The following is a 56,139-nucleotide window of genomic DNA, read 5'->3' as shown; positions in this document are numbered from 1 at the left end:
CCGGCCTCGGACAGCGCGGCGCTCAGCCCCTCCGCCACGGGGCCGAGGACGGCCCAGGAGGCCGGGGGCTGCCGCAGGCCCGTGGTGGACAGCGGCGCCCACTCCACCTGATAAAGCGAGCGGGTCGCGGCGGAACGCAGTTGCTCCGCGGACACCGGGCGCATCACCAGCGAATCGACGGCGACCACCGGTCGGCCCATACCGTCGGTGGCGGAGACCGTCAGCCCGGCGCCTTCGGTGCCGTCGCCGGACGCTATCCGTATCCGCAGGCTGTCGGCACCGGTGGTGTGCAGGGTGACGCCGGTCCAGGCGAAGGGCAGCCGCGGGGTCGTGCTCTCCTCCCGGAAACCGTCCAGCAGTCCGGCGTGCAAGGCAGCGTCCAGCAGCGCCGGGTGGATGCCAAAGCGGTCCGCCTCGTCCCGCTGCGCCCCGTCCAGGGCGACCTCGGCGAACACCTCGGTGCGCCGGGTGGTGCCGGAGCCGGTGTCCCGGCGCCATGCGGTGCGCAGCCCGCGGAATTCGGGCCCATAGGCGTACCCGAGGTCGGCGAGCGCGGTGTAGAAGCCATCCAGCGCGACCGGGACAGCGTCCCGCGGCGGCCACTGGGCGGGCGGTTCGGGGAGGGCGCCGGGCGCGGTGGTCAGCAGGCCGGTGGCATGCCGGGTCCACTGCGCGTCGGCGTCCGCCTCCTCGCGGCTGGAGTGCACGCTGACCGGGCGGTGGCCGGTCTCGTCGGGTGCGCCCACCGCGAGCCGGAGGCGCACCCTGCCGTGCTCGGGGACCACCAGGGGGGCCTCGATGGTCAGCTCCGCGATGCGGTCGCAGCCCGCTTCGGCGGCGGCGCGCAGCGCCATCTCCACGAAGGCCGTGCCCGGTACCAGGATCTGTCCGAGCACCAGGTGGTCGGCGAGCCAGGGGTGGGTCTCCAGGGAGAGCCTGCCGGTGAAGAGCAGCCCGTCGGAGTCGGGGAGTTCGGCGGCGGCCATCACCAGCGGGTGGTCGGCGGCCAGCAGACCGGCCGCGGTGATGTCCCGCTCCGCCGCACCGGGCAGCAGCCAGTAGCGCTCGCGCTGGAAGGGGTAGCCGGGCAGCGGGACGAGGCGGGCGGCGGATCCGCCGAATGCCTCCGCCCAGTGCACCGGTACTCCGGCGGCATGGGCTTCGGCCAGCGAGGTCAGCAGTCGGGTGGCGCCGCCGTCATCGCGGCGCAGGGTGCCGAGGACCAGTGCGTCGTCGGCCCCGGCGGCGTCCAGGGTCTCCTGGAGCCCGACCGTGAGCACCGGATGCGGGCTGGTCTCGATGAAGACCCGGTGCCCGTCGGCGAGCAGGCTGCGGGTGGTGCGCTCGAACTCCACCGGCCGGCGCAGGTTGCGGTACCAGTACTCCGCGTCCAGTTCGGCGGTGTCGATCCGTTCGCCGGTCACCGTTGAGTAGAAGGGCACCGGACAACTGCGTGGGGCGACCGGCGCCAGGTCCGCCAGCATCCGCTCGCGGATCGCTTCGACGCCGGTGGTGTGGGACGGGTAGTCGATCGGCACCCGGCGGGCCCGTTGCCCCTGCTCGGCGCAGGCGGCGAGGAGTTCGTCGAGCGCGGCCGCGTCACCGGCGACCACGCTGGAGGACGCCCCGTTGACGGCCGCTATGGTCAGCCGGCCGGACCAGGGGGCGATCAGTTCACGGGCCTGTGCGGCGGGCAGCGGGAGTGAGACCATGCCGCCGGTTCCGGCGAGCCCCAGCAGCGCCTGGCTGCGCAGCGCCGCGATCCTGGCGGCATCGGGCAGGGAGAGGGCGCCGGCCACACAGGCCGCGGCGATCTCGCCCTGGGAGTGTCCCACCACCGCCGAGGGCCGCACTCCATGGGAGCGCCAGACCTCGGCCAGGGCCACCATGACCGCGAACAGCGCGGGCTGTACCACGTCGTCGCGGTCCAGCCTGGGCGCTCCGGGGGCGCCGCGCAGCACCTCGGTCAGCGACCAGTCCACATAGGGCGCCAGCGCGTCGGCGCACTCCCGTATCCGGTCCGCGAACACCGGTGAGGAGTCCAGCAGTTCGGCGGCCATGCCGGGCCACTGCGAGCCTTGGCCGGGGAAGACGAACACGGCCTCGCGGTCCGTGCCGGGGGTGACGGTGCCGCGGACCACCCCGGCGGTGTCCCGTCCTTCGGCCAGTGCGGTCAGCGCCCTCAGGGCCTGCTGCCGGTCACCGGCCGCCAGCACGGCACGGTGCGGCAGCGCCGCCCGGGTGGCCAGCGTGTGCCCCACATCGGCGGTACGGAGAGCGGGGTGTGCCTCCAGGTGGGCGTGCAGCCGGGCCGCCTGGTCGCGCAGCGCGGCCTCGGAGCGCGCGGACAACAGCCAGGGCAGCGGGCCGTCGAGGGCCGTAGGTGTGCCCGCGGATGCCGGGTCCGTGTCCATGGGCACCGCTACGGGCTCGGGCTCGGACTCGATGATCACGTGGGCGTTGGTGCCGCTGATGCCGAAGGCGGAGACCGCGGCGCGGCGGACCGGGCCGCTGTCCGGCCAGGCGACGGCCTCGGTCAGGAGCTCGATCTGCCCCGCCGACCAGTCAACATGGGTGGTGGGCCGGTCCACATGAAGGGTCCCGGGCAGCAAGCCATGGCGCATCGCCAGGACCATCTTGATGACGCCGGCCACGCCGGCGGCGGCCTGGGTGTGGCCGATGTTGGACTTCAGCGAGCCCAGCAGCAGCGGCCGGTCGGCGGCGCGGTCGCGTCCATAGGTGGCCAGCAGTGCCTCGGCCTCGATGGGGTCGCCGAGCCGGGTCCCGGTGCCATGCGCCTCCACCGCCTCGATGTCCGAAGCGGTCAGCCGGGCGTTGGCCAGGGCTTGGCGGATGACCCGCACCTGGGCGGGTCCGTTCGGTGCGGAGAGTCCGTTGCTGGCGCCGTCCTGGTTGATCGCGCTGCCCCGCACGACCGCCAGCACCTGGTGCCCGTTGCGCCGGGCGTCGGAGAGCCGTTCCACGATCAGCAGCCCGACGCCCTCGGCCCAGCTGGTGCCGTCCGCGGCCTCGGCGAACGGCTTGCAGCGGCCGTCCGGGGCAAGCCCGCGCTGCCGGCTGAACTCGGCGAACATGCCGGGGTTGGGCATGATGGTCACACCGCCGGCCAGGGCCAGCGTGCACTCGCCCTGGCGCAGTGCCTGGCCGGCCAGGTGCAGCGCCACCAGCGAGGAGGAGCAGGCGGTGTCCACGGTGACGGCGGGGCCTTCGAGACCGTAGGTGTAGGCGATGCGACCGGAGGCGACGCTGGCGGTGTTGCCGGTGAGCAGGAAGCCCTCGACTCCGTCCGGCGCCTGGTGCATGCGTGGGCCGTAGTCCTGGGTCATGGCTCCGACGAACACCCCGGTTCTGCTGCCCTTGAGCCGGCCGGGGTCGATACCGGCCGCTTCAAAGGCTTCCCAGGAGGTCTCCAGCAGCAGCCGCTGCTGCGGATCCATGGCCCGGGCCTCGCGGGGCGGGATGCCGAAGAAGGCCGCGTCGAACTCGTCCGCCTGGTGCAGGAATCCGCCTTCCCGGCTGTACGAGGTACCGGGGTGGTCGGGGTCCGGGTGATAGAGCTCGTCCAGGGCCCAGCCACGGTTGGTGGGGAAGCCTGAGATGGCGTCGCCGCCCGTGAGCAGCAGGTCCCACAGCTGCTCGGGGCTGTGCACACCGCCGGGGAAACGGCATGCCATGCCGACGATGGCGATCGGTTCGCCGTCGAGGGCATCCGGTGCCGCCGGTGCGTCCGGTTCCTCGGCCATGGCGCCGCGGATTTCGGAGTGCAGCCGCTGGACCAGTGACTCAGGGGTCGGATGATCGAAGATCACGGCGGCGGGCAGCCGCACTCCCAGGGCCGCGGCCAGCCGGTTGCGCAGCACCAGGGCGGCCGCGGAGTCGATGCCCGCATCGCGGAAGGCACGGCCGGAGTCGGCGAATTCCGTGGCCTGCTCCCCCAGGACCGCCGCGAGTTCGGTGCGTACCAACCTGGTGAGGGCGCGCGGCAGTTCGGTGTCGGGCAGCCCGGCGAAGCGGGATGTGGTGGCCGTCGGCGTCTCGTCCGGCTCCTGCCGCGGGTCGTCGTAGGCTGGCAGTTCGATGGGGTGCGGGTCGGTCCCGGCGAATGCCGTGGACCAGTCCACCGATACGCCCTGGACATGGAGTTCGGCCATGCTGGTCAGGAACTGCCCGCGACCGCCGTGGTGCCTGCGCAGCGTGCCGGCGACGGCGGCGTCGGCGCCCGCGTCGTCCAGGGTCTGCTGAACTCCCAGGGTGAGTACCGGATGCGGGCTCACCTCGACAAAGGCCGTGGGCCGCTGGGCCAGCGCCGCGCGGATGGTGCCTTGGAACAGGACCGGGCTGCGGACCATCCGGTACCAGTACTCGGCGTCGAGTCGCGTGGTGTCGTACCGCCCGCCGGTCAGTCCCGAATAGAAGGGGATGTCCGAGGGGCCGGCGGTGACCGGGGCCAGATCGCGGATCAGCCGGTCGCGCACCTTCTCGATCTGCGGGGAGTGGGCCGCATAGCCGACGGAGATGAGCTGTGCCCGGATGTCCTCGGTGACCAGTTGGGCGCGGAGGGTCTCGATCGCCTCGGTGTCACCGGAAACCACGGTCCACGAGGGGCTGTTGACACCGGCGATGGCCAGTCGGTCGCCCCATGGCTCCAGTCGCGGAAGCAGCCGGTCGGCGGGGAGCAGGACGGAAAGCATCTCGCCATGGCCCACCAGCGATGCCTGGGCCCGGCTGAAGGCGGCGACCGCGTGCATGGCGTCCGGGAGCGACAACGCGCCGACGACCTGGGCGGCGGCGAACTCGCCCATGCTGTGGCCGACCACTGCACCGGGCTCGACGCCACTGGAGCGCCACAGCGCGGCAAGGGAGATCATCACCGCGGCGAGTGCCGGCTGCGTGACCTCCGGACGCGCCCAGACGGAGGAGTCTTGATCGGACGTCAGGACGTCTTCGAGAGACCAGTCGGCATGTGGCTTCAGTGCCTCGGCGCACTCTTGCAGGGTGCGCCGGAACACGGTCGAGGAGTGCTGGAGTTCACGTGCCATCCCGGGCCACTGAGGGCCTTGCCCGGGGAACACAAACACCGGTCGGGTGCCTTCGCGGGCCGTTCCCAGGACGAGATTGGGTGCGGCCGTACCGTCCGCCAACGCGCTCAGCCCCAGGCGCTGTTCCTCGCAGTCCCGGGAGACGATCACGGCCCGGTGCCGTCCCTCGGCGCCACCGGACACGCCGAGCAGCGCATGGCCGACATCGGCGACGGCCCACTCGGGCCGCGGGCCGAGGTGCTCCCGCAGCAGCCGCGCCCGTGCCCGCAGGGCATCCTCGGTCGGCGCGGAAATCACCCAGGGCAGCGCCGGCGAATCGCCTTCCAGCCGTCCTTGAGAACGCGATTCGCCCATGCTCCTGCCCCCGCAACCGATGGATGCCTCAACGGATATGACTCAGGTTGGGGGTGTCGCAATTCACGGGGGGTCAATGCTTTGAATGCATCACACAAGACAGCACGTCCGACGACAAGGAATCGCCAACTGCACCTGCGGACACCAGATATCTATCCCCGTTATGCACGCGTGCGCCAGAACTGCCGCGCAGCGCCCCCGTGTGCCAGAAGTGGTGACCATCAGGACCGACTTCGCTCGCCCCGGTGATCAACTTCTCGGCCACCTAACCTCCTGCACAGTCGAGGTGTCAAGCCAGGTCAGGCGGTCCCGCAACAGAACGGGACCAGTGGTCCAGGGTCCAGGTCCGCCGGTTTGTGAGGAGACGGAGCATGTTGCCCGGTTGTGACCGGCACTGGACTGACAGAATCCTGAACTCACCCCAGAATCGGGCATTCTGCAATACATGACCGCTGATTTCTCATGATTTGAGGCACTGACCGCCTTCCCCGGGGAGGCAATACAGCCGATTCGCCGCTGCCGTCGCAACGATTTCCCCGGGCGCGACTCAGCGCTCTATCCATCCGACGACTCCCGGCGATATGTCACATCGTTGTCAACCGGGACCGAGCTCCCTCGGGCTTGACGCCCCGCACAGATGCTCTCCGCACGCATGCGGAAGGAGGGAACACCGCGACAACCTGGGCGAGCTGATCGCCGACTTCGACAAGACCCATGGCCCCGCCGGCCCGGAGGCCGTGGCTGCCAAGCGGGCCAAGCTCACCAGTGGCACCTCCTCCGATGCCGGGGCAGCCACATGAGCGGCGCGCCAGTAGATGCGTTCGGGCCGCCGTTCGGCGAGCGGGATCAGGGCAGTGGTGTCGATGAGCGGGACCTCGCGGGGGGTCGGTGTCGCTCAGGGCGACAAGTTCGGCAATGCGTAGCCCGGAGTAGAACAGCAGCCGGCCGATGGCGCGGTCGCGGAGAGTGGCGGCGTTCGACGGCGCGCAGGCAGCGCTTTTGCCGGCGGGCGTCCAGGGAGCGGGTGCGAGTTTGGCGGCGCCGTCGCGGCGGACGACGGCGGGGCTGAGTCCGAGCTGGGTGAGGAAGCATATGTCGGCGATATGCCGTGCCGCTTAGGCTCCAGGTATGCGCGTGTTGATCGTGGAGGACGAGCCCTACCTGGCCGAGGCCGTCCGGGACGGTCTGCGGCTGGAAGCGATCGCCGCCGACATCGCCGGCGACGGCAACTCCGCTCTGGAACTGCTCAGCGTCAACTCCTACGACCTCGCGGTCCTCGACCGCGACATCCCCGGCCCCTCCGGCGACGAGATCGCCCGACGAATTGTCGCCTCCGGCAGCGGCATCCCGATCCTCATGCTCACCGCTGCCGACCGGATCGACGACAAGGCGTCCGGGTTCGGGCTCGGCGCCGATGACTACCTCACCAAACCGTTCGAGCTCCGGGAGCTCGTCTTGCGGCTGCGGGCGCTGGACCGCAGACGCGTGCACGCCCGACCCCCGGTCAGCGAGATCGCGGACCTGCGGCTGGACCCCTTCCGCCGGGAGGTCTTCCGCGACGGACGCTATGTCGCGCTCACCCGCAAGCAGTTCGCCGTGCTCGAAGTCCTCGTCGCCGCCGAAGGCGGTGTGGTCAGCGCCGAAGAACTTTTGGAGCGGGCCTGGGACGCCAACGCCGACCCCTTCACCAACGCCGTCCGCATCACCGTCTCCGCCCTGCGCAAACGACTCGGCGAACCATGGCTCATCGCCACGGTGCCCGGCGTCGGCTACCGAATCGACACCGGCATGGACACCACCCACCCTGGCAGCACTCATGAATAGGTGCCCAGGGCTCAGCGCCCGCCTGAAACTCACCATCAGCTACGCCGGATTCCTCCTCATCGCCGGCACCCTCCTGCTGGCCGTGGTATGGGTGTTCCTGCTGCGCTATGTACCCGACAGCCCCCAGGGCCTTCTCGGGGTCGCACCCAACCGCTACCTCCTCGTGCGCATGTTCGCCCCCGCGGCGGCCGTAGCGCTGGCCTTCCTGCTGGCGTTCGGCCTCCTGGGAGGTTGGATCCTCGCCGGCCGGATGCTCGCACCGCTCACACGGATCGCAGACGCGGCACGGATGGCCGCGAACGGATCACTGTCCCACCGGATCCGCATGCAAGGCCGCCAAGACGAATTCCGCGAACTCGCCGACATATTCGACATCATGCTCGAACAACTCGAATCCCACGTCACCGAACAGCGACGATTCGCTGCGAACGCCTCCCACGAACTGCGCACCCCGCTGGCGATCTCGAAGACCCTCCTCGACCTCGCCCGCAACAACCCCACACGGGACCAGGGCGAACTCATCGAACGCCTGCACACCGTCAACACGCGGGCGATCGACCTCACAGAGGCCCTCCTGCTGCTCAGCCGCGCCGACCGCAAGAGCTTCACCCGCGAGCCCGTAGACCTGTCCCTCATCGCCGAAGAAGCCACCGAAACGCTGCTTTCCCTTGCCGAAAGGCGTCAGATCACGCTCGAAGTCACCGGCGAGAAGGCACAGACCCCTGGCTCCGCGGCGCTCATTCTGCGGATGGTGACCAACCTCGTCCAGAACGCCGTCGTCCACAACCTCCCCTCCGGCGGCACCGTTACGGTCCACACCGAATCACAGCGCGACGCGAGCGTGCTGCGGGTCGAGAACACCGGCCATCGGGTTCCAGCGGAACTCCTACCGGCCCTCACCGAACCCTTCCAACGCGGAACAGAACGCACACACACCGACGAACATGCCGGGGTCGGCCTCGGGCTGGCCATCGTGCACAGCATCGTCCGGGCACACGACGGGACCATCGACCTCGCGCCCCGCCCCACCGGCGGTCTCCTCGTCACGATTCGACTCCCCGGCACGCCGCAGACATCGTCCCCCGAGCGGGGCCCACTAGATCGTTGATCGGCTCCACGAGGGAGACTTCGCCGGCGGCGTCGCGAGGGCCAGGGTTCGCAGGAATAGGCGGCCGAACGGCCCGTCGCCCACAACGAGATGCGTCGCCGGCCTCGCCGCTCAACACACCGGTCCCTGGAGCCGCTACGCCTCCGGCGACCACACACGGTGAGCGAATACACCCTCACCCTGGGAATACACACCAGCACCTGCAGTACCCGGGCTGCGCGATCACCAGCGGCAGGACCAACACACTGCCGGCATGCGCCAGTTCCTTGATGCCGGGGATTCGGGCGTATCGCGGGCGTATCGGAAATCGCATACGCCACCGCAACGGTCTTCCGTCTTCAGTGGAGGCAACGGGGACCACATGAGTGGGTGATCAGTTGCCGACAGCGGTCTCCGGCAGACCTGCAACGGTCGATTTGTCGATCAGGAAAGGACCGTGATCATGGACTCGGATTCCATACGTGGTTTCAATCGGCGGCGGCTGCTCGGGTGGAGCGGGTTGGCGGCCGCCGGCGTGGCGGCGGCCGGCGCGCCGCTGGTGGGCGCCCGACCCGGGCATGCCGTAGCTGCGGGACAGCACCGTCCGGCCTCAACCGACTCCGACATCCCACCGGCCACCCGTCCCGGCGGAGCCTACGACCAGTACGTGGCGAAGCTGGCCGCCGAGGGGAAGTTCTCCGGCGTGGTGCTGTTGTCGCACCGGGGCCGGACGGTGCTGTCCCGCAGCTACGGCATGGCCGACAAGGAGAAGGGGATCCGCAACCACGAAGGCATCGCGTTCAGCCTCAGCTCGGCGGGCAAGCCGTTCGGCGCGGTGGCCATCTTGCAGCTGGCACAGCAGGGCGAGCTGAGCCTGTCGGACACGGTGGGCACCCACCTGAAGGGCTACGCCAAGGACATCGCCGAGCAGGTGACCATCCACCACCTGCTCTCCGGCACATCCGGGCTGAACACCCCGGATGAGGACGTGCAACGCACCTTCCAGAGCCGGGAGGAAGTGCACGAGTATTACGAGCAGTGGGCCCGGCAGTCGAAGGTGGTGGCCCCGCCCGGCACTCCCACCGGCCACTCCGGCGCCGATATCGCCATTCCCGCGTTGATCGTGGAGGCCGTGAGCGGCAAGACGTACTGGGACTACGTGCAGGAGAACATCTTCGGGCGCTGCGGAATGACCGGCTCGGCGTTCTGCACCAGGCCGCAGTGGCTCACCGATGAGCACATCGCGCACCCGTATATGACGCTGGCCGAGGGCAGCCAGGTGGACGCGGTCCGCAATCTGGACAAGGGCAGCCCGTCCCCGGACGTACTCGGCAAGAACCCGGGCCGCAGCTTCATCGATGCCCCCGGGGACGGCGGCTTCGCCACCGCGCCGGATCTGGTCCGGTTCGCGCACGCGCTGGGCGATGGCACGGTGCTGGACCGGCCCTGGGCCGAGTTGCTCACCGGGGCCAAGATCCCCCACAGCGGTTCGTCGTTCGGGGCCTACGACATGCCGGTCCATATCGTCAACGGCCAGTGGGTGTTCGGGTGCGGCGGTAGCAACCCCGGTGTCAGCGCCAACTGGAACATCTACCCGTACACCGGCTGGGTCGGCGTAGTCCTCGGCAACTGCGACGGCCTTCCGTTGCAGGAGATCACCGGGCGGGAGATGCGGGCCATCACCGGGGCTTCGCCCGGCGACGGGGGCGGCGGCTGAAACGGCCCGGCGGCAGACAGGACACTCCACCGGCTACGCCATTGCGGCTTGACCCTACGACGTCGAGGACGGCACCTCCCCCCCCGGCACGTCACGGAACGCGACACCGCCGCACGTCGCGGCACGTGGCATCCGTCGTTTGCGGCTGGTGACAGCGTTCTTACCGGCACCCCGACTTCACCGCCGCCTTCGAGGGGGCGCTCACCATGGCCCGCACCGACCCGCCCACCGTGCGGCAGCTTCTCGCCCTGCTGACCATCGGATGCCGCACCCTCGACCGGCTCGGCCGTAATCTGCGCGAAGTTCTCAACCTCGTCCACGACCTGAACAAAAAACGCATCGGAGTGCGCTCGCTCGCCGACCCGCTGTCGGTCAACACCGCCGACGAGGGCATGGGCCGCATCGCCTTTCTGCTGCCGGCCCTGTTCGCCGAGATGGGAACGCACCTTCACCGCCGAACGCGCCGCCCGCGCCGTCGCCGAGGCCGCGGGCCGCCGCATCGGCCGGTGAGCCAAGCATGTCCTGCGCGAGCAGGGCACCGACGGTCACCCCTGCCGCCAGTCCGGCACCGCTGAAGACCTGAGCGACGGTCAAGACAATCGAGTTCCTTCGCTGAGCGTGACCCGCCGGACGGCGCCTCTGGCGGTCCGGCAGGTCTGAAGAGGACGCGGGGGTAGCGCCGTGGCAAGCCAGGCCAGGGGAGGCGGACCCCACCGGCCCTGCCGAGGCATCGGTCGGCGTCCCGGCCTGCCCGGCTGCGCGATCAGGCCTGGTCGCAGAGGTCCAGGCGGTCGAGCAGCCCGGCACCGGTGAAGGCGGCGATCAGTTCGTCACGGCCCTCGGTGAAGTGCGCCCAGCTGTCGTAGTGGACGGGAACCACCCGGCGGGCACCAAGGATCCGGGCTGCGTCGGCGGTCTGCGCACTGTCGAGGACGATCAGTGCGCCATCGAAGAGGACGGGAAAGCGGGGAGCTCCGGCGAACAGGATGGCGGTGTCCACCGGGCCGAACCGCTCGGCGATTTCCTTGACCAGGTCGAGCGAGGCGTTGTCGCCGCTGACGTAGACCGTGGGCAGGCCGTCCCCGGTCAGGACGAATCCGACGACCTGGCCGGTGATCGGTTCGACTTCCTCGCGCGGACCGGGCCCGTGGACGGCCGGCACACCCGTGACAGTGATCGTTCCGCCGCCGGGGCGGTCGAGCTCGATCGGCTCCCAGTCGGCCAGCCCCCTGGCTCCCGCGCCCAGGCGCTGGCCGCCCCCGGGCGTGGTCAGGGTCAGCGGGACGTCGGCGAGCAGTGCCCGGCCGGAGTCGTCGAGATTGTCGGGGTGCTCATCGTGGGAGAGCAGGACCACGTCGATACGGCCGAGGCCGGCCGGCATGGCGGAGGCGGGCGCCGTCTTGGTCAGTCGGCCGCCCGGCACGTGGTAGTCGCGGGGTTCGTCGAACGTCGGGTCGGTCAGGAATCGCAGGCCACCGTATGCGAAGAGGGCGGTCGGGCCGCCGAAGACGCGTATGGGGATCTGCTCAGGGGTCGTACTGGTACCGGGCATCAAAACCTCACGGACAGAAGGCGGATTATCCGTGAAGCACGCTAGCGGCGTGTCACGGATGAAAGCAAGCCGTACCATGAGAGTCATGAGCGAGACCCCGACCGCCGAATCCGCGCCACCGCCCGCCCCGGGCGCGGAGGAATACCTCGCCCTCGACTTCGTCAACAGTGCCGTCGCACTACCCGCAGGGCACTTCATCGATTTCCTCGGCACCCCCGAGTCCACAAATCGCTGGCTCACCGAACACGGCCTCGCGCCGGCCGACGCCGGGGTGCAGGAAATGTGCGCGACGCAGCTGCGCTCCCTGCGCGAACACATCAGGGCATTGTTCGCCGCCCGCGTCACCGGACTGCCCCCTCTGCCCGCGGCACTGTCCGCCGTCAACGACGCCCTGGGCAGAGCTCCCACGGCCGAACTGCTGTACTGGGATGAGAAGAACGGCCCCTACCGCGCGGCGCCGTGCCCCACCAACGAGATCCTCGACCGCGCTCTCGCGACTCTGGCGGCCAACGCGGCCGATCTCCTCACCGGCCCCGACGCCGACCGCCTCACCAGCTGCGGTTCCGCCCCCTGTAACCGCTACCTGCTGCGCCACGGACGCCGCCACTGGTGCTCCACCCGCTGCGGCGACCGCGCCCGCGCCGCCCGCGCCTACGCCCGACGCACCCAGCCGAAAACAGACTGAAGACCCCGGGCCGCCCCTGGAGAGCGGCGCCGGCACCAGGGGACGAGGGCAACGGACATATGGGTGCCGAGGTCGTCCCTTTGCCTCCCCCAACTCATGGCGGGCTGCCCGCATCAGAGGGCGGGGCGGTCTCCGGCGGACCTCAGTATGGGCTGATGGCCGGTCGTACTCCCGCGGCTTCCCGCGCCTTGGCCGTAACCGATCGCGGCCGGCGGCATCCGGCCATCGGACCGGCCGAGGCGGTTCTCCCTTCGCCGGGCTGGGCCCTGTATCAAAAGTGGATCTTGGTGCTGCGCTTGCCTTACTTCAGAGGTAATCGCCCCAGCCGGTCTGCACGGGCAAGCTTGCTGATCTCTCCGCGTTGACGAAGCGCGGACCAAGACGGAGGGGCAGTCGTGTCAATAGCCGCACCCATGGACACGCGCACTGTGGTTGAGGAATTGCTGCACAGGATTGGCGAGGGCGATCCCGAGCGCATCGCTGAGCTGTATGCCGAGCGGGGCGATTGGAAGCTGGCTTGGCCGGAAGCCGAACACGGTCGCCCCGCCACGCCGTGGATCCGCCAGCGGTCCACCCGGGCCGACGCAGCTGCCCACTATCGCGAACTTGCCGAGCACCACGTGCCGGAACACGTGGCGACCGAGGTCGAGCGCATCCTCATCGACGGAAACGACGCGGTCGTGCTCGGGGAGATCCGCCAGACAGCCCGGCCCACCGGACGTGCGTATCGCGCCCGGTTCGCCCTGCACCTCACCGTCGAAGACGGTCTTGTGACCCGGCACCATGTCTACGAGGACAGTCTCGCCGTCGCCCAGGCATTCGAGACGGAGCATCAGTGACGGGACACCAGGCCGCTAGCCACTCGTTGATGGCTGCGACCAGCACGGTCGCTTCGTAACGGACAGCGGGCGTGTCATACCGCGTGCCGCTCGCGGTAGTCGCCCTTGTCGAACTCCGGCGGGCGACCACCGCGAGAGCCGCGCTTCTTGCGGTTACGGGCCTGGTCGGCCTTGTCCGGAATGGCGCAACGCATGCCGCGTCGGCGCAGGCAGGTGCGGTTCTTGCGGGAGGCGTACGCCTTGCCGGCGCGGTCCCGATCCGAGCGGGTACGGGGCCTGCCCGAACCCAGCCGGGCCATACGGATCTTCTTCAGGACGGGCTCGAACTGCGGGGAGTCCCTGCGCTGTCCGGCCGCGATCACAATCGACATCGGCTTCTGCCCTGCTCGACGGCCAGGTGCAGCCTGGTGGTCAGACCGCCGCGCGAGCGCCCGAGACCGTGATCGTCGGGCTCAATGCCGATCCCGCCCGGCGGTTCCTTCTGCAGCGCCCCCCCTTGGCGAGCCCCGGCGGCATGCTGGCGGCCCCGGCAGACGGTGGAGTCGACGTTGATGTCCCAGGTGATGAGCTTCTCGGCATCGGCGAAATCCACTTCCGATACACGCCCTAGAAGTGCTGTGCCCCCGCCATGATGGCCTCGCGGATGCGGTGGTAGGTGCCACAGCGGCAGACATTGCGGATCTCGTCCAGGTCGGCCTCGGTGATCTCACGCCCGGTGGCGCGGGCCTGTTTGACCTTGGCGACCGCGGCCATGATCTGGCCGGGCTGGCAGTAGCCGCACTGGGCGACGTCATGCTCCAGCCATGCCTCCTGCATGGGGTGCAGGTCCTTGCCGACGGTGGCGGGCAGCCCCTCGATGGTGGTGATCTCGTCGTCCGGCCGGATGCTCTTGACCGGCACGGAACAGGGGTTGAACGCCTTGCCGTTGATGTGGCTGGTGCATGCCTGGCAGACGCCGAGTCCGCAACCGTACTTCGGCCCGGTGACACCCAGGACGTCGCGCAGCACCCACAGCAGCCGCACATCGTCCTCGACGTCCACCGTGACGGGCTTGCCGTTGAGGATGAAGGTGTGTTCGGGCACGGTCGCTCGTTTCTAGTAGGCGCGGTCCAGGCCGTCGGCCGGCGATTGCGGGATCGGGGGGACGGTCGGCAGCGGCTCGAAGCCGAGCGGGCCGGAGTGGTTGACGGGAAACGTCGTCGGCATGGTGCCGGTGGCCGCGCCATAGGCGCAGGCGACCGCGGCCGAGGCGGCACCGACCGCCAACTCCCCTGCACCGCCCGGCTTTTCACTGCTCGGGGGCATGACCACGATATCCAGCTCGGGTGGGGTGTTCCACTGACGGGTGTAGAAGTAGTTGTCCCAGCTGCCCTCCAGGAACGCGCCGTCCTTGAGGTGCAGACCCGAGGTGAGGGTGAGGGCGATGCCGTCCATGATGCCGCCCATCATCTGGGCCTCAAGGCCCTTCGGATTGATGGCGAGGCCGACATCGACGGCGCAGACGACCCTGGTGACGCGCGGTCCGGTGCAGGCGTCGGGAACATGCCGGCCGGTGGTCTGCGGGCGGCAGTCGATCTCGGCGAGTACGGCGACGACTCCGTGGTACTCGGGGTGTACGGCGATGCCCTGCGCCATGCCGCTCGGCAACTCCCTGCCCCAGCCGCCCCGTTCCGCGACCTTGTCCAGGACGGCCCTGGCCCGGTCGTCCTTGATGAGCTGCCGGCGAAGGCCGAGACGGTCCTTGCCCATCTCGTCCGCGAGCCGGTCGAGAACGAGTTCCTGCGCGCACCGGACATTGGGCGAGTAGATGCCACGCATGCTGCCGGTGTTGAAGCCCTTGTCCACCTCGTTGAGGAATTGGGTGTGGAGGCCGAGGTCGTAGGGCGTCTGCTGGGTGAGCGTGAAGATGGTCTCGGAGAAGGCGAGATCGCCGACCGGCAGCTTGGCGGCCGACGCGGTGATGATCTCCCCGAGGCCATGGCCGAAGTCGGTGGACACGGAGGTGTGCCGCTGTTCGTAGGTGAGCACCTTGCCCAGCGCATGCGTGGCCCGTATGCGCGAGGTGGCCATCGGGTGCGTACGCCCCTGGCGGAACTCGTCGGTGCGGTGCCACATGAGCTTGACCGGCTTGCCCATCGCCCGGGAGATCTCGGCGGCTTCGAGGGCGGCGTCGAAGAACAGCTTGCGGCCGAACGAGCCGCCGCCCTCGGTGACATGCACCGTGACCGCACCCGGCGGCAGCCCCAGCTTCGCCGCGATCTTCTCCTTGGCGACGATCGGTGACTTCAGGGATGCCCAGATCTCGGCCCGGTCCTGCCGTACATCGGCCACGGCGCAGTTGGGCTCCAACGCACTGTTGCTGGCGAAGTGGAAGGTGAAGGTGGCCTCGACGGTCTTGGCCAGCACATGCAACGGCGGTACTGCCAGGGGGACTTCCGCCGCCTTCAGCTCGCGCAGGACCGTCTCATCGGATTCCCCTTCCGCCGTCCCGGGTCCCCAGGCCACCTTGAGCGCGCGTACCGCGTCGATGCACTGGCCGAAGGTCCGGGCGCGTACCGCCACGCCCGTGGAGATGACCGCGACATCGGTGACGCCGGGCATCGCCCGTACCGCGTCGAGGTTCTGTACGGACCGCACGGTGCCGTTGACCGTGGGCGGCCGGCACACCATGGCCGGGAATGCGCCCGGCACCTGCAGGTCCATGGCGAACTTCTTGCGGCCCGTGACGCTCGCCAGCGCGTCGATCCGGTTGCGCGGGGTGCCGATGACCGAGAAGGCGGAGCGTGGTTTGAGGTCGGCGGCGACCCTTACGGTCTTCAGGGCGGCGGCCTTCTCCGCGAGCGAACCGTAGGTCGCGCTCCGGCCATTGGGGGCGGTGACCACACCTGCCTTGACGGTCAGCGTGGACATCTCGGCGTCCAGCACTTCGGCCGCGGTCTCCAGCAGGCGCTTTCTGGCGATCGCGGCGGCGACGCGGACCGGAGTGTAGGTGGAGATGGTGGCGTTGGAGCCGCCGGTGAGCTGGTTGAAGAGCAGTTCGGGGCGCGCGTCGGCGAGGGTGACGCGGATCTTCTCCAGTGGCAGGTCCAGTTCCTCGGCTATCAGCATCGCGGTGGAGGTGGTGATGCCCTGGCCCACCTCGGCACGCGGCAGGGCGAACGAGGCCGTGCCGTCGGCGTGTACCTCGATGGTGATGAAGCCGGACGTCGGCAGCGCCGCGTCTGTGAGCATGTCGTTGAAGTCGAACAACTTGGTCAGCTCGGGGAGCGAGGCGGGCGCGGCGTGTGCCGGCGCGGTGCCGGCCGCCGCTTCGCCCAGCTGGGCGGCGACGGCGAGGGTCGGCGCCGCCAGGAGATAGCCGAGGAACCTGCGACGGCCGACCCCCGCGTGGGGGTGCGGGGCGGCTTCGTCCTGCTCCTGCGGCAGACGATTGTGACCGTCCATCATCTGTCCTCTCACGGAGCATGGTTGATCAACCTACCGGATGGTAGCGAAGGCATGCGCACGACAGAAGCCAGGGATTCTGCTCGGCCAGGACCCCTCCTGGCCCGCTGGGGTAACGGTTGACCGACCAGGCGGGCGCCTGTAAAGATCAAGTGACCTGTGGTGTCGTCGATGTCGAAGCACCCAGTGATGGAGGAAATCGTCGATCCGCAGACCGCGCAGTTGCGCAACGCGTCCTTCACCCACCGTCTCATCGTCGTGGCTGCCGTCCGCCGGGCCATGGGCCGCCCGGCCGGCCACCAGGGGCACTGATGCTGGATATCGCGGACGAGTTGCGGGCATGGTGCGTGGAGGGGCGCGAATTCGCCGTCGCCACCGTGGTTGCCACCCAGGGAAGTGCTCCCCGTCCGCCCGGAGCCGCCCTCGCCGTCGATGCCGAGGGCATGGCGATCGGCTCGGTCTCGGGTGGGTGTGTGGAAGCGGCTGTGTACGAGTCGTGCCGTACGGCGATCAGAACCGGCGAAGCCACCGTCGAGCGCTTCGGCTACAGCGATGAGGACGCCTTCGCCGCCGGGCTGACCTGCGGCGGATCCATCGAGATACTGGTCGCGCCGGTCCGCGCGACGGCCCCCGACCGGGAAGTGGTCGCGACCGCCGTGGCGGCGGCCGCGGGCGGTGAGCCCGCGGCCATGGTGCGCGTGGTCGATGGCCCCGGCGAACAGCTGGGGCGCACTCTCCTCATCCGGGCCGACGGCACGCTCACCGGTTCCCTCGGCGGCAGCCCCGCGGCCGACCGGACCGTGGCCGAGGCGGCACGCCGGATGCTTGATGAGGGCTACACCGGCGCCCTGGACATGGGAGCCGAAGACACAGGGAGCGGCCAGGCCGTCAGGGTCCTGATAGAGACAAGTAACCCAGCACCACGTCTGATCATCTTTGGAGCGATCGATTTCGCTTCCGCCCTGGCGCAGTTGGGAAAGTTCCTCGGCTACCACGTCACCGTCTGCGATGCCCGTGCGGTCTTCGCCACGGCGGAACGGTTTCCTCAAGCGGATGAAGTCGTGGTTGACTGGCCACATCGATACCTTGAGGCGCAACGTCTCGACGGCCGGACGGTTCTCTGCGTACTGACCCACGATGTCAAATTCGACATTCCGCTGCTGACCTACGCCCTCCAACTTCCGGTCGCCTATGTGGGAGCCATGGGCTCCCGGCGAACCCATTTCGACCGGGTCCGACTGCTGCGCGAGGCCGGGGTCTCCGAGGAGCAACTGGCGCGGCTCCGCTCGCCGATCGGGCTCGACCTCGGTGCCCGCACCCCGGAGGAAACGGCTCTGTCCATCGCCGCCCAGATCGTCGCCGACCTGCGCGGCGGCACGGGGGTTCCGCTCAGCGGGGGGCTGCTGCCCATTCATCACGATCGGCCCGGCACTGGGATCAACGCCCCGGCGGTCGCCAAGTCCCCGGCGTCGCAAGGGCTGTACAAATCCGGGACGCTGTTTCCGGTCGGTGGCGCAATACCTCCCTTGACGCGCCCGCCTCTTCGGTAAATCGTGTGACCGCTGCGCCGGCAGGGGGAAGCGACGCAGGTCAGCGAGGTAATCCTGCCAGTCAGGCGAGTTGAGGCGCCGACGGAGCGAGGACCTGTGCGACGAGGTCGTCGACGGTCAATGCCGCATCGAACGACGCGGATTTCCAGGGTGGGCAGATGATGGGAGGGACGGATGTCCCAGTAGATGCCCGCCAGGTCGAGGATGGTGCCGGTACCGATGAGGGCGCCGACCAGTTTGTCGTAGTGCTGGAGCGAGGCGAAGTACGGCGGTGGCCCGCTGACCGATCACCGGCGGTGCGCCGGTGGGAGCCGGCACAGGTCCGCCGCTGGACACGATCCGGACCCCGTGCTCGGCGGCGGCCCGGGCCAACTGCACGCGGGTACGCGTACAGTTGCCCGGCAAGGTCAGCGAGTTCGATGTGCGGGTCGGTGCGCGCCTCGACCTGATAACACGTCAGTTCAGTCCCCACGAGCCCGCCCAGCTCGAGAGCGGCCGTGGCGATGACTTCCTCGGCACAGGGAGCCGGCATCCGGGAGTCCGGGTCGGCCAGGAGAAATTCCTCCTCAACCCCTACGGTGAGACGCGAGTTGCTCGAGGAGCCGACGAGGCAGGTCACCCCGTTCTCACCACCGTTCCCATGACGTCAGCAGGCCAGGGTCACTTGTGGCAGCTTCCGCAAGCGTGTGAGCGGGCTTCGGCCGGCCGCCACCGGTGATACCGCTCACGGCCCACAGTCACTCGTCACGCAAAGGCACTGTGGCCGGTGATGGACTTGCCGACGATGAGGGTGTTCATCTCCCGGCTGCCCTCGAAGGAGTAGACGGCCTCGGCATCGGCGAAGAACTTGGCGATCTCGTAATCGAGAACGATGCCGTTTCCGCCGAAAAGTTCACGTGCCCAGGCGACGCATTCGCGCATCCGGGTGGTGGTGAACGCCTTGGCGAGGGCGGCCTGTTCGGCGCTGCCACGCCCCGCGGCGACGAGCTGGCTGAGCCGGACGACCATGCCGAACATGGCGGTGATATTGCCGAGCATCTTCACCAGCAGGTCCTGGATCAGCTGGAAGGAGCCGATGGGCCTGCCGAACTGCTCGCGGGTGACGGCGTATTCGCGGGCGAGCTCGTAGGAGCGTACGGCCACTGCCAGCGCCTGCCAGGCCACCCCGCCCCGTGTGCGCGCGAGGACGGCGGCGGTGTCGCGGAAGCTGTTGACGCCCTGCAGGCGGTTGGCCTCGGGGACCCGTACGTCGTCGAGGGTGATGTCGGCGTTCTGCACGGTCCGCAGCGCGATCTTGCCTTCGATCCTGGTGGCGGTGAAACCGGGGGTGCCCTTCTCCACCACAAAGCCCTTGACCTGGTCATCGGCCGTGTCGCGGGCCCAGACCACGACGAGGTCGGCGAAGGTGCCGTTGCCGATCCACCGCTTGGCGCCGTTGAGGACCCAAGTGCCGCCCTCGCGCCGGGCGGTGGTGCGCATGCCGCCCGCGACGTCGGAGCCGCCCTCGGGCTCGGTCAGGGCGAAGGCGCCGATCTTCTTCATCGCTGCCATGTCCGGCAGCCAGCGGTCGCGCTGTTCCTGGCTTCCGCCGCCATAAATGCTGCCCATCGCCAGTCCGGTGTGGACTCCGGAGAACACCGCCAACGACGGGTCAACGCGGTTGAGTTCCAGGGTGAGGAAGCCGGAGAACAGTTCGCTGCGAGGGCGGCCGTCACCGTATTCGGGATAGGTGTATCCGGCCAGCTGAAGCTTGGCCATCTTCTCGATCACTTCGAAGGGGAATTCCGCCCGGTCCCAGGCGGCATTGGCCAGCGGCTTGATCTCGCTTTCCAAGTAGTCGCGAATGGCGGCAAGTTCGGCCCGTTCGGCGTCGCTGAGCAGTTCGGCGAAGCCGAAGAAATCGGGGGTGGGGTTGGCGGGCTTGGGCATCGATGACTCCTTATGTGCGATTCAGTCGTGTTCGGCCTGGCGCAACGCCGCATCCAGCGCGAGTTGTTTGCGGTCACGGAGCGTGGCGCGCTGCCGGTACGCCTCGGGCCCGCTGCCGTACGCGGCCTCGGTCTGGCTCACGAGCGTGGCGATGGCATCGGCGTCCAGCTCCGGGTGGCCGAGGCGCTGCCAGCCCTCGGCGAGGCCGGGGCCCAGGTGCCGCATCATGTGCCGGATGCCGCCCGGGCCGCCGCCGAGGTGGAAGCTCTCGAAGGGGCCGACGGCCGCGTAACGGCCGCCCAGCGACGACCGCATAAGCGTGTCGAGTTCCCCGGCGTCGACCACACCGTTGAGGACGAGATGGATCGCCTCCTGGAGTACCGCGCCCTGCAGCCGGTTGGCCGCGAATCCGGGGAGCTCCTTGTGCAGCCGCACCGGTGTCCTGCCCAGCGCCCGGTAGAAGGCGATGGCCGTCTCCACGGTCCGCTCCGAGGTGCGCTCGCCCGGCACGATCTCCACGAGCGGGACGATGTGCGGAGGGTTGAAGGGGTGCGCGACCAGCAGCCGCGCGGCGGCCTCGTCCGGAAGCCGCTCGGCGATCCGGGTGGCGACGATGCCGGAGCTCGAGGTGGCGAGCACCGCGTCGGCCGGGGCGTGAAGGACGATGCCGGCGAAGAGCCGCTGCTTGAACTCCAGCTTCTCCGGCCCGTTTTCCTGCACAAGCCGCGCTTCGGCCACGGCCTCGGCCAGGTCATGGGTGGTACGGATCCGGCCGCGCAGCTCCGCCACGTCGCTGCCGGGCAGCCCGGCGGCGAGCATCGGCAGCGCCTCGTCGACTGCCTCGTCCAGGTCCTCGCGCGGATCGGTGATGGTCACGTCGTTGCCGTACGCGGCGAACAGTGCGGCCCACGCGAGGCCGATGGTGCCGGCACCGACGACAGCGGTGGTCATGATGCTTCCTCCTCGGTCAGGTAGTTGTGCACGGGCACGGCCCGGTCCAGCGTGAGATCCGTGACGATGTGACTCGCCGAGACGATCTCGCGCACCGGCAGATCCGCCAGCGGCGCCAGCACATGCGCGAAGAGCTGCAACCGCGCGGGCCCGGTATGGGCCTCCTTGACCACGAGGTCGGTGATCCGCGTACGGACGAGCTCGCAGACACGCGGGGTGCCGTCGTAGTCCGGAACGACCTTGAGCATGTACGTGGGCACGGCGATCTGCTCCTGGGCGAGTTCGGCGTCCAGCGGCTGGTGCTTGTAGCCCATCGTGGCGGTGGCCACGCGTACGCTCCCGTAGTCCAGCGTCCCGACGAGCGCGGCGTGGTCGGTGTACAGGGCGGGCGTGCCCATCGCCTTGGGGTAGGCGCTCACTTCGCGGCCCGCGGCGGTGGCGGCGAAGCTGTCCAGGTACATCGCGTGCAGATACTCGCCGCGCTCGTCCCCGTACCGCACCGGGATCGCCTGCCCGGCCTCGACGTACGGGCCGTAGGACGTGACGTCGCCCATCTTCATCACCTCGAACCGCACCAGCGGTTCGCCGGAGTCAACCTGCAACGGCTCGGGCACCACGGCCCGCAGCGCCTCGGGGTCGGTGCGGTAGACGATGCTGAGGTACTCGCGGTCCGTGAAGCGGACGGCGGCCGGGGCGTACGCGGGCGCTGTGGCGGGCGTGTTGAGGGTTCGCAGGACCTGTGCGCGGTTCACTGCCCTCTCCACTCCGGGGCGCGCTTCTCGGCGAAGGCACGTATCTCTTCGGCGAAGTCGGCCGAGCGCAGCAGCGCGCCGTTCTCGGCGGCCTGCACCACGAATGCCTCCGACTCCGGTATGCCGTCGGCGAGTTGTACCACCCTCTTCACCGCGGCCAGGGCCAGCGGCGCATTGGCCGCGATCTCCTCGGCGAGCTCCAGGGCGGTGTGCAGCGCCTGCCCGTCGGGGGTGAGGTGGTTCACGACGCCGAGTTCGCGGGCGCGTTCGGCGGTGACGGTACGGCCGGTCAGCAGCAGCTCCATCGCCAGGTGGTACGGGATGCGCTTGGGGAGCCGTACGACCCCGCCCCCGCCGGCGATCAGGCCGCGCTTGACCTCGGGGAGGGCGAAGCGGGCACCCTCGGCGGCGACCACCAGGTCGCAGGCCAGGGCGAGTTCGAAGCCGCCGCCCAGGGCGTAGCCCTCGACGGCCGCGATCAGCGGCTTGGCCGCACGGGCCTCGGTGAGCCCGGCGAAGCCCCTGCCGGACACGGTCATCTGCTCACCGCGGGCGGCGGCCTTGAGGTCCATGCCCGCGCAGAAGGTGCCGCCCGCGCCGGTGAGAACGCCCACGCGCAGGCCGGGTTCGGACTCCAGCAGATCGACGGCGGCGGCGATGCCCTCCGCAACCTCGGCGTTCACGGCATTGCGGGCCCGCGGCCGGTCGATCGTGACGACGAGGACGCTGCCGACGGTGTCCATGCGGACGGTGCTGTTCATCGCCGCACCTCACCGCGGGCGAGCTCGCCGAGCACCTCGTCGGTGTGCTGGCCGGGCAGCGGCGCGTGCCGGCGCACCGAGGCCGGGGTGGCGGAGAACACCAGCGGTATGCCGACCACCCGGTAGGCGCCCTCGCTGGGGTGCTCGGCGACATCCAGCAGGTGGCCTCCCTGCACATACGGATCCTCGGCGGCCTCGTCGAGCCGCAGCACGGGGCCGAAGGGAATGCTGTGCTTGGCGCACACCTCCGCCCATTGCGCGGTGGTCAGCTCGGGCGTGACCGTCTCCAGCAATTCGGCCAAGTCCTCGCCGTCGCGCGCGGAGTCGATGAACTCGCCGTTGACGCGCGGGTCCTCGGCCAGGTCGGGGCGTCCGGCCGCCGCGAACAGGTCACGGAAGTTCTGCGGGCTGTACGGGATGACCATCGCCAGGCCGTCCTTGGTCGGGCGGGCCCGGTGCCCCTTGTTCATGGACAGCGGGAAGCCGGTCGGTCCCATCGGCGGCTCGAAGATGCGGCCCTGCAGATGCTCGACGAGGTTGAACGCCAGCATCGTGTCCACCATGGGCACTTCGATGCGCTGTCCGCGGCCGGTGGCGCGCTGGTGGACCAGGGCCGCCAGCGCCGCGTAAACGATCGTCAGCGCGGCGACCTTGTCGCCGAAGATGCTCGGCAGCACGACGGGCGCCCCCACGTCGCCCGCGCGCTGAGCCAGGTCCAGCAGCCCGGAGGCGGCCTGCACGGTCTCGTCGTACGCGGCCAGCCGGGCCCGGTCGGAGTCCGGACGGAACCCTTGCGCGTGGACGTGGACGAGGCGGGGGTTGGCGGCGGCGAGGCTGTCGTGGTCCATGCCCAGGCGGCGCAGGGCGTCGATGCGCATGTTGGTGATCAGGATGTCGGCGGTGCCGATGAGCTCAAGGGCCTTGGCGTGCTCGCTCTCGTCCTTGAGGTCGAGCGTCACGCTGCGCTTGTTGCGGTTGACGTTGAGATTCAGGGGGGTCATGCCGGGCGTACGGTGCAGTGCGCCGACCCGTACGGTGTCGTTCGGCGACTCGATCTTGATGACGTCGGCGCCGAGATCGCCGAGGATCTGGGCGGCATACGGCCCCATCACCACCGTGGCCATATCGATGACGCGTACTCCGGCCAATGGGCCGCCCCATGCGCCTGTTTCTGCTGCGGATTCCATCACCACTCCCTCTTCCGGGGAATTCCCGGGGATTCCCGGGTCGCATGGAAAACGCTAGTCCGGCGCGGTGGCGGAACCCAAGCGATCAGTGACACCGATGCACGAACAACGGTGTGACCGCAGCGGTCACGCCAAGAACGCAGCCGCCGCTTCCCGCACCAGACCGTGCAAATCACCGTCCGGCTCGGCCCGGTCCCGGCGCCAGACCAGGCCGGTCGCCATGGCGGGCGAGAAGTCCTGGAAGGGCAGGACGACGCTCCCGCCCTCCCCTTCCTCCCGATCCCCCGCACTGAGCAACGTAATTGCGAAAACCGAACCGTTCGCCACGATCTCGCGTACGCTCGCGTAATCCCCGATATTGAGGTTGACCTCCTTGTGAATTCCCGCGGCTTTCAGACGCACCTTGATCTGGTCGAAATACGTGGGGAGCGTGCCGGGCGCGGAGGTCACATAGGTGTAGTCGGTGAGTTCGCTCAGCGACACTGCCCGCCGCCCGCGGAATGCGGCGGCGGGCAGCAGCGCGCCCAGCGGCTCGTGCAGCAGCTCCAGCACCTCGATCCCCTCGGCGTGCACGGGCAGATGCACCAGCGCCATGGCGAGGTCGCCGCGCTGTACGGCGTTCAGGAGATTCCCGCTGTTGCCGGGCCAGCGCTTGACGTCGTACTCCTCGGCGCAGCGCGCCTCGACCTGCGCGAGCCGCTCCCGCAGCCGCGGATGCAGGGCCGGCACCACGCCCACATACGCCGCCCGCCGCTCGGGCCCCAGGGCCCGGCGCAGCTGCCAGGGAATGTCGTCGAACCGTCCGAGGATGTCCTTCGCGATCGGCAGCAGCGCCGTGCCGGCCCGGGTCAGTGCCACGTGGTGCGAATCCCGGTCGAAGAGCCGCTGGTCGAGTTCTCGTTCCAGATCCCGTATCCGCTGGCTCAACGGCGAGGTGGCCATGTGCAGTTGGCGCGCGGCGCGGGAGAAGCTGAGGTTCTCGGCGACCGCCACGAAGTAGCGCAGGTGAAAGATCTCCACTGCCGCACCCTAATAGGGAGCCTCAGTGGCCCTGGGTGCCGTTCTGGTCAACGGGGTACAGGCCGAGCCTGCCCTCGGGGTCGGCCGGGTCGGTGCCCTTGACGTCGCCGACGTAGAGGCTGACGCGGGCCTTGTAGCGGTCGAGGGCGGCGCGGTCGCTCATGAACTTGCCGAGGCCGAGCGGGTTCATGTTCTGGTAGTCGAAGATGCCCTTGCGGCCGGCCGGGGCAGGGACGTCGGTACGGGCGCTCCAGCCGTAGGCGTGCTGCTGGTACTGCTTCGACAGGATCCAGCTCATATACAGCTTGGCGGCGGCCTTGTGCGGGGCGTCCTTGAGGATGGCGCCGGTCTGCGGCCACGCGACCCAGGGCGACTTCTCGGGGATGCTCGTCTTCGACAGGCCGCTGGAGCTGCCCGAGCTGGCGAAGTTCGCCACGTAGCCGTCCTTGCCGACCTGGGCGGCGGCGTCGGCGGTGCCGCGGACGAACTTGGGGTTCTGGGCGCGCAGCTTCTTCAGGTAGTCGAAGCCGTACTTGTCGGTGAGCTGCTTGAAGTAGTAGAGGACGGCGTCGTCGTCATTGGGATAGGTGAAGACGAGCTTGTTCTTGTACTCGGGCTTGAGGAAGTCCTTGGCCTCGACAGGGGCGTTGCTGCCGAGCGTCGTCGCGGTGACGTTGGCGAAACCGATGAAGTACAGGCCGGTGTAGTAGCCGTCCTTGTCCTTGATCTTGTCGTAGACCTTGTTCCAGCCGACCGGCTTGTACTTCTCCAGGGCCCCTTCCTTCTTCCAGCGCGGGAAGTCGTCGAGGGTCTGGAGATGGACGACGTCGGCCACGACCTTGTGCTCGGCTATCTGGTTGTCGAGACGCGCATCATGGTTCTTGCTGAAGTCGACGACGGTGTCAACCTTCATCTTCGGGAACTGCTTGACGAACGCGTTCTTGAGGTAGTCGGCCTGCCCCGGCTTGTCGCCGCCTGCATAGACGACCAGACGGCCGCCCTCGGCCACGGCCTCCTTGTACAGCTTCTGCAACTGCGCGTCCTCGCTCGCACTCTGCGACGCGGGGCGGGCGGAGGGGGCGGCGGCGGCAGCGATGGTGGCACCGCTCGTAGCGAGCACACCTACTGCGACGGCCACGGCCCATGCCTTGCGGGTGGACTTCACGGCAACTCCTTCTTGAAGTTTCAAGTAGTGCTCACACCCTACGTTCTTGAATGTTCAATAAAAATAAAGTGGCGCACGCCACACTCAATCCGACAGCACCAACGTGCTGGTCTCCCCCGGCGGGACGGTGACCGAACGCCCTCTCAGGACGACCCTGAGCGCGGACTCCTCCGAGTCCGGCACGCTGATCGTCAGCCGGTCACCGCACACGCGCACCCCGATCCCCCAGTGGCCGCGGTAGCGGATCGTGAAGCCGAACTCGGAGAGCTGAGGGTGGAACCGTGACCAGTCCGCCGAAGGTAGTAGCCGGCCGTACGGCGCCATGTCCCGTCGGTGAGTTCGTACCCCAAACTGCCGGAACAGCGCGGACAGTTCGGCGAGCGAGAAGAGGTAGCCGAGCATCAGCACGTCCGCCTGCCTCGATGCCTGGTAGCGGTTTATTGAGTCGCCCTCGGCCCCCAGGATGCGGTCCAACCGCCTGATGTCGCCGTAGTGTTCGCGACGGGCGTCCCGTCCAGCTCGGCCGGTTCCCCGTAGCCATCGAACTGGCTGATGCCGCCCCGGTGGAAGGGCACGTGCAGGCGACGGGAGGTCTCCTCCCAGCGTGGTGCCGCGGCGAGGATCGCCTCGTCGGTGGAGTGGGCGTCGGGGGTCCGACGACGACAGCCGGACACAGCTGATCGTGAAGGGCAGGCTCTCCCGGGGCGTCCAGCCGGTACGGTCACGCAGACGCCCACAATGCACCAGGGTCAGGCGCCACCTTGTGCGCCGGGGAACTTGCCCTGAAGTTCGGCAACGAGTTCGTTCAACTTGGCGATCATCCCAGCCGACAGGCCGGCACGCCTCGCCGGGGAAGCGAAGGTTTTGGTGCCGGTGCGCAGCGCTCGGACGTCGTCCGCCGTTGCGACGGTCGTGCTGGCCTGCTCGTTGATGGCCCGTGCAATCTCCGCATCGGTCGGGGAAGCCTGGCCGAAGCAGGCATTTCCCCGCAGAGGCAACTGCCCGCCACGATCAACCTTGGTGGCCCGCGTGTGCCTTCGCGTGGCTGGGGCTTTCAGGCGTTGATCGACGGCCTGAGGGAAGCCGGCCTGTCTCCCCTGGAATTCACGGCGTACGTACCCGAGGGATACTCCCTGTCGGCGGCGAGCCGAACGCCCCGGCCCAGGGGCCTCGATGACGTCGATGCCTTGCGACAGCAGATATCTGGACAGGGCCGCCCATAGGTGCCGGACCCCTCTACTCCTGCACACCGAACGACACCTGACTGGGGTGACCATTACGCGAGTTGACAGTATCCGGTCGCGCTGGCCGGGCAGCTCTCAATGGCCAGAGTCTTCCCCGTCATCGAAATCACGACAGCCACGTGAACATCTCGGTGCGTATCAACCCTAAGAATCACCTCGCCTGCAACCGGAGAAGGGCGATCAACGGAATGAACAACGTCAAGATCACGCAAACGGCCGGGCGATATCCGTAGCGCCAATCCGGGACCCGAACCCCCGGCAGGCGAGTTGCGCACCCACGTCCCACCTTGTCCAAGTCGCACAATCCAGTCACGAGAATGGCGGCTCCCATTGAGAGGCGAAAGTGACAGATCAAAGCCCACCCCAGCGTGCACCCGGCCGCCTTCGCGCGCCCCGTGCAACGATAGCCGGGCGACGTCCAGCTGCCCGAAGGAAAGATCTTCGAGCTCTTCAACGTTGACACCTCATACAAGTCTTCGACGCACGTGACAGGAGTGGAAGACCGCAATGCCCAGCACCCCCACCCCTCACCCCACCGCCCACATCGGCGTCACCGGCCTCGCCGTCATGGGCAGCAACCTCGCCCGGAACTTCGCCCGGCACGGCCATACCGTCGCCGTGCACAACCGCACAACGGCCCGTACCAAGGCCCTCATTGACGAGCACGGCCACGAAGGAAACTTCGTCCCCGCCGAGACTCCCGAGGAGTTCGTCGCCTCCCTCATCAAACCCCGCCGCCTGATCATCATGGTCAAGGCCGGCGACCCCACCGACGCCGTCATCGACGAGTTCGCACCCCTCCTCGACGAAGGCGACATGATCGTCGATGGCGGCAATGCCCACTTCCACGACACCCTCCGCCGCGAGAAGGCACTCCGCGAACGCGGCATCCACTTCGTCGGCACCGGCATCTCCGGCGGTGAGGAAGGCGCGCTCAACGGGCCGTCCATCATGCCCGGCGGATCCGCCGAATCCTACAAAGCACTTGGCCCGCTGCTCGAATCGATCGCGGCCAAGGCCCCGGACGGCAGCCCCTGTTGCACCCACATCGGCCCCGACGCCGCCGGACACTTCGTCAAGATGGTGCACAACGGCATTGAGTACGCCGATATGCAGCTGATCGCCGAGGCGTACCACCTGCTGCGCGCGGTCGCGGGATATGAGCCGGGCCGGATCGCCGAGACCTTCCGTAGCTGGAACACCGGGCGGCTGGACTCCTATCTGATCGGGATCACCGCCGAGGTGCTGGCGCATACCGATGCCGCCACCGGGAGGCCGTTCGTGGATGTGGTGGCGGACGCGGCGGAGCAGAAGGGGACCGGGCGGTGGACGGTGCAGACGGCGCTGGATCTCGGGGTGCCGGTGTCGGGGATCGCGGAGGCCGTGTTCGCCCGGTCGCTGTCCGGGCACACCGATCTGCGGGAGGCCGCGGCCGGGCTGCCCGGACCGGCGGCCGGCGGGCTGTCGCCGGAGGCGGCCGAGGAGTTCGCGGACCGGGTGGAGGCGGCGCTGTACGCCTCGAAGGTGGTCTCCTACGCGCAGGGCTGGAACATGATGGCCGCGGCGAGCTCCGAATACGGCTGGAACCTGGACCTGGGCGCCATGGCCGCCATCTGGCGTGGCGGCTGCATCATCCGGGCCGCCTTCCTGGACCGGATCCGCGGCGCCTACCGCGCCGACCCCGCCCTGCCCTCGCTGCTGGCGGACCGCAGGTTCGCGGACGAGCTGGGCCGGGCGCAGGACGCCTGGCGGGCGGTGGTGACCACGGCGGCCGGGCACGGCGTGCCCACCCCCGGCTTCGCCGCCGCCCTGGCCTACTACGACTCGCTGCGGGCCGAGCGGCTCCCGGCCGCGCTGACCCAGGCCCAGCGCGACTTCTTCGGCGCGCACACCTATCGCCGGGTGGACGCCGGGGGTTCGTACCACACCCGCTGGAGCGGCGACCGGGGCGAGGAGCGCACCGGCTGACCCCGGGCCGGGACGGCCGCGGGGGCGCACACTGGGTGTCATGTCCTGTGAAGAGGAGCACCCGGATTCCGCGGAGAAGGCACCGCTGCGGCGGCTGTCCCTGACCGAGCTGCGCCGCCGCACCAGCGCCAAATGGCGCGAATACCCGCCGGATGTACTGCCGTTGTGGGTGGCGGAGATGGATGTGCCGCTGCCCGCACCGGTGGTGCGGGCGGTGACCGAGGCGGTCAGGCGCGGCGACACCGGCTATGCGACCGGGGAGGGTTATGCCGCGGCGCTGGACGGCTTCGCCCGCCGCAGATGGGGCTGGAACGGGGTGGTCGCCGAACGCACCACGGTGGTGCCGGATGTGATGCAGGGCATCGTGGAGGTGCTCAAGCTGGTGACCGGGCCGGGAGACACGGTGGTGGTCAACTCCCCGGTGTACCCGCCGTTTTACTCATTTGTGCAGCATATGGACCGGCGGGTGGTGGAGGCTCCGCTGGGCGACGGCCACCGGATCGACCCGGCGTCCCTGGAGCGGGCCTTCCGGCGGGCCGTGGCCGGCGGGCGGCGCGCGGCCCATCTGCTGTGCAGTCCGCACAACCCCACCGGCACCGTGCACACCCGGCAGGAGCTGGCCGAGGTGGCCGCCCTGGCGAACACCTATGGGGTTCGGGTGGTCGCCGATGAGATACACGCACCGCTGGTGCTGCCCGGTGCCGAGTTCGTGCCCTATCTCTCGGTGCCGGGTGCGGAGCGCGCCTTCGCCCTGCTGTCCGCGTCCAAGGCCTGGCATCTGGCCGGGCTGAAGGCGGCGGTGGCGGTCGCCGGGCCGGGCGCGGCCGAGGATTTGCGGCGGATACCGCCCGAAGTCAGCCATGGACCAAGCCACTTGGGGGTGATCGCGCACACCGCGGCACTGGCGCACTGTGACGACTGGCTGGACGGGGTACTGGCCGGGCTGGACGAGAACCGGCGGCTGCTCGCCGAGCTGGTGCGCCGGCGGCTGCCGGGCATCCGCCACCGCCCGCCGCAGGGCACCTATCTGGCCTGGCTGGACTGCCGGACCGGCGGCCTGGGCGAGGATCCGGCGGCGGTGTTCCTGGAACGCGGCCGGGTGGCGCTGACCGACGGCGCCGGCTTCGGCACCGGTGGCGCCGGACACGTCCGGCTGAATCTGGCGACCTCACCGGAGGTGCTGACCGAGGCGGTGGAGCGGATGGCGGCGGTCCTCGGCCCGGCCTGACGGCCCCGGCCGCGACCCCGCGCTTCTCGCCGGGCCGGGCACCGGGGCCGGGCACCGGGGCCGCCGGTCCGGGTTGCGCCGTACAGAGCAATGGCGGATCGCGGCGCTCCCCGGCCGGTTACACCAGGTCTGTCAGGGCCGGCCCACGGCCACTGGACCTGGAAGGACGAGGAGTGCAGTCATGGCCGAGGTCAAGCTGTCCGCCGAGGTACGCAAGGAGTTCGGCAAGGGCGCCGCGCGCCGCATCCGCCGGGACGACAAGGTGCCCGCCGTCATCTACGGGCATGGTGCCGAGCCAAAGCATGTGGTCGTCGAGGGCCATGCGCTGTGGATGGCCCTGAAGACGCCGAATGTACTGATCCGGCTGGATATCCAGGGCGAGAAGAACGAGCTCTGCATTCCCAAGGAGGTGCAGCGCGACCCATTGAAGGGCTTTCTGGTCCATGCGGACCTGCTGGCCGTGAAGCGGGGCGAGAAGGTGACCGTCGAGGTACCGGTGCACACCGAGGGAGACCTGGCCCCCGGCGGCAATCTGCTGGAGTACATCCTCAACGCCCTTCCGGTGGAGACCGAGGCGACCCACATTCCGGAGGCGGTCACGGTGTCCATCGAGGGCCTGGAGGCCGGGCACACGGTGCAGGCCGGGGACATCCCGCTGCCGCGCGGCACCGAACTGGCCGTGGAGCCGGACACCGCCGTGCTGCAGGTGGTGGCCGCCCAGGCCGAAGAGGTGCCCGAGGAGGAGGAAGAGGAGGCCGCCGAGGAGCGGGCGGAGGCTCCGGCCGAGGCCCCGGCAGCGGAGTCCTGAGCGCTTTCCCGGCACGTACGGGCCGGTGCCCCCTCGGGAGCGGGGTTCCCGGCCCGTAAGTGTGTGCGTGAGTGCCATCCGTACGTGCCTTGGCGCCCGTACGCGCGTGGGCACCCACCCCCGTGCAGTGCCCCCCACCCGTGCGGCCCAAGCGCCACGCACACCGCTCAGGCGGACAGCGCCGCCCGGTCGTGCTCCGCTTCGCGGTCGCAGACGGCGGCCAGCTCGTCCAGGGATACGCCCAGTACCGAGGCCAGGGCGGCCACCGTGAAGAAGGCCGGGGTGGGCGCCCGGCCCGTCTCGATCTTGCGCAGGGTCTCCGCGGACACTCCGGCCGCCGCGGCGACCTCCACCATGCTGCGCTCGCCCCGGGCCTGCCGCAGCAGGGTGCCGAAGAGCTCGCCGCGCCGTCGTTCCTCGGGAGTCAGAGGGGTCCTCACCATGCGGGCAATACTAATCCCGTGATACAAATACCGGTATAAGAATGGGAACGAGCAGGGGGTGCCGACGGCATGGTGGAACTGAAGACGGCCGCACAGATCGAGGCGATGCGCGAGGCCGGGCGGATCGTGGCCCAGGCCCTGGCCGAGGTCGAGAAGGCGGCCCAAGTGGGGGTGCGGCTGAGGGAGTTGGACGAGGTGGCCCGCGAGGTACTGGACAGCTGCGGGGCGGACTCGCCCTTCCTCGGCTACCGTCCGTCCTTCGCACCCACCCCGTTCCCCGGGGTGATCTGCACCTCGGTCAATGACGCCGTGGTGCACGGGATACCGGACGGCTACCGGCTGCGCGACGGCGATCTGCTGAGCGTGGACTGCGGCGCCCGGCTCGACGGCTGGACCGGCGACGCGGCCGTCAGCTTTGTGGTCGGTACGCCCCGGCCGGGCGACCTTGAGCTGATCGAGACCACCCGGCGCGCCCTGGAGGCGGGCATTACCGCCGCCCTCCCCGGCAATCGGATGGGCGACATCTCCGCCGCCATCGCCGCGGTGGCCGGCGCGGCCCGCTGCGGAATGCCCGCCGACTTCGGCGGCCATGGCATCGGCCGCCATATGCACGAGGACCCGCCGGTTCCCAACCGGGGCCGCCCGGGCCGGGGTTACCCGCTGCGGCCCGGACTGGTACTGGCCATCGAGCCCATGCTGATGGCCGGGGGCGGCGACAACTACCGTACGGCGCCCGACGGTTGGACCCTGGTCACCCGGGACGGCAGCCGGGCCGCTCATATCGAGCACACGGTGGCCATCACGGAGGACGGCCCCCGGGTCCTCACCCTGGCCTAGGAGCGGTTGGCCGGGCGGTGGCGTCCGTTCCGACCGCTGGAGGTGGGGCGGCCGAGCCCGTACGGGTGCGCAGACCGACCGGGAGGGAGGGGCACCAGCTGCGACAGGTCTCGCCGTCTGCCTGCGCCGGGTGCACGGACGCGTCGTCCTCGCCGGTCGGGGATCAGGCCCACCGCAGGCTCCTGCCGGGCGAGGCAGGGCAAGCCCGACCGCCTGCCGAACGGCCTACCGCCGCGTCCAGCGAAGCGTCATATCGGGCAGGTTCTCCATGTTGCGATCACCATCGTTGGTGTCGAGGACGGTGAAACCGTGGCTCTCGTAGAAGGCGCGGGCATCGGTGTTCTGCTGAAAGACACGCAGGCACACCCCGTCAGGACTGTGCCACCTGACCTCATCGAGCAGTAGCGTGCCGACTCCCTGCCGGCGGACGTCCGGGCGCAGATAGAGGTGTTCGAGCCTGCCGCCGTCGAGGGCCGCATAGCCGATGATCTCCGCATCACGCACCGCGACCCATGTGCGGCACCGCTTGAGCAGGACGTCCTGGACCCATCCGGTCACCTGCTCATGACTGCGCTGCTGCGGGGGCAGGTAGGGCATGGCCGCCGACCGAGAGGCCATATGGATGCGCGCGATCACGGCCGCGTCCGCTTCCTCCGCGAACCGGATCCGAGTTGTGCCGCCGTTGCTCACCCGGGGAGCCTACAAGCCCGGCAACGGCTCCGCGCAATACCCGTTCAGACCCCCACCCCGCCGAACTCCCTTACCGCCTCCGCCACAATGCCCTCCAGCCGCGCATGATGCGCACCCCGCCAGTACACCCGCTCGCACACCGTGCACTGGGCGAAGACGTCATAGCTGCGCCGGGTGCCGCGCTCCAGCAGCTCCCCCACCGAGTCCTTGTCCGCTTCGCGGAGTTCGCCGTTGCAGGCCGTACAGCGGGTCCAGGGCGCCAGCCGCGGGGTGAACCGGCCCAGGACATCGCGCAGTTGCTCGTCCGGCCGGTCGCTGTAGACATAGGCGCCCGCCCAGATCTCCCGGCGCCGCAGCAGTCCCCGGTCGCGGGAGAGCAGCACCCGGCGCTCGGCGGCCGACCGGGCGGCGAGCGCCGGGTCGCCGATGTCCTCGCTCTCATAGGCCGCGTCCACGCCCAGCAGCCGCAACCGCCGGGCCAGCGTGCCCAGATGGACATCGAGCAGAAACCGCAGAGGTGCCCCCGGCACCCGCTGCGGACGCGCCACCGCGCGGACCTCCACCCTCTCCCCCGCGCCCGGCACATGGGACACCGGCACCGCCCTGCCGTCCACCAGCAGCGCGCCGACCTCGGTCAGCGGCACGCCCAGCGACTCCACCACATGCCCCAGCGAGGAGGCGCCGTCGGTGACCAGGGTCAGCTCTCCGGTCCGCCGCTCGGGAGCGGCGAAGAGCCGGAGGGCGGGGGCCAGAACGACGTGGATCTTCGGTCCGTTCACCTCTTCAGCATGCCATGTGCCCAGGCCGGGCCGCCGATCCGGTCGGGATGGGCCTATCCCAGGGGACGGACGTGTTCCGCGTGCACCTCTTCCCCCTCGGTCACCGCCACATAGGTCACCCGCATCCCCTCGGTCACAAAGGTGCCGCCCTCGATGGCTCCTCGCCGCACCAGCACCTCGCGCCCGTCGTCGCCATTGATATAGCCATAGCCTTTGGCCTGGTTGAACCAGCGGACCACGCCGCCGACCCGCTCACTCATTCCTTGTTCCTCCCGCCGGGCCCAACTCCCCTGCCGCAGCGGGTCATTCCCGCTGACCGGGGCGCGCACGCCCGGCGCGCACACCGGAAGGACACTTGCCGTATTGCGCAAGTGTGCAACCCCGGCCCCGGCCCATGCGTCCTCCAACAGGGGCCGCGATAGCCGCGCCGGAGGCGGGCAGGCGTACCGCCGGACAGAGCGAACCGGGTATGGAGCAGTGAAGCGAGGGCATCCGCATGACCGCACCACCGGCGGCCGTCACCGCCGCGATCGCGCTGGTTCCACCGGCCGTTGGCGGTGGTGTGGATCTGCTGACCGGCTCGGCGCACGCCTGGGGGCTGGCCCTGGGCGCGGTGCTGGCGGCGCTGTGGGCGACCGCCTTCGCGGCCGCGCACGGCGGGGTGAGCTGGGTGATTCCGCTCCCGCCGCTGGTGGTGTTCGCGGTGACGGCCGTCGGCTCACTGCTCTTCGCCGACGCCTCTCCGCTGCGTGGCGAGCCGCTGACGACGGCCGCGGCCCGCTGGGCGGTCCACAGCTTCCCGGTGATGGTGGCCGCCCAGTGCGCGGCGCTGGCCGTCCTGGTCCTGCGGGCCATCAGGACGCCGGGCGGCGGAGGGCACGGGCATGCGTGACACCCCCCGTCACACCCCCCGTCCTCCGGTGACGGCCAGGGTGGCGCGCGCCCTGCTGTGGGCCGCCTCCGCCCTGGTGCTGGTCGCCTGCGGGCTGACCTGGTTCACCTATCGCACCCTCACCGACGGGCTGACCACCTCCGACGCCCTCAACACCACGCGCCGGCACGCCCCCCGACATCCGGACAATTCGGTCAACCTGCTGCTGATCGGCCTGGATTCGCGCAAGGACATGGACGGCAACGACCTGCCCAGGGAGTTCGTCCAGGACCAACTGCACGCCGGTTCCAGCGAGATCGGCTACTACAACACCAACACGCTGATCCTGATGCACATTCCGGCGGACGACGGCCGGGCGACCGCCTTCTCGATACCCCGGGACGACTATGTGCAGACCCTGAACGGGGACGGCTCCCCGCAGGGCCATTACAAGATCAAGGAGGCGTACTCCTACGCCTACACCGCCGCCCACGACAGGCTCGACGCCCAGGGGATCAGGGGGGCCGAGCTGGAGCACCGCAGCCGGGAGGCGGGCCGGGCGGCGACCCTGCAGACCGTACAGCAGTTCCTGGGTGTTCCCATCGACCACTTCGCCGAGGTCAATCTGCTGGGTTTCTATGACATTGCCAAGGTGCTGCAGCCGGTCACGGTCTGCCTCAACCACCCGGTGCACGACCGCTATTCGGGGGCGGACTTCCCGGCCGGCGTCCAGGACCTCGACCCCCGGCAGGCGCTGGCCTTTGTCCGTCAGCGGCATGGCCTGGACAACGGCGACCTGGACCGTACCCACCGCCAGCAGGCGTTCCTCTCCTCGGTCACCCACCGGCTCAAGAGCCGGGGCGCCTTTGACGACCTGGGCCGGTTGCGGAAGCTGTTCGAGGTGCTGAAGAAGGATGTGGTGCTGGACAGCTCCTGGGACGTACTGGACTTCGCCCGGCAGGCGCCCGCCCTCACCGGCGGCCGGACCGACTTCCACACCCTGCCCATCACCGGCTTCGCCACCATCGGCGGGGAAGATGTCAACCTGGTCGATCCGGAACGGATCAGGGCGACGGTCCAGTCGATGATCGGACCGGAGGGCACCGCTCCGTCCCCCGGCGCAACGGACGGCACCACACCAGCCGCCACACCGTCCGCCACCGCACCATCCGCCGCCGTAACATCCGCCGCGCCGTCCGCCGCACCGGACGGCAAGGGGGGCCGCCCCGCCTCCGCGGTCGGCGGCCCGGGGCAGCGGGAGTTCGCCGGGCCCTCGGTGACCATGGGCGGGGTGCCCTGCGTGGACTGAGGTCGGGGATGATGGACCCCGGCATGCCGCACGCGCCGGACAGCCGGACAGGAGGAAGAACGTGAGGAAGACCCGGGGTACGGCCCGCCTGCTCGCGGTGGCGGCCGTGCTGACCGCCGGCTGCGCCACGGCGTGTTCCGGCGGTACCGGCGCCACGCACCCGGACGGCCGGCCGTCGTCCGCCGCCCCCGCCGCCCCTCGGCAGAGCGCCGCGGCGGACACCTCCAACCAGGACCCCGCGCACTACGCACCCCAGGTGATCAAGCACGCCCGGGAGGCCGGGGTCAGTCCGCGGCTGGTGATGGCGATCCTCTACAACGAGGACTACAAGCCGCACGATCCCTCCCTGGAGCGGTCCTGGCAGAAGATCAAGCCGGATTCCGCGTTCGGCATCGCCAATATGCACAAGGCGGCCTTCGACCAGACCAAGCAGGGCCGCTCCTTCGCCCACCGCGACTGGCAGGAACTGCCCGACGACCCCGATCTGGCGATCACCGCCGAGTCCTGGTTCCTGCACGACCTGGCCGCCCAGCTGCCCGCCCACTGGGCCGGTCCCTACACCAAGGACCAGCTGCTGGCGCTGGGTTACAACGCCGGTGCCGGGAACATGGCGGCCTTCGCCCGGGGCGCCACCCCCGGCAGCGCGGCCGGTTCCTATCTGGACCGCCTCAAGGAGAACTGGGACAAGGCCGGGAAGGCCGTGGCCCGGGCCGGCTGACCCGCTTCACCCATGTCCTGTCCGTCCGCCTCGCGTTGATCCTGCTGAACGCCGGATCCAGCGAAGGAGGAGGGCGGATGCGCCCACGAGTACGCACGCCCCGGCGCCCGGTGCCCGGCGGGCAGAGTACGGGCCCCGTGGTACGCAGCGAGGACGGGAGCAGCCTCTGGTCATACCTGGTGGGAAACGGCAACCGGCGCAGAGAGGCGCAACACGCCTTTGACTGGGCCACTCCGCACCACAAACGACTCTCCAAAACCCATCCCACCGACTGGCTCACCCATCACAGCACCACCGGTGGCACCTTGAGAGTCAATCTCACCTGGCGCATGCTGGGCAGCTCGAGTGTCCCGCGCAACTCCGGTTTGCTGCGCGCCCTGTTCTCCCCCTCCGCCGCCCAACTCCAGGCCCATGGGCAGCCGCTGGTGTCGGTCGATCTCGATCTCGCCTGTCTGTACGAGCTGATGGACGGCAGCAAGGGCGTGGTCCAGTCGCTGGGCGAGTTCCATGGGGACCTGTTCCATCCCCCGTATATCTCGCTCAGCGGGGACAACCGTTTCGGCGGGCCGACCGGGGAGACCCTGTACATCAACCTCGACCAGCGGGACGCCTTCCGCCGCATCCTGGTCTTTGTCTACAACTACGACTGCACTCCGGTGTTCGGCCGGATCGACAGCACCATCACCTTCTACCTGCCCGACGGCCACCAGTTCGCCATGGAGCTGGACGGCCATGATCCGCAGGCACGTTCCTGCGCGGTGGCCCTGATCGAGAACCGGGACGGCCATCTGACCGTGCACCGCGAGGCCACCTATGTCTATGGCTTCCAGTCGGACCTGGACCGGCTCTATGGCTGGGGGCTGCAGTGGGCGCGGGGCTACAAGAGCCCCTGAGCGGTTCCCGTTTCCCTCCCGAAGCCACGCCGTAACGCCTTGCGCGTTACGCCGATCCATGTAACGGTTGGCCCGTTACTAGATCATCCCGGGAGGCCCGATGAGCGCCGTGCGCACCGTACTTGGCGATGTCCCCGCCACCGAGCTGGGCATCACCAACGCCCATGACCACCTCTTCTTCCGCAGTGCCCGGCTGCCGGGGCAGGAGCTCGACGACCCGGACGCCGCCCTGGCCGAGCTGCGGGCCTTCGGTGAGCTGGGCGGCGGAACGGTCGTCCAGTGGACCCCGCGCGGGCTGGGCCGCCGGCTCACCGAGCTCGCCGAGGTGTCCCGGGCCGCCGGTGTGCGGGTGGTGGCCGCCACCGGGCTGCACCAGGCCGCGCACTACCGTCCCGAGCGGCCGGCCGGTGAACCGGCGCGGCTGGCCGAGCTGTTCATCGCGGACCTCACCACGGCGCCGGTCAGAGCCGGACTGATCAAGGTCGCCGGGGACTTCCACGGCCTCAGTCCCCATGCCCGCCGGGTGATGACGGCGGCCGCGCAGGCCCATCACGCCACCGGGGCGCCGATCGCCGTCCATCTGGAGCTGGGCACCGGTGCGTTGGACGTACTCGACCTGCTCTGCGGCCGGCTGGCGGTGCCGCCGCACCGGGTGATCCTGGGCCATCTGAGCCGCTCACCGGACACCGGGGCCCAGCGGGAGCTCGCCGGATCGGGCGCCTTCCTCGCCTTCGACGGCCCGTCACGCGCCCATCACGCCACCGACTGGCGGCTGTTGGACCAGCTGACCGCGCTGGCGGAGGCGGGTTACGCGGACCGGATCCTGATCGGCGGCGACACCACCACGGCGGCGGCGCGGGCGGCTTCGGGCGGCGGCCCCGGAATGCCTTATCTGCTGCGCAGACTGCTGCCGCGGCTGGCGGCGGAGCTGGGGACCGCCTTCACCGAACAGGTCTTCACCGGCAACCCGGCACGGGCGTTCGCGGCCGACTGGCGCTGAGCGCTCTGCTGGATACGAGGTGATGCGGCTGCCGGCGGTCGGTGGCTGGTCGCGCCCACGCGGCGGAGCCGCATGCCGCAGCCGCCCCGCGCCCCTTTGGGGCGCGGCAGTCCGCTTGACCACGCAGTTGCTCTCTGAATAACCGAAGCTCTTTGTCGATAGATAGACCAGGCTGTGCGGTCGCCAAATATCCTCTGTGGCACGGGGATAGCCACTGGAACCCGTCCGGCGTACCGCCGGTGGTGAATCCGGTAGAGGTGCTCTGCGAGCCCGATCTGACGGCCTTACAGCTGCGATCGAATGGCGCCGGACGGTGCGTCAGCCGGCCTGCCGCACGGCCGCTTCCGATTGCGGGGCGCCGCTTCAGGACGCAGGGTGACCGGCAAGATCCCCTCCGTGAAGGAGCAGTCATGGCAGCCCCACGCAGATCCGCCCTCCGTATCGCCGCCACCCTGTGTGCCACCCTGGCCACCATCGCCCCGGCCGCCGCCCCGGCCACCGCCGTCGTACCGCGGCAGGCCCCCGCGCCCGCCGTCCCGGCCGCCGGCCCCGAGCAGCTGCGCCGCAGCGCCGCGGAGGGGCTTCAGGCCATCGAGGGGGACCGGATGACCCGCCTGGCCTCCGAGGTGGCCGCGGAGTGCGCGGCCGTCCGCAACCGCACCGAGGAGCAGGGCCGGCAGTGCAAGGCGGTCGGCGACCGGCTCGCGGTCCTGGACCGGGACCGGGCACAGCTGCGCGTCCAGCTGACGGCCGCTCAGCCGGACCGGGCGGCCGTGGACGGCTCCCGGGCGGAGTCCGACCGGGCCCGCGGCGACTTCTCCCGGGACGGCGGCAGCGGGCTGCTGTCGCTGGTCGGCGGCCTGCTGAACACGGTGACCGGCCTGGCCTTCAACCTCCTGGGCAGCGTCACCGGAACGGCGACCGGGCTGCTGGACACCACCGGCGGACTGGTGTCCGGCCTGATGCGCACTCAGTCGGGGCTGCTCGGCCGCTGAGCTCCCCCCGGGCCGGGGATTGCTCCGTTCGGGGGACTCCGGGCCGCCCGCGAGCGGGCGGCGCGCCGCCCTGGGGCAGTCATCTGCCTGCGAGGGCGCGATGGGCGTGCCCTTCATCTGACCGGCCCGCGCCAGAGGCAAGCGTGCCGCGGGCCGACGAAGAAACGGAGCGATGAACGATGCGCATGCGACACCGGATCACCACAGCACTGGTGGCCATCGCACTGACCACGGCTTCCGCCGGGACCGCGCTGGCCACCAATGACGACCACGACGAGGTGTTTCTGACGTCCGTTCACCGGGGCAATCTGGCCGAGATCGCCGCGGGCCGCGACGCCCAGAGCAATGGCGCCACCCGGTGTGTCAAGGACCTCGGCCAGGTCCTGGTCCGCGACCACACCCGGCTTGACCAGGACACCAAGACGCTGGCGGACAAGCTCAGGGTGACGCTGCCGCGCTCGGTCAGCGCACAGCAGGAGCAGGACCTGAAGGACCTCAGGAAGAAAGCCCGCACACCGCGCTATGACGACGGCTGGCTGCGGTCCCAGGACACCGGGCACGTCCAGGCCCTGGACCTGGTGGACTACGAGATCGAGCACGGCCGGGACTCGATGGTGCGGGACGCCGCCCGCAAGGCCCGGCCGGTCATCGCCAAGCACCTGGACATGATCCGCGACTGCATGATGGGCCACCAGACGCACCACAGGTGATACGGGCCGCGCGGCCCCGCCGCTCCCCTGTGGTCCCCGCCCGGGCGCACGACGGGCTGGCCGGACCTCACCGGGCGCACCGGCGGCGTACCGCGCCGCTTCCACCGGGCTCCGCGCCTGGCCCGGCGGAAGCGGCGGTACGTTCTCCGGTGCGCGGATCACGGGGATCCGCGGCGGGGCCGCGCCATGTCCGCCGGAGGACGCGGCGGTTGCCGGACGACAGTGCGGCCGTCAGTCCACGCAGGGGACGCCGCCCATCTTCACCGAGGGGCCCTGGAAGTCGTCCGTGGAGACGGGGGAGGGCTCCCCGGCCTTGGACTTGGCGCTCGGCGAGGGCCTGGCGGGGGCGGTGACCTTGAAGCCGGGGCCGAGGGTGACCACCACATGCCCGGCCGGGACCGCCCGTCCGGCCGTCGGCTCCACCCCCAGCGCGGCGGCGATCTGCCGGGCCGCCGCCTCGGCCCCCGGGCCGTGCAGCACCGAAGTATGGCCGGACGCCGGGGCGTTGGCGATCCTCCCGGGCCGGTAGCCCAGTGCGGACAGTGCCCTGGACTCGGCGGCCGCGGCTCCCGGGGTGCCCGAGGCATTGCGTACGTCCACCACCGTCGTCGCGGCGTCGGCCGGGACGGGGGGCGAGGAGGAGGAGGGGGACGGGGAGGCGGCCGCGGCATGGGCCTGGCCGATCATCGACTGGACCAGGGCCCGTACCTTCACCGGATCGACCAGATTGACCGCTTCCCCCTTGCGGTTGGCGAATCCGGCGATCGGCAGGGTGTGGAACTCGGCGTTTCCGCCGGTGAGGTTGGGGGCCTGCTGGGCGAAGTCCAGGATGTTCCACCGGTCGTCGATGACCACATCCTTCTTCACCACATCGAACAGGCCCTGGAGCTTGTCCAGATCGCTCCACACGCCCTGCGACTTCAGCTTGTGTGTCACCGAGGAGATGAACGCCTGCTGACGGTGAGTCCGGTCCAGGTCGCCATTGGTCAGCCCATGCCGCTGGCGGACAAAGGCCAGGGCCTGACGGGCATTCAACTTCTGTGGTCCGGCCGGGAAGTCGGCGCCGGAGTAGCGGTCGTGCACCGCGTTCTTCAGGCAGACCGGGACCGGTTGCACCACCTTGGCGATGTCATAGAAGCCCAGCAGGTTGACCTCGGCGAAGTGGTCGATGGGCACGCCCAGGAAGTCCTGCACGGTGGCCAGGGTGGCCTCGCGTCCCGCCTCCCGGCTGCGGTGCTCCAGCTCGGCACCCTTGACGCCCTGCGCGGACAGGGTGTCCTGGGCCTCGGCCTTGGCGATGCCATAGGCCTCCTTGATCTTGTGCTCGCCGCGTCCGCCGGCCACCTGGACATAGTCGTCGCGTGGGATGGAGAAGGCGGTCACCTTCCCGCCGTCGGCCGGAATGTGCATCAGGATCAGGGTGTTGGTGTTGTAGCCGCCGATCTCGCTTGATCCGGCGTGCAGTTCCTGCTGGACGAACTCCTTGGGCAGGTCATTGCCGTCCATGTCCTTGCGCGAATCCAGGCCGATCAGCAGGAGGTTGACCGAGTCGTCCAGCTTTCGGGGCGCCCCCTTGCGCAGGGCGTCCAGGGCGCTGGAGGTGATCAGCCCGTTGTTCAGCCAGTGGTAGGCCAGCCAGCCGGTGCCGCTGGTCACCATGATGGCCGCGGAGGACAGGCAGACCGCGATCCGGGCGGCCGCGCCCGGGCCGGGGCGGCGGCGCCGCTGGGCGCCGGCCGTACGGCCGGGTGTACGGCCCGTGGTGGGGCGGGGGCGGTGGACGCGGGTGATGTCAGGCACGTTTGGTCCTTCCGTCCCGCCCCGCGCCGGCGGCGCGGGCCACCAGCACCGTCAGCACGATGGCCTCCGCCACCGCCATGGCCGGGAAGCTGTCATTGGCCCAGCGCAGTGCCTGGGTCATCGCCGCCGCCGTGGCGGCCTTGCCCGTCGCATGGGAGTCATCGGTCAGCAGCTGGGCGCACAGGGCCACCAGGGCGACCGCGGGCGGGGGCACCGCCGGCACCCACCAGCCGCCGGGGCGGGCGCAGGCCGAGGCCAGCAGGGCGGCGGCCGCGGCGGCCCCCAGGGCGTAGACCCAGCCCAGGCCGGGGCCGGTGGCCTCGTCCACCGCGGCCCCCACCGCGAGCAGCGCTCCGGCCAGGGCCAGCTTCTGCCCGGTGGCCGGTGCCGGCGGGGGCTGTGGCCTCCTGGGTGCCGGTCTCCCGGTGCGGTTGCCGCCTGGTTCCCGGGATCTGACCGGCTGCTTGGGCACTCCGGCCGAACCATGAGCCACGGAACCGCGCCCCGTGTCCTCCTGCCACATCCGGTTTCCCAGGGCACCGGGTGGGCTGCCCCCCATGCGCGCTTCCCTTCTGCGGCCATGCGGAGACAGACCGCCAGAACCATGCCTGACTTGCTCGGTTGCGCAATATAGCAAGTATCGAGGGGGCGTCCGCCTGTCGTCTTGACACCTGCCCGCCGTCCTGGTGACCCGCCGGGACCTCACGGACGATGTACCGTCCAACGCCCCCGCTCCTCCCCGCGGCTCACCCTCGCTCGCGGCGGGCGGTCCCCCGCCGTTCGGCCCCGGCGCCGCCCGACGCATGGGCGCGCGGGCGGCGGCTGCGGGGAACCGGAGCGACTTTCCAGCCCGTCAACGAGCTGCGGCCGGGTACGGTGACGGCCACGCACCTGATGAGTGCGTGGCCGTACCGTCCCGGCCGGAACGGGGTGCGTCTGGGGTCAGCGAGGCGAACTGGTGTCGTTCTCGTGCACGGGACGGGCGGACGCCACATCGCCGGGGGCCGCCTGGATGGTGTGCGGCTTCGCCTCCGTCTGCGCCTGCCCCTGCGGGGCGGCCGACGAGCTCTCCTCCTTCATCGCCCGGGTCTCGCTCTTCAGAATCCGCAAGGACTTACCCAGCGCCCTGGCCGTGTCCGGAAGGCGCTTCGAGCCGAAGACAACGAGCACCACAATGGCCACGACGAGCAGGTGCCAGGGCTCCAAGCCATTACGCAGCATGTCGTCTCACCTCTTCCCCTCGGTCGCCGTGGCCGCTGCCCGGCGAAGGTCTCCCGTCACCATACCTTCCCGGTCACCCACCCGAACCCGCTTACGAACGTCCACGGAGCTGCTCGATCTCCCGGCGCTCGCGCTTGGTGGGCCGTCCGGCGCCCCGGTCCCGCAGGCCCACGGCGGCGAGCACCTCGCGCGGGGGCGGGGGCGGGCTGTTGTCCACATAGCACTCGGCGGCCACCGGGGCGCCCACCCGCTTGTGCACCAGGCGCGAGACCACCACGATCCGCTCCCGCCCCGCATGGAACAGCCGCACCTCGTCGCCGGGACGTACGGCCTGGGCGGGCTTGACCCGCTCCCCGTTGACCCGGACATGGCCCGCCCGGCAGGCCGCCGCGGCCAGGGAACGGGTCTTGGTCAGGCGTACGGACCAGATCCAGCTGTCCACCCGCACGCTCCCCTGTTCTGCAACCATGCCCCGACTCTAGGCCAGCGCCCGATCGCTGTTGACTTCTTTGCCGCCGCGTGCGACTCATGACGTGTCCACATCAGGCCAGAAGGGAGTGCGGCGATGAATACGGCGAAGAGGTCGGCCCGCAGGCGGACGGCGGCGAGCGCCGCGGCCGCCGCCCTGCTGGCGGCCGCGGGCATCGGACTGGCCACCCCCTCGGCGGTGGCCGGCGGCACCGACACCGTGTCCGTCAGCTACACCTGTACCGGTCCGGGGGCGCCCAGCGGCGACAACCCCATCCAGCTCACCGTGACCGCGCCGGCCAGCGTGCCCCAGGGCGGCTCCGCGAACCTCACGGTCAGCGCCACCACCCAGATGACCGCGCCCATCGACCTGCCGGCGAACACCGTGACGGCCGAGATGAACCTGGCCATCGGCGGGGCGAACTCCGGCAGCGTCCAGGTCACCGGGGCCACCAATGACAGCGCGGTCGCCAGCGGCTCCACCGTCGCGGTGACCGGGGGCACCGCCTCGGTGGAGCTGGACAGCGCGGGGACCACCACCTTCACTCCCGGCGACATAGCGGTGCATGTCTTCGGGGTGACGGTCAACTGCTCGGTCTCCGGTGACGCGCCGGTCGCGGCGAGCACCGAGGTCGGCGGCTCCTGACGGGTCCTTCACCGTGCCGCCCGTCCGGCTGCCGGGCGGGCGGCACGGCTCGGGCCCGGCCGGGCCGACAGCCGTGTCCGTCAGCCATCCTCCAGCACACTCTCCCGGTAACTGCGGGGGCTGACCCCCCGGACCCGCTTGAACGCGGCGCTCAGCGCAAACGCGCTGCCGTACCCCACCCGCCGCGCCACCGCCTCCAAGGTCGCCTCCGGCTCGCGCAGCAGATCCGCGGCGAGGGCGAGCCGCCACTGGGTGAGATAGGCCATCGGCGGCTCGCCGACCAGCGTGCCGAACCGCCGGGCCAGGGCGGCCCGGGAGACGCCGACCTCGGCGGCGAGCAGGGCCACCGTCCAGGGCCGTGCCGGCTCCTGGTGCAGCAGCCGCAGCGCCGGTCCGGCCACCGGATCCCGCTGGGCGCGGAGCCAGGCGGGCGCACCGCTGCCCGCCTCGGCCAGCCAGGACCGCACCACGCTCACCAGCAGCAGGTCCAGAATCCGGTCGAGCACCGCCGTCTGCCCCGGTTCGGCCCGGCCGATCTCCTCCGCGAGCAGAGTGATCAGGGTGCGGGGAGCGTCCCGCGCCGGCCTGACCAGCAGCCCGGGCAGGGCGTCCAGCAGCCGCCGGCCGATCTCATGGCGCAGCTGATAGGTGCCGGTGAGCAGCATCACCGGCCCGTCCGGGTCATTGCCCCAGGTACGAACGCCCAGCGCCATGCCCTCGCTGACGTCCTGCCCGTCCCCCGTACTGCACGCCTGTCCGGGGCCGATGACCACCTGCACCGGTGTCGCGGGGTCGTCGGAGACGGTGTACGGATCCGGGCCGCGCAGCAGCGCCACCGCGCCGGGCTCCAGCCGCACCGGCTCACCCATGCCCGGGGTGATCCAGGCGTGCCCGCGCACCACCGTCACCAGGCAGAGCGGCGCCCCGTCGGCCACCCGCAGTGACCATGGCGGGCTGAGCACCGACCGCAGCAGAAAGGCCCCCCGGGCCTTGGGCCCGTCCAGCAGGCCGGTCAAGGCGTCCACCGGGCGAGTGTAGGACGGCCACCGGCGGTCGGCGGCGAGGGGTGCCGGCGGCGGCCGGGGCCGGGTTGCGGCCGCCCCGGCGGTACCTAGGGTGGATGCCGAGCCATGAAGCGAGACCCCCGCGGTGAGAGCCCCTTCGGTCCGCCGGCCCCGCCACGCCATGTGCGGGGGCTGGTGCTGACCGCCTATGCGCTGCTCACCGTGGCGGTGGTCCTTGATGTGGTCAACAATCCCCGGCTGACCTTCTCCCCCGTGCTGGCCACCGCCCCCGCACTGGCCGGCATCGGCACCCGCCGGGCCCGGGTGCCGCTGCTGGTGGGCCTGCTGACGCTGGCGGTGGTCCCGCTGCTGATCGTGGCCGATCCACAGGTCGCCCTGGCCGTCCACCTCACCTCGGCCTTCGCCGTGCTGGCGGTGACCTGCGTCAGCACCGCCAATGTGGTGCTGGTGGCCACCAGGGAGCGGGAACTGCTCAGTTCGCGCTCGGTGGCCCAGGCGGCACAGCTGGCCCTGCTGCGCCCGGTGCCGGAGCGGATCGACGGGCTGCGGGTGGCGGTGCGCTATCTGGCGGCGGCCGCGGACGCCCGGGTGGGCGGTGACCTCTATGAGGTGCTCACTACCCCCTATGGGATCCGGGTGCTGCTCGGCGATGTGCGCGGCAAGGGGCTGGCCGCCGTGGAGACCGCCTCCGATGTACTGGGCACCTTCCGGGAGGCGGCCCAGGTGGAGGCCGAGCTGGCGGCGGTGGCCGGGCGGCTGGACGCGACGGTACGGCGCCGGGGCCTGGGCGAGGAGTTTGTCACCGCCGCCCTGCTCGGCCTGCCGCCGCACGGCGCCCCGGCCGAGCTGGTCAACTGCGGCCATCTGCCGCCCCTGGTGCGGCGCACCGACGGGACGGTGTCCGAAATCGGGGTGCGGGCGGCGGAGGCCGATCCGCCACTGGCCCTGCGGGCCCTGGTCGGCGGCGGGTACCACACCCAGCGCTTCGTCCTCCGGCGCGGCGATCTCCTGCTGCTCTGCACGGACGGGGTGACCGAGGCCCGGGACGCCGCCGGGCGCTTCTACCCGCTGCCGGAGCGTCTGTCCCGGCTGCCGGTGGGTCCGCCGGATGCGGTGCTGGACCGTCTGGTGGCGGATCTGCTGGCGTACGCGGGCGGGGTGCTGTCGGACGACGCCGCGCTGCTGGCCCTCCGCCGGGAACACTGACCCGGTCACGCCCCGGCCGCGACACCCCGCCGCGGGTACGCGGACGCCTGTTGGCCGCCCCGCCCGCGCAGGACCAGGGCCCTGGCCGGACAGCCCAGCGCGCCGGTGCAGAGCAAGGTCCTTGTCCGGTTGGCCGGTTGCCAGATGCCGGTGAACCGGTGGTGAATATGGGCCAGTTGGGCGGCCGAGGCATGGTGGCCCAGCCGGGCCAGTTCATCGTTGAGGGGGATGCTCACCGCGAAGGTGACGGCCAGGGCCGCCCCGTAGAGCACGGTACCGGCCGCCGCCCAGTGTGCGGCGGGCCGGTGGCCGTGGCGGTGCAGCAGTACGGCGCCGGCCGCCTTCCGGTTGTCCGTCATGGGTTCGGTCAACCGGAGCCCCGGTGGCGAGGGCCACGACCGGGCAGATGCTGACACTCATGGGCTGCCCCATCTAATGGGTGCCGTTCTCCTACGGATCATTCGTCATGTGCGGGTCGTCGGTGGCTGGTCGCACAGTTCCCCGCGCCCCTTACGGGGCGCCCTCAGCGGTCGGCCAAGAGCCATCAGGCGGGCCTCGGCCCGCTCAACTCCATACATGAGAGCCTCAAAGCCAGACAGGCAAACTTGTAAGGCTTCCTGTTTAACAGGTAGCCTTTCTTTATGGGCTTCCTTTCACCAGGCATACCAGGCGCGGCAGGCGCACACGGCCCCGCGGCACGGACCACCCGGGGCAGGGCGTCCGTCAGCACGGCACCACCCGGCCGGAATCCCGGCTTCGGCCCCCGCTTTGTGGCCCCGGTGGTGATCGGATCCATGCTCAACCCGGTCAACTCCACAATGATCTCCACCGCTTTGGTGCCCATCGGCCGCGCCTTCCAGGCCGGTGCGTCGGCCACCGTCTGGCTGATCGCCGGGCTCTATATGGCCAGTTCGGTGGCACAGCCGGCGATGGGCAGGGTGGCCGACCGGCTGGGTGCCCGCCGGGTCTATCTGACGGGGCTGGTCCTGGTGGGCCTGGCCGGTGCCGGCGGGCTACTGGCCCGCTCGCTGGGTGAGCTGATCGCCGTGCGGGTGCTGATCGGCATAGGCACCTCGGCCGCCTATCCGGCCGCCATGGCCATGATCCGCAGCCAGTCGGCCCGGCTGGGGGTGGAGACCCCCGGCCGGGTACTTGGCTCGCTGACCATCGCCGCTCTCTCCAGCGCAGCCCTCGGCCCGGTACTGGGCGGACTGCTGGTGGGGGTGGCCGGCTGGCGGGCGGTCTTCGGGGTGAACCTGCCACTGGCCGCCGCCGGACTGGTCCTCACCCTGCTCTGGCTGCCCAAGGACGAGCCACCGCGGACCGGGCCGGACCGGCGCGGCGGCTGGGCGGCACTGGACCCGCTGGGCGTGCTGCTGTTCACCGGCACCCTGCTGCCGGTGATGTTCTTCCTGCTGCGGCTGCGCCAACTCCCCTGGCCACTGCTGGCGTTGGGGCTGGTGATGGGCACAGCGCTCACCTTCTGGGAGCGCCGGGCCCGGCAGCCGTTCCTCGATGTGCGGATGCTGGCCGCCAACCGGCCGCTGGTGCGCACCTATTTGCGCTGCGGGGCCGCCTATCTGGTCATCTACTGCATCCTCTACGGCTACACCCAGTGGCTGGAGGAGTCCCGGGGCTACTCGGCGCTGATGACCGGCGTGCTGATGCTGCCCATGTGTGTGATGGCGGCGCTGTGTTCGGCCCTGGCGGCCCGGCGGCGGCGGGTGCGGGGCCCATTGCTGGCGGGTACGGCCGCCATGGTGGCGGCCTCGGCGGCGCTCGTCTTCGCCGGGCCCGGCACCCCTGTCTGGCTGCTGGTGGCCATCGGCCTGGTCTTCGGACTGCCCAACGGACTGAACGCGGTGGGCAATCAGGCGGCGATGTACGTCCAGACGCCGGCCGAGCAGACCGGCACCGCCGCCGGGCTCTTCCGGACCGCGCAGTATCAGGGCGCCATCGCCTCCTCCAGCCTGATCGGCCTGCTCTACGGACAGCGGGCCAGTACGGGCGGACTGCACACGGTGGCGGTGGTGCTGAGCGTGCTGGGTGGCGTCCTGTTGCTGGCCACCCTGGCCGACCGCGGACTGGCCCGCGAGCGGGAATGACCGGGCAATGGGCGCCCGGTTCGGAAGGTACCCTGGCCATGTGAGGCCCCAAGATCAGCAGACCACCGTTTCCGCCGGCCAGCCGGACCTTGCAGAGGTGGCGTCGAAACTGCGCGCGCTGTCCGGCCAGCTGACCCGGCGGCTGCGCGCGGCCTCCGAGGGGGACGGGATCACCATGTCCCAGGCCGCCGTGCTCAGCAGGCTCGTCCGCAAGGGCCCGGCCACCACCGTGGAACTGGCCCGCGCCGAGCGGGTGCGTCCGCAGTCCATGGGGGCCACGCTCGCCGCCCTGGAGGAGGCCGGGCTGGTGCAGCGCTCGCCTCATCCCAGCGACCGCCGCCAGATGATCATGTCGCTCACCGAGCAGGGGCGGCGGAAGATCGAGGAAGGCCGCCGGATCAAGGAGAGCTGGATCGTCCAGGCGCTGCGCGACCGCCTGGACGACCGGGAGCGGGCCGTGGTGATCGAAGCGATCGAGCTGCTGGGGCGGCTGACCGAGGAGGACTGAGGCCGGCGGGTGCGGCCTAAAGCGCGTGCCCGGTGGTGGCGTCCACATGGTCCGGCACCTCATTGTGCCGGTCCCCCACCGTCAGCGTGCCGGTGGGCTCGAACATCAGCAGCTCGGCCCCCTCGGGCGAGGAAGGCTTGTGCTCGGTCCCGCGCGGGACCACGAACACCGAGCCCTTGGCCAGCGTCACCACCCGCTCCCCGGCCGGCTCCCGCAACGCTATCCGCAACTCCCCCGCCAGCACCATAAAGAACTCATCGGTGTTCTCGTGCACATGCCACAGGTGCTCGCCCGCCACCTTGGCCAGCCGTACGTCATAGTCGTTGACCTGGGTCACTATGCGCGGGCTCCACAGGGAGTCGAAGGTGTCCAGAGCGGCCCGCAGATTCACCGGTTCATTGATCATGCGGCCATCCTCACCTTGGCCGGGGGCCGGCGACAGTGCTAGGAATCGCATATGCCGCACGATTCCTCGCAGCCGGCCGGCGGCCGTCCGCACCGGGTCGCCGTCATCGTCGATGAGGGCTCCAACCCCTTTGAACTGGGTGTGGCCACCGAGCTGTTCGGGCTGCGCCGCCCCGAACTGGGGCGGCAGTGGTACGACTTCACCCTCTGCTCGGCGCGGCCCGCGCTGAGCATGCACGCCGGGTTCTTCACCCTCTCCCAGGTGGCCGGTCTGGAGGCGGTGGACGGTGCCGACACGGTGATCGTCCCCAACCGGCCGGATCCCCTGCGGGGTCCGGACCCCGCGGTGCTGGACGCGGTGGCCCGCGCCGCCCGGCGCGGCGCCCGGATGATGAGCTTCTGCACCGGCGCCTTTGTGCTGGCCGCGGCCGGGGTGCTGGATGGCCGCCGGGCCACCACGCACTGGCTCTGGAGCCGGGAGTTCGCCGAACGCCATCCGGCGGTCCGGCTGGAGCCGGATGTGCTGTTCGTGGACGACGGGATGGTGCTCACCGCCGCGGGCAGCGCGGCGGCGCTGGACCTCGGGCTGTATGTGATCGGCCGGGACCATGGGGCGGAGGTGGCCAACGCGGTCAGCCGCCGCCTGGTCTTCGCCGCCCACCGGGACGGCGGACAGCGGCAGTTCGTGGAGCAGCCGCTTCCGGCGCTGCCGGACACCTCGCTGGCACCGGTGCTGGAGTGGGCCCGGCAGCGGCTGGACCGGCCGCTGGGCGTCGCCGAGCTGGCGGCCCGGGCGGCGGTCAGCCCGGCCACCCTGCACCGCCGGTTCCGCGCCGAGCTGGGCACCACGCCGCTGGCCTGGCTGACCTCCGAACGGACCCTGCTGGCCCGGCGGTTGATAGAACTCGGCGAACTCCCCCTGGAGGCGGTCGCCCGGGCCAGCGGCCTGGGAACCGCCGCCAATCTCCGCACCCAGCTGCGCCGCCGTACCGGCCTGAGCCCCTCCGCCTACCGCGAGCGCTTCGGCCTCCGCCGGGGGCGCGGGGGACCCGCGTAACGCGGCTCCGGCGCACCCCCTTTGGGGCACGGGTGAACGGGTAACCGGCCCGGGGCTACTCCCCGCGCAGAATCCGGGCCTCCAGATCCGGCTGGAGCCCGACCACCGGCCGGTCCGGCCGCTGCGGCGGCGGCCCGTCCAACTCCCGGAGCCACTGCCAGGTGCCCGCCACCGTCTCCCGCATCGGACGGCACCGCAGCCCCGCGGCCAGCGCCTTGTCCACCGAACCGCCATGGATCGCATCATGCAGCTCACCCGGCGGCAGCCAGACGGGCAGATCGATCCAGGGCCGGGCACCGGCCGCCAGTACGGCCTCCGGCTCCGTCCAGCACAGTTCCGCATCCGAGCCGGTGACCTCGGCGCAGGCGCGCAGCAGTTCGCCCATGGTGCCATGGCCGGGCGGGCAGACCAGGTCGTAGGGACCGCCCAGCCCCCGCACCGCGGCGTCCAGCGTCCAGGTGGCCAGGTCACGGACATCGATAAACCGGATCGGGCTGTCCTCCGGGCCGGGGGCCATCACCTTCCCGCCGCGTGCGATGCGCAGCAGCCACCAGGGCAGGCGGCCGATGTTCTCCCGGGGGCCGAGAACCAGCCCGGCCCGGACCAGCAGGGCCCGCTCGCCGAAGGACTCCTCGGCCGCCAGCTCGCCGCCCCGCTTGGCCTGGGCGTACTCCACCTCGCCCAGATCAGGGGCGGCGTCCACCACCGGCGCCGCCTCGTTCTGGCCCGCCGGCCGGGGGTCGCAGTACACCGAGCGGCTGGAGATATAGACATGGCGCCCGGCCCGGCCGGCCAGCAGCCGGGCCGACGCCCGAACCACGGACGGGGCCCCGGACCAGGTGTCCACAACCACATCCCACTCGCCCCGTTCCAGCGCGGCCAGTCCGCCATCCTGGCACCGGTCCCCCAGCAAGGTCCGTACGCCGGGCGGCGGTTGGTGCCGTCCGCGATGAAAGACCGTCATCTCCCAGCCCCGGGCCAGCGCCTCTTCGGTGATGGCGTGGCCGACGAATTCCGTTCCGCCCAGCATCAGCAGCTTCATAGCTGCGATCTTGCTTTGGGCAGCCGGTTTTGGGAACCGCCGCACGCTCTGAGCGAACTCGCTCCGGGCGAACCAGCTCCGGGCCGGCGGGGCCGGGCCCGCGATGTGCCCGGTCTGGCGGGATCCGGTTCTTGCCCGGGCGGGGGCCGGGCGTTGGATACTGCCTGGGTCGGAGGAGATGACCCATGGCGATGGTGCGTATGCGACACGGCGACGGGGTGCTCAATCCTCCCCGTACGGCCACCGGAATCGGCCAGGTCTTTCACGCACTGCGGGCCAGGAAGCCCCGGCGGGCGCCGGACCTGCCGGGCGAACCGCGGTGGCGCAGCGAGTATGTGGCTGCTGAATTCACCGGCCCGCGGCTGAGGTTGCAGGAATTCGGCTACGCGTCCCGGGAACTCGGCCGGGCCTTCGGCAGGATCGATGACACGGCGCTGGTGGGCCCGTTCCGGATGCTGACCGAGGAGGGGCTGGACTGCCTGGCCGAGGTCTGCGACCGGCTGGAACCGGCTGCGGGTGACAGCGGCTTCGCCGCCGCCCGGCGGCTGCGCGGCGCGGATCTGATGTCGCCGTTCCTCAACAATATGATCCGGGACCGGACCTTTCTGCTGGCCTGTTCCCGGCTGGTGGGCGTACCGCTCATTCCGCATCCGCTGCGCATTCCCACCGCGCAGATCAACTACTGCGAGGGCCAGGGCCGTCCGGATATCGTGCGCTGGCGCCGCGACGGCATGGACTATGTGTTTACCGTCCAGCTGAGCGGCTCGGACGAGTACGAGGGCGGGCATTTCACCTATTTCCAGGGCCGCGCCGCGGAGTTCGAGGACGTAAGGGAAGACGACCCCAGGATCAGGGAGGCACCCCGCGGGGAGCGCGGAGCCGCGCTCTTCCTGCATGGCAGCCGCGTCTTCCACGCGGTGACCCCGGTGACCAAGGGGCGGCGGGTGACCCTGGTCATTTCGCTGTTCTGCCCCTATTTCGCGGGGCGGGACTCCAATACGTTCTGGCAACTGGCCGGGGACGACGGGGCATTGGCCACGCTGCCGGGCTGGGTGCGGCTGAAGTGGCCGGTGCGGGATGCCGCCATGGACTTCAGCATGCGGGCCGCGAGTCCGGTGATCACTTGGGAGGACCTGTGCTGAGGTTGGCGGCCCCCGGGGCCGCTCCTCGCCGCGACGTTGCTGATCACCGGGCATCGGTCTGGGTGCCCGCACTCACCAGCAGGGGCGGCGGGGATCCAGCTTGCTCTTCGACTGGCGGGCAGTCTGTGGCTGGCCGCGCTCACGCGGCAGAGCCGCATGACGCGGTCGCCCCGCGCCCCTGACGGGGCGCCCCCCGGCACCTGATTCGCTCAGGCCGAGAACTGCCGCATCAGCCGCACCCATTGACCCGCCGTCATATGCGGCAGATACGCCTTGCCGATGGCCCGGGTGATGGCGGGCAGCGCCGCCGGGTCGGGGTAGGTCATATAGAGCGGGTGGTACTCCGGCTGGAACTTGGCCTTGAAGTTGAGCAAGGAGCGGAAGCCATAGACCGGTTCGAGCATCCGGCCCGCCTGGTCCAGCATCCGCTGGAGCGCGGCCGGTGGCCGTTCGGTGGCCGTACGGGCCAGTGGGGCGCCGGAGAGGCTGAGGAAGCGGGCGCCCTCCTCCTTGAAGCCCAGGGCGGCGGAGGCGATCAGGAACTCCATCACCCCGCGGAAGCCATCGCTGCGCCGGCGCATGAAGTCCAGGGTCCAGCCCGCCGGCCGGCCCGCCTGGTACACCGGCATCCAGCTGGTGATGCCATGCACCGTGCCCTCGGCGTCCACCGCGATCAGACACCGCACGGCGGGGTCGTCGAGTTCGTCCAGGCCGCCCAGGGTGAAGCCCATCTCGGGCAGTCCCTTGTCGGCGACCCACTCCTCGGAGATGGAACGCACCTGGTCGGTGAGGGCCACCGGCGCCTCGGGGAAGGACCACCACTGGGCCTCGATCCCCTCCTTGCGGGCCTTGTTGAGCGCGGTGCGCACGTCCTGCCACTTTTTTCCGGTGAAGGCCAGGTCCGGCAGCGGTACCACCGCCTCCTCCGCCACCTGGACCGAGCGCCAGCCCAACTCCTCGGCCCGCGCCCGGGTTTGGGCGGTGACGCTGTAGAAGCAGGGGGTCCAGCCGCGTTCGTCGCAGTAGCGGGCGAAGCCGGCCACCGCGGGCGGGCGGGCGTCGGGGGCGCCGAAGGGGTCGCCGGTGGTCAGGGCCACGGTGGCGATCACCCGGTAGGCGACCGCGGCCCGCCCGGCCGGGTCGGACCAGTAGTAGTTGCCGTCCCAGGTGGTCAGATAGGAGAGGTTGGGCCCGCCGTGGCAGACCAGCAGTTGCCGGGCGCGTACCGCCGCGTCGGCGTCGGTGTGCAGCCGGGGCCGCCGGAAGGTGACCAGCAGCGCGACCAGGGTGACGGCCCAGAACAGCAGCCCGCAGTAGTGGTAGAGGGCCTGGGCGGTGCCGCCCACCGGCACCGGCCAGTCGGCGAAGTAGCCCAGGAAGGCGGGCGGGAGGAACTCCGAGACCAGGCCGGCGGCCAGCCGGGGCAGGGTGGCCGCGGGGTCGTACTCACCGCGTACCGCATAGCCGATGCCCAGGAAGGCGGCACAGGACAGCAGCAGTGCACCGCCCACCACCAGCAGCAGACCGCGCAGCGCCGAACGCGGCAGCAGCAGGGGGAAGCGGGCCCGGGTGACCAGCAGGAGCAGCAGCACCAGGAAGGGCAGCAGCATCTGTTCGGCCAGCGCCTGGAGGTAACCGGTGTGTTCGGCGGGGGCGGTGATGTAGTCGGCGGGTGAGGCCAGGAAGTCATGCAGCCACCAGGCGAACAGCGCCATCCAGGCCAGCTGCGCCAGCATGGCCAGTGCCCAGGCCAGCCGCAGCCCGCGCCGCAGCCCCTCGGCCAGCACCAGCAGCAGGGCGGGGACCAGTACGGCCAGCACGGTGGCGGGCGAGTGATAGAAGTTGCGCACCGCGTGCACGGCATGGCAGAGCCGGGCGGAGACCGCACAGGAGTCGGCGACCTCCCCGGCGGTGGGCTGAACACTGACATAGAGGTCGCCGAAGGAGTTCAGGGGTCCATAGGCGTCCTTGTAGAGGATGGCCACCATGGGTCCGATCGCGGAGGCGGCGACCACCAGGGCGACCAGCACCCGGGCCTCGGTGTGCGAGGAGTGCCGCAGCCGCAGCGGGCCGCGCCGGCGGTACAGCAGGGCACCGCCGGCCAGGCCCGCCACCGCCCCGCCCAGCCGCATGATGCCCTGGAGGTGGCCGACATAGAGGGCCATCACCAGGGCGAAGGCGGTCACGCCCAGCCGCATCCGGCGCCGCCAGAGGGCGGTGAGGCGGTAGCTGAGGGCGGCGCCGGCCGCCAGGGCGCCCACGGTGGGGGTGACGGTGAGCTCCCCGGTGAGGCTGTCCAGCCACTGTTCGCCGGCCAGCGAGCCGAGCCATACCGCGCCGACGCCCAGCAGGGTGCCCAGGATCTGCCCGCCCAGCAGGGTGCCCGCGGTACGGGCCACGCCCAGCCGCCGCTCGGAGGGCACCACCAGCAGCAGGACCAGCGCGGTGGCGCTGAGGTAGCCGCCGAGGCCGGGGCACCACAGCAGAGAGCTGGCCGGGGTCCACCAGCGGCCCCCGGCCAGGGCGGGCAGTCCCACGCCGATGCGTTCCATCCGGTGCGGGCGGGGGCCGGAGGCTATGGTTCCGGTGACCGCGCCGACGATCCACAGCACCGCCAGGAAGCCCAGGGTGAAGGGGGCGTGCCGGATGGGGGCCCGCAGCCTCTCCAGGGTGGTGCGCCAGGCGGTCCGGCGGTCGCCGACCCTGGGCGCGGCGGCCGGTGCGCTCATGGGGTCAGCCCCGTCCGCCGGGCGATCCAGGGGAGTTGGCGCTCCAGGCCGGGCCGCCAGACCTGCCAGCTGTGGCCGCCGGGCAACAGCACCCACTCGGCCCGCATCCCGGCCCGTACCGCGGCCTCGTAGACCCTGCGCTGCTGGGGCCGGTAGGTGGCGTCCTTGCTGCCCGCGACAAAGGCGGCGCTGGTGTCCGGAAAGCGCTGACGGGCCATCACATCAAGCGGGTTGACCCGGGCGAAGGCGGCGGTGTCTCCGCCGAAGGCCGCCTTGACGGTCTTGGCGGGGCTGCCCAGGGTCGGCACATCCTGCCCGGAGATGTCATTGATCACCCCGTACACCTGGGGTGCGTTGACGCCCAGCTGGAGCGAGCAGGTGCCGCCGAAGGAGATGCCGGAGACGGTCCAGGCGG

General features: G+C 70.6%; 54 protein-coding genes and 2 pseudogenes (1 of these 56 only partly in view). 25 read left to right on the top strand and 31 right to left on the bottom strand.

All coding sequences use genetic code 11. The features are described 5' to 3' along the window. Both CV755_RS35875 and CV755_RS34090 read right to left on the bottom strand, forming a co-directional pair. On the bottom strand, positions 1–5,414 hold the start of the coding sequence (locus CV755_RS35875) for a type I polyketide synthase (RefSeq protein ID WP_241561026.1). It extends 11,071 nt beyond the left edge of the window; only the first 5,414 of its 16,485 coding nucleotides appear in the window; its start codon is at positions 5,412–5,414; its stop codon lies beyond the left edge, outside the window. A gap of 73 nt (positions 5,415–5,487) precedes the next feature. Continuing rightward, entirely contained in the window at positions 5,488–5,679 is a 192-nt protein-coding gene (locus CV755_RS34090) for a hypothetical protein (protein WP_153068601.1), read from the bottom strand. Positions 5,680–6,542: 863 nt separating this feature from the next. Here CV755_RS34090 and CV755_RS07035 point away from each other — a divergent pair. From CV755_RS07035 to CV755_RS07020, 4 genes are all read left to right on the top strand, one after another. Next, on the top strand, positions 6,543–7,238 hold the full coding sequence (locus tag CV755_RS07035; protein WP_109279311.1) for a response regulator transcription factor: 696 nt from the start codon (positions 6,543–6,545) through the stop codon (positions 7,236–7,238). Further along, positions 7,231–8,346: a sensor histidine kinase gene (locus tag CV755_RS07030; RefSeq protein WP_109279310.1), complete on the top strand. Its 1,116-nt coding sequence runs from the start codon at positions 7,231–7,233 to the stop codon at positions 8,344–8,346. The genes CV755_RS07035 and CV755_RS07030 overlap by 8 nt, the downstream gene beginning before the upstream one ends. A 646-nt stretch (positions 8,347–8,992) precedes the next feature. Beyond that, positions 8,993–10,042 carry a serine hydrolase domain-containing protein gene (locus CV755_RS07025; protein ID WP_241561025.1) on the top strand — a complete coding sequence of 350 codons (1,050 nt, stop codon included), beginning with the start codon at positions 8,993–8,995 and terminating at the stop codon, positions 10,040–10,042. A 206-nt stretch (positions 10,043–10,248) separates the two neighbouring features. After that, positions 10,249–10,617: a recombinase family protein gene (locus tag CV755_RS07020; RefSeq protein ID WP_206608391.1), complete on the top strand. Its 369-nt coding sequence runs from the start codon at positions 10,249–10,251 to the stop codon at positions 10,615–10,617. A gap of 188 nt (positions 10,618–10,805) precedes the next feature. Here the strand turns inward: CV755_RS07020 and CV755_RS07010 are convergent, their stop codons facing one another. Beyond that, positions 10,806–11,594: an MBL fold metallo-hydrolase gene (locus tag CV755_RS07010; RefSeq protein WP_109279309.1), complete on the bottom strand. Its 789-nt coding sequence runs from the start codon at positions 11,592–11,594 to the stop codon at positions 10,806–10,808. A gap of 85 nt (positions 11,595–11,679) precedes the next feature. Here CV755_RS07010 and CV755_RS07005 point away from each other — a divergent pair, with 85 nt between their 5' ends. Beyond that, positions 11,680–12,279 carry a CGNR zinc finger domain-containing protein gene (locus CV755_RS07005; protein ID WP_109279308.1) on the top strand — a complete coding sequence of 200 codons (600 nt, stop codon included), beginning with the start codon at positions 11,680–11,682 and terminating at the stop codon, positions 12,277–12,279. Between the two features lie 413 nt (positions 12,280–12,692). Next, positions 12,693–13,118 (top strand): nuclear transport factor 2 family protein, encoded by a 426-nt coding sequence (locus tag CV755_RS07000; protein WP_161968609.1) that lies wholly within the window; start codon positions 12,693–12,695, stop codon positions 13,116–13,118. Between the two features lie 74 nt (positions 13,119–13,192). Here CV755_RS07000 and CV755_RS35490 read toward each other — a convergent pair whose 3' ends face one another. From CV755_RS35490 to CV755_RS06985, 4 genes are read right to left on the bottom strand one after another with little or no spacing between them, the layout of a single operon-like run. Further along, a complete protein-coding gene (locus tag CV755_RS35490; protein WP_153068599.1) occupies positions 13,193–13,489 on the bottom strand; it encodes a hypothetical protein in 297 nt (98 codons plus the stop codon). Next, a complete protein-coding gene (locus CV755_RS35485; RefSeq protein WP_153068598.1) occupies positions 13,477–13,710 on the bottom strand; it encodes a hypothetical protein in 234 nt (77 codons plus the stop codon). Before CV755_RS35485 ends, CV755_RS35490 begins: the two co-directional genes overlap by 13 nt. A gap of 14 nt (positions 13,711–13,724) precedes the next feature. Next, positions 13,725–14,201, bottom strand: coding sequence for a (2Fe-2S)-binding protein (locus CV755_RS06990; protein WP_109279306.1), 477 nt, complete (start codon positions 14,199–14,201; stop codon positions 13,725–13,727). 12 nt (positions 14,202–14,213) lie between these two features. Then, a complete protein-coding gene (locus tag CV755_RS06985; protein WP_422070513.1) occupies positions 14,214–16,562 on the bottom strand; it encodes a xanthine dehydrogenase family protein molybdopterin-binding subunit in 2,349 nt (782 codons plus the stop codon). Positions 16,563–16,733: 171 nt separating this feature from the next. Between CV755_RS06985 and CV755_RS34535 the strand changes: the two genes are divergently transcribed. Continuing rightward, complete coding sequence (locus tag CV755_RS34535) at positions 16,734–16,874, top strand: hypothetical protein (protein ID WP_161968608.1); 141 nt, start codon at positions 16,734–16,736, stop codon at positions 16,872–16,874. Next, on the top strand, positions 16,874–18,112 hold the full coding sequence (locus CV755_RS06980) for an XdhC family protein (protein WP_109279304.1): 1,239 nt from the start codon (positions 16,874–16,876) through the stop codon (positions 18,110–18,112). The genes CV755_RS34535 and CV755_RS06980 overlap by 1 nt, the downstream gene beginning before the upstream one ends. 143 nt (positions 18,113–18,255) lie before the next feature. On the opposite strand, the pseudogene CV755_RS37345 reads toward CV755_RS06980, so the two are convergent. The 10 genes and pseudogenes from CV755_RS37345 to CV755_RS34070 form a co-directional block, all read right to left on the bottom strand. Next, a pseudogene (locus CV755_RS37345) lies at positions 18,256–18,381 on the bottom strand (carboxylate-amine ligase); the annotation flags it as partial. 475 nt (positions 18,382–18,856) lie between these two features. Next, positions 18,857–20,041: an acyl-CoA dehydrogenase family protein gene (locus CV755_RS06975; RefSeq protein WP_109279303.1), complete on the bottom strand. Its 1,185-nt coding sequence runs from the start codon at positions 20,039–20,041 to the stop codon at positions 18,857–18,859. 21 nt (positions 20,042–20,062) lie between these two features. Next, entirely contained in the window at positions 20,063–20,992 is a 930-nt protein-coding gene (locus CV755_RS06970; protein ID WP_109279302.1) for a 3-hydroxyacyl-CoA dehydrogenase NAD-binding domain-containing protein, read from the bottom strand. Further along, positions 20,989–21,744 carry an acetoacetate decarboxylase gene (locus CV755_RS06965; protein ID WP_109279301.1) on the bottom strand — a complete coding sequence of 252 codons (756 nt, stop codon included), beginning with the start codon at positions 21,742–21,744 and terminating at the stop codon, positions 20,989–20,991. Before CV755_RS06965 ends, CV755_RS06970 begins: the two co-directional genes overlap by 4 nt. Beyond that, the gene (locus tag CV755_RS06960) at positions 21,741–22,505 is read right to left on the bottom strand and encodes a crotonase/enoyl-CoA hydratase family protein (protein ID WP_109279300.1); all 765 of its coding nucleotides are present in this window, start codon (positions 22,503–22,505) and stop codon (positions 21,741–21,743) included. The genes CV755_RS06965 and CV755_RS06960 overlap by 4 nt, the downstream gene beginning before the upstream one ends. After that, positions 22,502–23,692 carry a CaiB/BaiF CoA transferase family protein gene (locus CV755_RS06955; RefSeq protein WP_109279364.1) on the bottom strand — a complete coding sequence of 397 codons (1,191 nt, stop codon included), beginning with the start codon at positions 23,690–23,692 and terminating at the stop codon, positions 22,502–22,504. The genes CV755_RS06960 and CV755_RS06955 overlap by 4 nt, the downstream gene beginning before the upstream one ends. 126 nt (positions 23,693–23,818) lie before the next feature. Further along, a complete protein-coding gene (locus CV755_RS06950; protein WP_109279299.1) occupies positions 23,819–24,712 on the bottom strand; it encodes a LysR family transcriptional regulator in 894 nt (297 codons plus the stop codon). 22 nt (positions 24,713–24,734) lie between these two features. Continuing rightward, entirely contained in the window at positions 24,735–25,877 is a 1,143-nt protein-coding gene (locus tag CV755_RS06945; protein WP_109279298.1) for an ABC transporter substrate-binding protein, read from the bottom strand. 84 nt (positions 25,878–25,961) lie between these two features. Continuing rightward, positions 25,962–26,482: pseudogene (locus CV755_RS06940) on the bottom strand (glycosyl hydrolase family 65 domain-containing protein); the annotation flags it as partial. 144 nt (positions 26,483–26,626) lie between these two features. After that, positions 26,627–26,875: a hypothetical protein gene (locus CV755_RS34070; protein WP_153068597.1), complete on the bottom strand. Its 249-nt coding sequence runs from the start codon at positions 26,873–26,875 to the stop codon at positions 26,627–26,629. A 753-nt stretch (positions 26,876–27,628) separates the two neighbouring features. Between CV755_RS34070 and gndA the strand changes: the two genes are divergently transcribed. The 3 genes from gndA (at position 27,629) to CV755_RS06925 (ending at position 31,125) form a co-directional block, all read left to right on the top strand. Beyond that, positions 27,629–29,089: an NADP-dependent phosphogluconate dehydrogenase gene (gene gndA / locus CV755_RS06935; RefSeq protein ID WP_109279297.1), complete on the top strand. Its 1,461-nt coding sequence runs from the start codon at positions 27,629–27,631 to the stop codon at positions 29,087–29,089. A gap of 40 nt (positions 29,090–29,129) precedes the next feature. Further along, entirely contained in the window at positions 29,130–30,317 is a 1,188-nt protein-coding gene (locus CV755_RS06930) for a MalY/PatB family protein (RefSeq protein WP_109279296.1), read from the top strand. Between the two features lie 181 nt (positions 30,318–30,498). Beyond that, entirely contained in the window at positions 30,499–31,125 is a 627-nt protein-coding gene (locus tag CV755_RS06925) for a 50S ribosomal protein L25/general stress protein Ctc (protein WP_109279295.1), read from the top strand. Between the two features lie 167 nt (positions 31,126–31,292). Here CV755_RS06925 and CV755_RS06920 read toward each other — a convergent pair whose 3' ends face one another. Then, positions 31,293–31,568: a helix-turn-helix domain-containing protein gene (locus CV755_RS06920; RefSeq protein WP_109279294.1), complete on the bottom strand. Its 276-nt coding sequence runs from the start codon at positions 31,566–31,568 to the stop codon at positions 31,293–31,295. A 69-nt stretch (positions 31,569–31,637) separates the two neighbouring features. On the opposite strand from CV755_RS06920, the gene map reads away from it, so the two are divergent. Further along, positions 31,638–32,405, top strand: coding sequence for a type I methionyl aminopeptidase (map, locus tag CV755_RS06915; protein ID WP_109279293.1), 768 nt, complete (start codon positions 31,638–31,640; stop codon positions 32,403–32,405). Between the two features lie 225 nt (positions 32,406–32,630). On the opposite strand, the gene CV755_RS06910 is transcribed toward map, so the two are convergent. The 3 genes from CV755_RS06910 to CV755_RS06900 are packed head-to-tail and all read right to left on the bottom strand — an operon-like array spanning position 32,631 to position 34,134. Beyond that, complete coding sequence (locus tag CV755_RS06910; RefSeq protein ID WP_109279292.1) at positions 32,631–33,095, bottom strand: GNAT family N-acetyltransferase; 465 nt, start codon at positions 33,093–33,095, stop codon at positions 32,631–32,633. Positions 33,096–33,139: 44 nt separating this feature from the next. Further along, positions 33,140–33,874 (bottom strand): Mut7-C RNAse domain-containing protein, encoded by a 735-nt coding sequence (locus tag CV755_RS06905; RefSeq protein ID WP_109279291.1) that lies wholly within the window; start codon positions 33,872–33,874, stop codon positions 33,140–33,142. 53 nt (positions 33,875–33,927) lie between these two features. Further along, positions 33,928–34,134 (bottom strand): cold shock domain-containing protein, encoded by a 207-nt coding sequence (locus tag CV755_RS06900; protein ID WP_109279290.1) that lies wholly within the window; start codon positions 34,132–34,134, stop codon positions 33,928–33,930. Positions 34,135–34,370: 236 nt separating this feature from the next. Here CV755_RS06900 and CV755_RS06895 point away from each other — a divergent pair, with 236 nt between their 5' ends. The 7 genes from CV755_RS06895 (at position 34,371) to CV755_RS06865 (ending at position 40,370) form a co-directional block, all read left to right on the top strand. Continuing rightward, a complete protein-coding gene (locus CV755_RS06895) occupies positions 34,371–34,766 on the top strand; it encodes a hypothetical protein (RefSeq protein ID WP_109279289.1) in 396 nt (131 codons plus the stop codon). After that, complete coding sequence (locus CV755_RS06890; protein WP_109279288.1) at positions 34,759–36,054, top strand: LCP family protein; 1,296 nt, start codon at positions 34,759–34,761, stop codon at positions 36,052–36,054. Before CV755_RS06895 ends, CV755_RS06890 begins: the two co-directional genes overlap by 8 nt. A 61-nt stretch (positions 36,055–36,115) precedes the next feature. Next, entirely contained in the window at positions 36,116–36,772 is a 657-nt protein-coding gene (locus CV755_RS06885; RefSeq protein ID WP_109279287.1) for a transglycosylase SLT domain-containing protein, read from the top strand. A gap of 77 nt (positions 36,773–36,849) precedes the next feature. Further along, positions 36,850–37,665: a Tellurium resistance gene (locus CV755_RS06880; RefSeq protein WP_109279286.1), complete on the top strand. Its 816-nt coding sequence runs from the start codon at positions 36,850–36,852 to the stop codon at positions 37,663–37,665. A 100-nt stretch (positions 37,666–37,765) separates the two neighbouring features. Further along, on the top strand, positions 37,766–38,665 hold the full coding sequence (locus CV755_RS06875; RefSeq protein WP_109279285.1) for a phosphotriesterase family protein: 900 nt from the start codon (positions 37,766–37,768) through the stop codon (positions 38,663–38,665). Between the two features lie 410 nt (positions 38,666–39,075). Further along, a complete protein-coding gene (locus CV755_RS06870) occupies positions 39,076–39,660 on the top strand; it encodes a hypothetical protein (RefSeq protein WP_109279284.1) in 585 nt (194 codons plus the stop codon). Positions 39,661–39,839: 179 nt separating this feature from the next. Beyond that, on the top strand, positions 39,840–40,370 hold the full coding sequence (locus tag CV755_RS06865; RefSeq protein WP_109279283.1) for a DUF4142 domain-containing protein: 531 nt from the start codon (positions 39,840–39,842) through the stop codon (positions 40,368–40,370). A gap of 231 nt (positions 40,371–40,601) precedes the next feature. Here the strand turns inward: CV755_RS06865 and CV755_RS06860 are convergent, their stop codons facing one another. The 4 genes from CV755_RS06860 to CV755_RS06845 form a co-directional block, all read right to left on the bottom strand. Continuing rightward, complete coding sequence (locus tag CV755_RS06860; protein ID WP_241561024.1) at positions 40,602–42,170, bottom strand: LCP family protein; 1,569 nt, start codon at positions 42,168–42,170, stop codon at positions 40,602–40,604. Beyond that, on the bottom strand, positions 42,163–42,729 hold the full coding sequence (locus CV755_RS06855; RefSeq protein WP_109279282.1) for a DUF6542 domain-containing protein: 567 nt from the start codon (positions 42,727–42,729) through the stop codon (positions 42,163–42,165). Before CV755_RS06855 ends, CV755_RS06860 begins: the two co-directional genes overlap by 8 nt. A 383-nt stretch (positions 42,730–43,112) precedes the next feature. Beyond that, the gene (gene tatA, locus CV755_RS06850) at positions 43,113–43,391 is read right to left on the bottom strand and encodes a Sec-independent protein translocase subunit TatA (protein WP_109279281.1); all 279 of its coding nucleotides are present in this window, start codon (positions 43,389–43,391) and stop codon (positions 43,113–43,115) included. A gap of 91 nt (positions 43,392–43,482) precedes the next feature. Further along, entirely contained in the window at positions 43,483–43,860 is a 378-nt protein-coding gene (locus CV755_RS06845) for an RNA-binding S4 domain-containing protein (RefSeq protein ID WP_193553366.1), read from the bottom strand. 96 nt (positions 43,861–43,956) lie between these two features. Here CV755_RS06845 and CV755_RS06840 point away from each other — a divergent pair, with 96 nt between their 5' ends. After that, positions 43,957–44,505: a hypothetical protein gene (locus CV755_RS06840; protein WP_109279279.1), complete on the top strand. Its 549-nt coding sequence runs from the start codon at positions 43,957–43,959 to the stop codon at positions 44,503–44,505. Positions 44,506–44,585: 80 nt separating this feature from the next. Here the strand turns inward: CV755_RS06840 and CV755_RS06835 are convergent, their stop codons facing one another. After that, the gene (locus CV755_RS06835) at positions 44,586–45,530 is read right to left on the bottom strand and encodes an AraC family transcriptional regulator (protein ID WP_109279278.1); all 945 of its coding nucleotides are present in this window, start codon (positions 45,528–45,530) and stop codon (positions 44,586–44,588) included. 105 nt (positions 45,531–45,635) lie between these two features. On the opposite strand from CV755_RS06835, the gene CV755_RS06830 reads away from it, so the two are divergent. Continuing rightward, a complete protein-coding gene (locus CV755_RS06830) occupies positions 45,636–46,736 on the top strand; it encodes a PP2C family protein-serine/threonine phosphatase (RefSeq protein WP_109279277.1) in 1,101 nt (366 codons plus the stop codon). 5 nt (positions 46,737–46,741) lie between these two features. Here the strand turns inward: CV755_RS06830 and CV755_RS06825 are convergent, their stop codons facing one another. Further along, positions 46,742–47,095 carry an anthrone oxygenase family protein gene (locus tag CV755_RS06825; protein ID WP_109279276.1) on the bottom strand — a complete coding sequence of 118 codons (354 nt, stop codon included), beginning with the start codon at positions 47,093–47,095 and terminating at the stop codon, positions 46,742–46,744. Between the two features lie 420 nt (positions 47,096–47,515). Here CV755_RS06825 and CV755_RS06820 point away from each other — a divergent pair, with 420 nt between their 5' ends. Both CV755_RS06820 and CV755_RS06815 read left to right on the top strand, forming a co-directional pair. Then, entirely contained in the window at positions 47,516–48,841 is a 1,326-nt protein-coding gene (locus CV755_RS06820) for an MFS transporter (protein WP_241561023.1), read from the top strand. A 40-nt stretch (positions 48,842–48,881) separates the two neighbouring features. Further along, entirely contained in the window at positions 48,882–49,349 is a 468-nt protein-coding gene (locus tag CV755_RS06815; RefSeq protein WP_241561022.1) for a MarR family winged helix-turn-helix transcriptional regulator, read from the top strand. A 16-nt stretch (positions 49,350–49,365) separates the two neighbouring features. On the opposite strand, the gene CV755_RS06810 is transcribed toward CV755_RS06815, so the two are convergent. After that, entirely contained in the window at positions 49,366–49,755 is a 390-nt protein-coding gene (locus CV755_RS06810) for a cupin domain-containing protein (protein WP_109279273.1), read from the bottom strand. A 51-nt stretch (positions 49,756–49,806) separates the two neighbouring features. Between CV755_RS06810 and CV755_RS06805 the strand changes: the two genes are divergently transcribed. Further along, positions 49,807–50,811, top strand: coding sequence for a GlxA family transcriptional regulator (locus tag CV755_RS06805; protein WP_109279272.1), 1,005 nt, complete (start codon positions 49,807–49,809; stop codon positions 50,809–50,811). A gap of 55 nt (positions 50,812–50,866) precedes the next feature. On the opposite strand, the gene CV755_RS06800 is transcribed toward CV755_RS06805, so the two are convergent. Continuing rightward, on the bottom strand, positions 50,867–51,853 hold the full coding sequence (locus CV755_RS06800) for an NAD-dependent epimerase/dehydratase family protein (RefSeq protein WP_109279271.1): 987 nt from the start codon (positions 51,851–51,853) through the stop codon (positions 50,867–50,869). A gap of 185 nt (positions 51,854–52,038) precedes the next feature. On the opposite strand from CV755_RS06800, the gene CV755_RS06795 reads away from it, so the two are divergent. Beyond that, positions 52,039–52,995 (top strand): 2OG-Fe(II) oxygenase, encoded by a 957-nt coding sequence (locus CV755_RS06795; RefSeq protein WP_109279270.1) that lies wholly within the window; start codon positions 52,039–52,041, stop codon positions 52,993–52,995. 209 nt (positions 52,996–53,204) lie between these two features. Here the strand turns inward: CV755_RS06795 and CV755_RS06790 are convergent, their stop codons facing one another. Together CV755_RS06790 and CV755_RS06785 are read right to left on the bottom strand one after the other, a co-directional pair. Next, positions 53,205–55,724: a bifunctional lysylphosphatidylglycerol flippase/synthetase MprF gene (locus tag CV755_RS06790; protein ID WP_109279269.1), complete on the bottom strand. Its 2,520-nt coding sequence runs from the start codon at positions 55,722–55,724 to the stop codon at positions 53,205–53,207. Beyond that, positions 55,721–56,139, bottom strand: a 419-nt coding sequence (locus CV755_RS06785) for an alpha/beta hydrolase-fold protein (RefSeq protein ID WP_161968607.1), incomplete at its 5' end; no start/stop codon positions are given. The genes CV755_RS06790 and CV755_RS06785, both read right to left, overlap by 4 nt.

Origin of the sequence: Streptomyces orinoci (assembly GCF_003121295.1) — a bacterium.
GTDB lineage: Bacteria > Actinomycetota > Actinomycetes > Streptomycetales > Streptomycetaceae > Streptomyces > Streptomyces orinoci.
The sequence above is the reverse complement of the archived record's forward strand: the minus strand, read 5'-3'. Positions and strand labels throughout refer to the sequence as shown.

Excerpts from the sequence above, each read along its gene's own strand:
- CV755_RS06920 (WP_109279294.1), bottom strand. The coding sequence starts at position 31,568 with ATGGTGAGGACCCCTCTGACTCCCGAGGAACGACGGCGCGGCGAGCTC.
- CV755_RS35490 (WP_153068599.1), bottom strand. The coding sequence starts at position 13,489 with ATGTCGATTGTGATCGCGGCCGGACAGCGCAGGGACTCCCCGCAGTTC.
- CV755_RS07000 (WP_161968609.1), top strand. The coding sequence starts at position 12,693 with ATGGACACGCGCACTGTGGTTGAGGAATTGCTGCACAGGATTGGCGAG.
- CV755_RS06870 (WP_109279284.1), top strand. The coding sequence starts at position 39,076 with ATGGCAGCCCCACGCAGATCCGCCCTCCGTATCGCCGCCACCCTGTGT.
- CV755_RS07030 (WP_109279310.1), top strand. The coding sequence starts at position 7,231 with ATGAATAGGTGCCCAGGGCTCAGCGCCCGCCTGAAACTCACCATCAGC.
- CV755_RS06985 (WP_422070513.1), bottom strand. The coding sequence starts at position 16,562 with ATGGACGGTCACAATCGTCTGCCGCAGGAGCAGGACGAAGCCGCCCCG.
- CV755_RS06805 (WP_109279272.1), top strand. The coding sequence starts at position 49,807 with ATGCCGCACGATTCCTCGCAGCCGGCCGGCGGCCGTCCGCACCGGGTC.
- gndA (WP_109279297.1), top strand. The coding sequence starts at position 27,629 with ATGCCCAGCACCCCCACCCCTCACCCCACCGCCCACATCGGCGTCACC.
- tatA (WP_109279281.1), bottom strand. The coding sequence starts at position 43,391 with ATGCTGCGTAATGGCTTGGAGCCCTGGCACCTGCTCGTCGTGGCCATT.
- CV755_RS06865 (WP_109279283.1), top strand. The coding sequence starts at position 39,840 with ATGCGCATGCGACACCGGATCACCACAGCACTGGTGGCCATCGCACTG.
- CV755_RS06840 (WP_109279279.1), top strand. The coding sequence starts at position 43,957 with ATGAATACGGCGAAGAGGTCGGCCCGCAGGCGGACGGCGGCGAGCGCC.
- CV755_RS06855 (WP_109279282.1), bottom strand. The coding sequence starts at position 42,729 with ATGGGGGGCAGCCCACCCGGTGCCCTGGGAAACCGGATGTGGCAGGAG.
- CV755_RS07020 (WP_206608391.1), top strand. The coding sequence starts at position 10,249 with ATGGCCCGCACCGACCCGCCCACCGTGCGGCAGCTTCTCGCCCTGCTG.
- CV755_RS06930 (WP_109279296.1), top strand. The coding sequence starts at position 29,130 with ATGTCCTGTGAAGAGGAGCACCCGGATTCCGCGGAGAAGGCACCGCTG.
- map (WP_109279293.1), top strand. The coding sequence starts at position 31,638 with ATGGTGGAACTGAAGACGGCCGCACAGATCGAGGCGATGCGCGAGGCC.
- CV755_RS07010 (WP_109279309.1), bottom strand. The coding sequence starts at position 11,594 with ATGCCCGGTACCAGTACGACCCCTGAGCAGATCCCCATACGCGTCTTC.
- CV755_RS06955 (WP_109279364.1), bottom strand. The coding sequence starts at position 23,692 with ATGGAATCCGCAGCAGAAACAGGCGCATGGGGCGGCCCATTGGCCGGA.
- CV755_RS07005 (WP_109279308.1), top strand. The coding sequence starts at position 11,680 with ATGAGCGAGACCCCGACCGCCGAATCCGCGCCACCGCCCGCCCCGGGC.
- CV755_RS06895 (WP_109279289.1), top strand. The coding sequence starts at position 34,371 with ATGACCGCACCACCGGCGGCCGTCACCGCCGCGATCGCGCTGGTTCCA.
- CV755_RS06975 (WP_109279303.1), bottom strand. The coding sequence starts at position 20,041 with ATGCCCAAGCCCGCCAACCCCACCCCCGATTTCTTCGGCTTCGCCGAA.
- CV755_RS06800 (WP_109279271.1), bottom strand. The coding sequence starts at position 51,853 with ATGAAGCTGCTGATGCTGGGCGGAACGGAATTCGTCGGCCACGCCATC.
- CV755_RS06980 (WP_109279304.1), top strand. The coding sequence starts at position 16,874 with ATGCTGGATATCGCGGACGAGTTGCGGGCATGGTGCGTGGAGGGGCGC.
- CV755_RS06960 (WP_109279300.1), bottom strand. The coding sequence starts at position 22,505 with ATGAACAGCACCGTCCGCATGGACACCGTCGGCAGCGTCCTCGTCGTC.
- CV755_RS06810 (WP_109279273.1), bottom strand. The coding sequence starts at position 49,755 with ATGATCAATGAACCGGTGAATCTGCGGGCCGCTCTGGACACCTTCGAC.
- CV755_RS06900 (WP_109279290.1), bottom strand. The coding sequence starts at position 34,134 with ATGAGTGAGCGGGTCGGCGGCGTGGTCCGCTGGTTCAACCAGGCCAAA.
- CV755_RS06790 (WP_109279269.1), bottom strand. The coding sequence starts at position 55,724 with ATGAGCGCACCGGCCGCCGCGCCCAGGGTCGGCGACCGCCGGACCGCC.
- CV755_RS06795 (WP_109279270.1), top strand. The coding sequence starts at position 52,039 with ATGGCGATGGTGCGTATGCGACACGGCGACGGGGTGCTCAATCCTCCC.
- CV755_RS06880 (WP_109279286.1), top strand. The coding sequence starts at position 36,850 with ATGCGCCCACGAGTACGCACGCCCCGGCGCCCGGTGCCCGGCGGGCAG.
- CV755_RS06925 (WP_109279295.1), top strand. The coding sequence starts at position 30,499 with ATGGCCGAGGTCAAGCTGTCCGCCGAGGTACGCAAGGAGTTCGGCAAG.
- CV755_RS06845 (WP_193553366.1), bottom strand. The coding sequence starts at position 43,860 with ATGGTTGCAGAACAGGGGAGCGTGCGGGTGGACAGCTGGATCTGGTCC.
- CV755_RS34535 (WP_161968608.1), top strand. The coding sequence starts at position 16,734 with ATGTCGAAGCACCCAGTGATGGAGGAAATCGTCGATCCGCAGACCGCG.
- CV755_RS06830 (WP_109279277.1), top strand. The coding sequence starts at position 45,636 with ATGAAGCGAGACCCCCGCGGTGAGAGCCCCTTCGGTCCGCCGGCCCCG.
- CV755_RS06970 (WP_109279302.1), bottom strand. The coding sequence starts at position 20,992 with ATGACCACCGCTGTCGTCGGTGCCGGCACCATCGGCCTCGCGTGGGCC.
- CV755_RS07035 (WP_109279311.1), top strand. The coding sequence starts at position 6,543 with ATGCGCGTGTTGATCGTGGAGGACGAGCCCTACCTGGCCGAGGCCGTC.
- CV755_RS06890 (WP_109279288.1), top strand. The coding sequence starts at position 34,759 with ATGCGTGACACCCCCCGTCACACCCCCCGTCCTCCGGTGACGGCCAGG.
- CV755_RS06875 (WP_109279285.1), top strand. The coding sequence starts at position 37,766 with ATGAGCGCCGTGCGCACCGTACTTGGCGATGTCCCCGCCACCGAGCTG.
- CV755_RS06825 (WP_109279276.1), bottom strand. The coding sequence starts at position 47,095 with ATGACGGACAACCGGAAGGCGGCCGGCGCCGTACTGCTGCACCGCCAC.